A 55,235-nucleotide genomic window follows, 5' to 3' on the forward strand; every position below is an offset into this window, starting at 1 on the left:
CCTACGCCAATCATCATCATCGTTGAACCCTGCCGTTGTCGGCCACTCAACTCCTGGGAAGCCAGTATTTATCCGCCCGTGACGAGGTACCTCCATGAATGCCATCGATCTGCTGATTCAAGATCATAAAGTGGTCAAGAAACTGCTGGAAGAACTCTCATCGACCACTGAACGTGCTGTAAAAAAACGTGCTGACTTGCTGCACCGCATTGAGCGGGAACTGCAAGTCCACACCGCGTTGGAAGAGGACATTCTCTATCCAGCGATCAAGCAAGCCGGTGGTAAAGAGGAGGCCAAGATGTATTACGAGGCCAAGGAAGAACACCGGACAGTTGACTCACTGGTACTCCCCGACCTGCTTCACACGCAGACCGGCACGCTCGAATTCGCAGGTCGAGTGAAGGTGATGAAAGAGCTGCTTGAGCATCACATCGAGGAAGAGGAAGGCGAGCTCTTCCCCACCGCGAAGAAGCTGCTCGGTAAAGATCAATTAGAGGCGCTGGGGCGCGCCATGGAGACCCATAAAAAAGTGCTCAAGAGCGAGCGGCCCGCCGCTTGAATCCAACACGCCTAGCCGGATCAGCGATCTGGCTAGGCGAGCGCGGGCAACCCTTGATCACCAGGCGATCAGTTATCCAGTTCATCCTTGATGATCTTGCCGTCGTGCGGATCAACCTGGAATTCGTACTGCTTGCCGTCAGCCTTCATGCCCTCACCTTCCCAGTGGCCGTCGTCGGCTTCGATCTTGGTAATTTGCGTGTAGCCGGCGCCTTTCAATGTGGCTTCAGCCTGATCCTTGCTGACCTTCCAGTCAGCACCGGGCGTATCAGCCCACGCGCAAGAAGCCCCCATGGCACCTACCAATGCCAAGCCAGTGAACAGTCGAGTCATCGCTTTCATCGCCAACTTCCTTTTGCTGTGAATGTAAACATGCGACCCGGCTGTCACGATGCAGGTTCAGTCGGAGCGCTATCCCAAGGCGGTTCTATTCCAGCGCTAGTCGATAACTACGGGGCCACTGAACCTTACTATCAGAACAACACTCTGTTGTTGTCAGGTACCGCTTGAATCCAGGGAGCGACTTTCATGACTGATCCGATCATGCAACTGGACGCAGAGCTCGAATGGCTCGGCGATATCGCCGATGAGCTCGAACGCCAGGTGGCGCCCTGCCCCGTTACCCGGTTACTGCTGGTCGCCTGGTTGACGGAGTGGGTACCCACCCCTCAAGGGCGGACAGCGATGAAGCGGGGCCTGCCTCACCTCCCACAAGCATTGAAGTCGGCATATGCTGTGTGGATTCACGCCGGTGGCGCTCGCTGATATTACGGCCAGCGCCCACCCGGCACTGTCCATGTGCTCATGACGCCCGCTTCTTCCATGCTTCGTATCGGGCAAGCAGCGGCTGAACGCTCAACCCGTGCAGCAGGATGCTCAACGCCACCACTGACAACACCAGGTTGGTGCTCAGTACCGCATAGCCTGGGAGCAGCCCATGGTTAAGGGCATGGAAAAGGTAGTAGAAACTGCCGATACCGCGGATGCCAAACCATCCAAGCAGCCCACGTTGCCGGATATCCACCAGCCCCCGCAGGGGGAACAGGGCAATGCTGAAGGGACGAATCAGCAGGAACAACGCACCGGCGACCAGTAACGCCCGCCAGTCCCAATGCTCTATCAGCACCACCCCGAGCAAGGTCACGAGGAACACCTCCATTGCCCGCTCGATCAGGCTTCCGAAGGCCAGCATGTCCCCCAGCATGATCCCCGCTGCAACCTGAGAATCCTCCAGCCCCTTCACATCACCTGTCACGGCCAACTCCGGCGCTACATGCTGGTGGCCTACCACCGGCTGCACAAGGTGTTCGGCGGCCGGCTGCTGTGGGCTGCTGGACGTGTGAACCTCCGCCTGGCGCAAGCCCAGCCCGGCAGCAAACACCGCGAGGAACCCGTAGGCCTGAATTGATTCGGCGAGCACATAGGCCAGCGCGATCAATGCCAAGGCCAGGTAATCATTGGGCGATACGGTACTGTCGTCGTTGCGCAGCCGCAGGAACAGCGTAAGTCTGCCCAGCCCGCGCCCCATCCAGTAGCCAAGAAGCAGACCAGCAGTTACTGCCCATAGCATGTCCTTCATCAACCAGTCAGCGAGCCAGGCCTGCCCGCTGTTCTGTTGCAGGAACAACCCAAGGATGACAAAGGGAAAAGCCACTCCATCGTTCAGGCCCGCCTCCCCGGACAAGCTGAAACGCACAGGATCTTCGTCCTGGGCATCGGCCACCTGCACCAGTGTCGCAAGCACCGGGTCTGTGGGTGCGAGGATCGCCCCGATCAGCACCGAAACACCCCATTCCAGGTGCAGCCCGTAGTGCAACACCAGCGTGACACCACCGATGCACATCATCATCACAGGCCCTGCCAGGTAAAACGCGGCCAACCATCGGCGGTCATGCAAGGGCAGGCGCAGCTTCAAACCGCTGAAGAACAGCGAAAAAAGCACCGCGACCTCGGTCAGGTGCTCCATCCACTCACTGGACTTGCTGACATCCAGATGAAGAAAGCCCAGCCCAGACGATCCGAGCCCGATGCCCAGGGCAAGGCACACCACAGAAGATGTCACCGGCATCCAGCGTAGATAGGAGGATGAAAGCGCGAGCAGCAGCAAGACCATGCCCAGCATGGCGAACCAGACGATGAAGGTCATCTGCGCAGGTGGCCTGGTAGAGTTGTCGATCAGCTTTTGACTTGCGGTTACGACGCCTCGTTCCACTGCGATAACCCGACTCGGGCTGGCCGGTATTCGCGGCCTGAGCTCACACAGTCGGTGCAACGCCGAAACAGTCAGCCGCGCCCTTCATGTCGCCTGATCAAGTGCCCGCCGTACCTTGGCGAGCAGTTCGCTGATCTGGAACGGCTTGATCAGCATGTCCATTCCACTGCCCAGAAACGCCTGGCGGTCCAGGGCCGTCTCCGCATAGCCGGTCATGAACAGCACCGGTAACCCAGGGCGGTAGGCCCGCGCCATATCGGCAAGCTCGCGCCCACTGATCCCAGGCAGGCCGACATCGGTGAGCAGCAACTGGATGCCGGCCTCTTCACGCAGCTGATCAAGTGCCTGCTCGATGGTTTCGGCCAAGGTGCACCGGTACCCGGCATCGGTCAGCACTTCTGCCACTGACAAGCGTACTGAGGCCATGTCCTCCACCACCAGCACATGTTCACCGGCCCCTCGCTGATCGACTTGCGGCATGCGCTGCTCGCAGGATTCCTGCTGGTTGCTGGCGGGCAGCATCAGGATGACTTCAGTGCCGCGCCCCGGCACGCTGTGGATCGCCACGTGTCCGCCCGACTGGCGAGCAAAACCGTAGATGGTGGACAGCCCAAGCCCGGTACCCTGCCCTAACGGCTTGGTGGTGAAAAACGGGTCGAATACCTTTTCCAGCAGCTCTGGCGCGATGCCACAGCCATCATCGCGTACCGTCACCGCAACATAAGGGCCGTCCTGCAGGTTGGGGTCGCCGAGTGAGAAGCTCGCCGCCGTATTCACCCAGATATGCCCGCCCTTGGCCAAGGCATCGCGGGCATTGATCACCAGGTTGAGCACCGCGCTTTCCAGCTGGATCGGGTCTACCAGTGCGATCGTCGGCTCACGGGACAGCTCCAGTTTCAGCACGATTCTCTCACCGATGGTGCGGTTGATCAGTTCTTCCAGCGAGCGTACCCGCTCGTTGATGTCCACCGGCCGCGTGTCCAGAGGCTGCTGCCGTGCGAAGGCGAGCAGCCGGTGCGTCAGCGAGGCAGCGCTCATGGCGGAGCTCAGGGCCGCGTCGGCATATGCAGGGACCTTTTCGATACGGTTCTCTGCCACCCGTTTGCGAATCAGCTCCAGGCTGGTAATGATGCCGGTCAACAGGTTGTTGAAGTCATGGGCGATGCCGCCAGTAAGACTACCCAGGGCATCCATCTTCTGCAGTTGCAGCAGCTGCGCCTCGGTCTGTTCGCGCTGGGCCGTTTCCCGCGCCAATTGGGTGTTGGCATCCTCAAGGCGCGCCAGGTGCGAGCGCTCTCGGTGGCGATGCTCGGTGACGTCTTCGACGAACACCAGGCACAACCCAGGCGCCCGGTAGGGCGATAGCTGCCATTCGGTATCCCTGGGCATGCCGCCCACGTGCATGGCCAAGGTGCCACGCCAGCGTTGCCCCGCCAGCAGGTGCTGACGCAACTCGGCGATGACGGTTTGCTGGCCTTCGGCAAAGCATTCCTGCAGCGCCTCGGGGTTGTGATTGTCCTGGGTCAGCTGCTCGAAGGCATGGTTGCATTCATGCACCTTCAGTCTGTCGTCGATTACGGCGATCGGGGCTGACACATTGGTGAAGATTTCCCGAAAACTGGCCTCGCTGTCCCGCAAGGCCCGCTCAGTGTCGCGCACCCGCAGCAAAGTACGCAGCGTGGCCACCAGCACATCGGCGTCCACGGGGTGAACCAGGTAGGCATCGGCGCCTGCGTCGAGCCCGGTAATGATGTCACCGGTCTGGATCGACGCCGCCGACACGTGGATCACCGGCAGCAAGGCGGTCTCGGGCTTGGCACGCAGCAGACGGACGATGTCGAAGCCGCTCATGTCTGGCAGGTTGACGTCCAGGATCAGGGCATCGAAATGCTCGCTACCGATCAGCGCCAGCCCCTCGCCACCGGTGCCTGCCTCCGTCACGGTGTATCCATGCAATGCCAGGCGGCGGCGCAGCGCATAGCGTGTGGCGACATTATCGTCAACGATCAGCAGGCGGATGTCAGCGTTCATCAGCGCTCTCCTGGGCCAGCGCCATAGGCAGGATGACAAAGAACGATGATCCGCTGCCGGGCGAACTCTCAACCCCCACCTCGCCGCCCAGCAGCGCCGCAAAACGCTTGCACAGCGACAGCCCCAGCCCCGTGCCACGCAAGCGTTTCTGTAGCGGCGAGTCAATCTGGGCGAAATCTTCGAACAAACCACCGAGCAGCTCGGGGGCAATCCCGATACCCGTATCGCTCACGGCAAAACGCACCTGGTCGCTACCCAACAGCTGCGCCGAAACACGCACCTCGCCACGGGTGGTGAATTTCAGGGCGTTGGAAATGAAGTTGCGCAGGATCTGCGCCAGCTTCTTGTCATCGGTATACATCTTCGGCAGGCCTTGCGGCTCTTCGAAGATCAGGTCCACCGCGCCGGTGTCGACGATCGGGCGGAACATGCCGCGCAAAGCCGCGAACAGGTCGAGCATATCGAACCAGGCAGGCGAAATGGTAATGCGGCCCGCTTCGATCTTGGCAAGGTCGAGCAGGTCGTCGACCATGTCGCCCAGCTCTCGTGTTGCCGTGCTGATGAACGCCACCTGCAACTGCTGCTCCTTGCTCAACGGCCCGTCCACCTCGTCGGCGAGCAGGCTGGTGATGCTCAGGATCGAACCCAGCGGCGTGCGGAACTCGTGGCTCATGTAGGAAAGGAAGCGGCTTTTCAGGTCCGACGCCTGGCGCAGTTGCTCAGCCTGGGTGTCCAGCTCGCCATACAGCGCCAGCACTCCTTGGTTGGTGTCCTCCAGTTCGGCGCGCAGCGCCTGGTTTTCCGCCTGCAACCGGGCGATGAGATCGGCCTGCTCGACGCTGTTGCTGGATGATTCAGCCATGCACGGTCTCCAGGTCGATGACCAACACCGTCACGTCGTCCCGCCCACGGCAGAAATCGCGATGCAACACAGCAGCGATGACCGCCGGGTGGCGGTGCACAAGGCCGGGGTAGGTTTGCAGGCTCCAACGGGACTGCAGGCCGTCACTGAACATGATCAACAGATTTCCTTTCACGTGAGCGTAGTCGAACACCTGGCCCTTGCGGTATTGCCCGCCGACGATGCCCGGGTGCGAGGCCAGGCCGCGCGGCCGTTCGGTGCCCACCAGGGTTGCGCCGATATTGCCGATGCCGATAAACGACAGGCGGTCGCCAGTACCGTCGTACTGGGCGATGGCAGCCGCACCGCCACGGGTGCCGGCCATTGCGTGATGCATCTCGCCAAGCAAGTGCTCCGGCGCGCTGAAGGGCGCCAGGGTAAAGGCCTGGATACCCGCCTTGGCCGCACGCTCGGCCTCCTCGCCATGGCCAAGGCCATCGATCAGTACAGCGCTGATACGTTGTTCGGCCAGCGTCACATGCCAGCTATCACCGCAGGCCGGGTCATCGTGCAGCGAATGCTGGGTCACGCCGATGCGAATGTCCCTGCCCGTATGGTCCTGCCGGTAGAGGCGCGCCAGCACCACTGCGCCCTTCCCGTCCGCATGCACATCGAACACCTGCGCCAGACGGCTGACTGCCCCCAGCCCGATGCCTTGGGTGCCGCCGGTGGAGTAGCCATCGGCCAGGCAGTTGGTCAGGTCGAAGCCTTGTGCACGGTCCACCGCCACCAGTTCCATACCCGGGTGGGCGTCATGCGCAAGTACGCGAAGATGCAATTCACCACGCTCGGCGTGCTTGAGCACATTGCTGGCAAGCTCGGTGGCGACAATGGCCGCCCGGCCGGCGTCGGCGGCATTGAAACCAAGCTGCTCGGCCAACCTCTGGGCAACACGCCGGGCATGGCCGACCTGGCTGGCGTCATCAAGGCGCAGCACCTGGGTCAAACTCGCTGCCAGGTTCAGGCCCATCGTGTGATCGTTACCCGGGTGCCTTGCCCGGGGGTGGTGTCCAGTTCGAATTCGTCTACCAGTCGGCGCGCGCCGGTCAACCCCAGGCCCAGCCCACCGCCGGACGTCCAGCCATCGGTGAGGGCCAGTTTGACGTCGGCGATACCCGGCCCCTCGTCACGAAATACCAGGCGCAGGCCTACCCGCCCGGCTTCCTCGATGACTTCCCAGTCCATGTCACCGCCACCACCGTATACCACGGTGTTACGTGCCAGCTCACTGACAGCCGTGACCAGTTTGGTGAGGTCGACCAACCGCATGCCGCAGTCGGTGGCAATCTTGCGGGTCAGCTGACGGGCCAGTACCACGTCCTGCTCCAGGCGTACCGGCTGGCTGCCGCTTTGGCGGATGCTCATGAGTGGCCTACTCGCTGGCGCAACAGATGCATGCCGCGGTCGACATTCAGTGCAGTGCTTACCCCGGGCAAGGTCAGGCCAAGTTCCACCAGGGTGATGGCCACCGCGGGTTGCATGCCGACCAGCACCGTCTCGGCATCCATTATCCGTGAAAGGCCGGAAATACTGGCGATCATGCGGCCAATGAACGAGTCGACCATATCCAGCGCGGAAATATCGATCAGCACGCCGCGGGCAGACGTCTGGTCGATTCGGTCGGTAAGATCGTCCTGCAGGCGCAGCGCCAGTTGGTCGTGCATGTCGACCTGAATGGTTACCAGCAGGAATTCACCCATTTGCAGAATGGGAATACGCTCCATCGCCTCACACCTTCTCGCCAGTGCTGGTACCCAGGCGCGAAAGCGCCAGTTTCAAGGCATCCGCAAGGTTGGACTTGGTGGTCAGCGTGCCCAGGTCAAGGCCCAGGTGCACGATGGTCTGGGCAATCTGCGGGCGAACACCGCTGATGATGCAATCGGCGCCCATCAGGCGGATAGCCGTCACGGTCTTGAGCAGGTGCTGGGCGACCAGGGTATCGACAGTCGGCACACCGGTGATATCGATGATGGCAATTTCGGAGCCAGTATCGACGATGCGCTGCAGCAGCGATTCCATCACTGTCTGGCTGCGTTGCGAGTCGAGTGTGCCGATCAACGGCAGGGCCAGTACGCCCTCCCAGAGTTTGACCACCGGGGTGGACAGCTCAAGCAGTTCTTCCTGCTGGCGCTTGATGACGGCTTCGCGGTTTTTCTGATAAGTACGGATGGTGTGCAGGCCGAATGCGTCGAGCAGTTGGGAGATTTCCCACAGCTGTTCGGCCAGCAGCGCGGGCTGTTCGCGGTAATGGGCCTGCAGCAGTGTGAATAGAGGGCCTTTGAGGGCGAAGATGAAATAGGCTGTCTGGTGCGATTCCTGCCCAACCTGCGCACGGCTGGCAGAGAGTTTTTCGAGGAAATGGCGCGTTTCTTCCCATTCTTCTACGCCAATCTGCGTACCTGCCTCCTTGCGCAGCGCGTCGATCACCAGCTGCAGGAAGTCTCGGGTTTCCTGGCGCAAGTCATGCTCACGGATATTGCGGGTCGCCCCGTTGGCTTCCAGGGCGCTGAGCCATTGCGCCAACAACTGCGGCTGATTACCGACGATTGCTTCCAACGAGCTGTTCTGCAGTGCTGCCATGTACGGTTTGCTCCTGAAAAAAGGCCTGGCCGGCTCATTGATGTTTTTGCCAGCTTCGACAATGACACCTACCGATGAAAATAGTTGTGGCACTTAGCGATAATTGATTGCGCCATCTTTTGTGCCGTTAACTGTAGGCCAAGTTCATGGGGTACGTAGGCTGCACACCCTCATCTGCAGAGCTTTCAGCCCTCCACTGTGGTCACACGCTATAGATCACTGGAGAAAAGTCATGAAATTCGCGCAATTCTGCCAATGGCTCGCCAAGCACGCCGGTAAACCGAGCACCTTCCTCATCGCTGTAGTGCTTATCGCCATGTGGGCTGCATCCGGCCCCTGGTTTCACTACAACGACACCTGGCAGCTCATCGTCAACACGTCTACGACCATTATCACTTTCCTGATGGTTTTTCTTATCCAGAACACCCAGAACCGGGACAACGACATGATCCACGTGAAGCTCGACGAACTCATCCGCGCTACAAAATCTGCGGAGCAGTCGGTGTTGGATCTCGAAGCGCTCGACAGCCGCCAGATCCATCAGCTTCGCAAGGCGTATGAGGCGATGGGCAGCCGCTGTGAAACGGCCGCACAGCCGCTTGTTGAGGAGGATGGGGACTCTGCCGCCCGGGATAACCTGCAGCGCTAGTGTGGTGTGGCACGTCGAAGCGCTCTCATCACGCTTCCACTCGTCAACCCTGCTGAACCCTGTCGCCACTGCGCGGGTCGCTAATGATGAGTGCACGAATGAAAGGGAGCCCTCGTGAGCGAAATCTGCATTGGCATTTCCGGTTGGCGCCATGGCCCAACGCGCAACAAGCCCTACCGCAAGGGCCTGGGGGCGCAGCCATGAACGGTACCCTGCCCACCCCCAACTGCATTATCGACAAGGTCACCGCCGTGCACCGCCTGACGGTGCTCACACTCAACGTTCACAAAGGCTTCACGCCGCTCAACCGCCGCTTCATCCTGCCAGAGCTGCGCGAGGCTGTGCGTGCCACCGGCGCCGATCTGGTGTTCCTGCAAGAGGTGCATGGCAGCCACCAACACCATGCCGAGCGCCACTCGGCCTGGCCGCAAACCCCGCAATACGAATTTCTTGCCGACAGCATGTGGCCACAGTTCGCCTACGGGCTCAATGCGGCCTACCCCCATGGCGACCATGGCAATGCGCTGCTGTCCAAATTCCCGATCCGCACCTACGACAACCTGGACGTTTCGGTCCATGGCGACGAGGAACGCGGCCTGCTGCACTGCCAGCTCGAAGTGCCGGGCCATGAACAGTTACATGCCATTTGCGTACACCTGGGCCTGCGCGAAAACCATCGCCAGCGTCAGGTCAGCCTGCTCATGGCATTGCTCGACAGCCTGCCGCCAGAGGAGCCGGTCATCGTTGCCGGCGACTTCAACGACTGGCGCCTGAAAGCCGATGCGCGGCTTTCGGGGCACTTGTTCGAAGCCTTCGGCAAACCGGCGCGCAGCTTTCCCGCCCGCCTGCCCCTGCTGCGGCTGGACCGCATTTACCTGCGCAATGCGCAAACCTGCAAGGCGCGGGTGTTGTCCAGCTACCCCTGGTCGCACCTCTCCGACCATGCCCCGCTGGTAGCCGAGGTGACGCTATGAAGCAGCCCTGGAGCGACGGCAACCACGTCGAACTGCTGATCAATGGCGAGCAGTACTATCCACGCGTGTTCGAGGCCATGGCCGAGGCTCGCGAAGAAATTCTTCTCGAAACCTTCATCATCTTCGACGACAAGGTCGGCCAGGCCTTGCGCCAGTCACTGATCGAAGCCGCCCAGCGTGGCGTGCGGGTCGAGGTGGCGGTTGACGGCTACGGCACTGCAGACCTTCCCGACGATTTCATTTCATCCATGACCGCAGCCGGCGTGCGCTTTCACGCGTTCGACCCGCAGCCACGGCTGGCGGGCATGCGCACCAACCTGTTCCGCCGCCTGCACCGCAAGATCGTGGTGATCGACGGGCAGCGCGCGTTCATCGGCGGTATCAACTACAGCGCCGACCACCTTGGCGACTTCGGGCCCCAGGCCAAGCAGGACTATGCGGTGGAAGTCGTCGGCCCCGTGGTTGCCCAGGTGCACGCCTCCTGCTGCAGAATGCTTGCGCCGGTTCTGGAAAGCGTGGCCCGAGTGGAGCCGACCAACGCCGCTGCCGGCCCGTCCAGCGCCGTGCTGGTGGAGCGCGACAATGTTCGCCATCGCAACGATATCGAGGTTTGTTACCTGCAAGCATTCCGCGCGGCCAGGCGGCGCATCGTGGTCGCCAACGCCTACTTCTTCCCCGGTTACCGCCTGCTGCGTGAACTGCGCAACGCCGCCCGGCGCGGGGTCGAGGTGACCTTGATCCTCCAGGGGCAACCGGACATGCGCTGGGTCCGCGCGCTCTCGCGCCTGCTCTACAACTACCTGCTGCGCGACGATGTGCGCATCCACGAGTACTGCAAGCGCCCGCTTCACGGCAAGGTGGCGCTGGTGGACGACGACTGGTCCACCGTGGGCTCGAGCAACCTTGACCCGCTGAGCCTGTCGTTCAACCTCGAGGCCAACCTGGTCATCCGTGACCACGCTTTCAACCATGGCCTTTACACCCACTTGAGCGAGCTGAGCCAGGAGCATTGCAAGGCCGTGACCCTGGAACGTGCGGTGCGTGGCTACTGGTGGCGTGCACCCTTGATCTTCCTGGGCTTCCACCTCACCCGTTATTTTCCGCGCATCGCCGGCTGGTTCCCTGCACACAGGCAACACCTGCAGTCGCTGCAAGCAGACAGCGAAATCCCGGCCGACTACCACGAGGGCCAAACCTGATGGCCAATCCACGTTGGAAGACCTGGGGCAAACGCCTTCTGACCGTGCTGTTCCTGATACTGATCCCGGTGCTGCTGTTTACCCTGGCGCGCAATCTGGACTGGAACGAAGTGCGCCAGTCGCTGCTGGCCTATCGGCCTTCAACCCTGGCACTCGGCCTGCTGCTGGCGCTATGCAGCTACCTGGTGTTCGCCAGCTACGACCTGCTCGCCCGTGCCTACACCGGTCACCGCCTGCCGGCCCGTCAGGTGCTGCCAGTGGCATTCGTCTGCTACGCGTTCAACCTCAGCTTCACCACCTGGGTCGGTGGCGTGGCCCTGCGTTACCGCCTGTACGGCAGGCTGGGGCTGGATACCGCGACCATCACCCGCATCCTCACCTTGGGCCTGTTGACCAACTGGATGGGCTATTTGCTGCTGGCCGGCACGGTGTTCGCCTTGGGCCTGGTCAAGCTGCCGGAAAGCTGGGCGGTGGGTTCTGGCGGCCTGCGCCTGATTGGCATGTTGATGGTGGCGATCGCGGTGGCTTACCTGCTGGCATGCGCCTTTGCCAAGCGGCGCACGTGGAGCCTGCGCGGCCATGATGTAACCCTGCCGAGCCTGCGCCTGGCGCTGTGCCAGGTGGCGCTGGGCGCAAGCAACTGGGCGCTGATGGCGGCACTGATCCACCTGCTGCTGCCGCCGGAGCTGATGTATCCCTCCGTGTTGGGGGTATTGCTGATCAGTTGCGTGGCTGGCGTAGTGGCGCATATTCCCGCCGGCCTTGGCGTGCTGGAGACCGTGTTCCTTGCCCTGCTCCACGGCCAGATCGGCCAGGGCACCCTGGTCGCGGCACTGCTGGGCTATCGGACCTTGTACTACCTGATCCCGCTGCTGTTGGCGGTGGTCACCTACCTGGTCCTCGAAAAGCGTGCCAAGGCGTTGCGCCAGCAGGCCGGGCTGGCTACCGAGAAACGCTGATGCACCGTGGGTGCCCGTGCCGGACAACGGCACAAGCACCCACGGTGCAAGCAGAAACAGCGCTGCGCGTGTATCAGGGATCTCTGCGGTCGTCTTCAGAGGCCACATCATCGGTCCAGGGTTCGCCATCCAATGGCGCGGAGCGAGCCAGTTCAGCCTCGTCCAGGCCGATGCCGCCACCGATCTCGTCGGCCCCTACCTCGCGCAAGGTCTTGTCCGCCGGGCCATCATCCGTTCCCGGCTCGTAGGGATCACGGGCGCCGCTCTCATCGAACAACGTATCCGGGCTCATGTCGTCGAGGGTGACATTGTCTTCGTGCAGGCTGTCGCTGAGGGCCTCGCCCCCGGTCATGCCACTTTCAGCGACACGTCTGGGCGGGAATTCCTCGTCTGCTTCGCGCGCCGGACGCTCGTCGCCGATACGGCCCTGGCGCTCATCGCGGCGCTCGCTGAAATCCAGCTCGTGGACGGAACCCATGCGGTCTTCGGTGTCGTCGATCTCGCCTTGGGGTCTTGGGTCATCGGGTTTGGACATGAACGTTCTCCGTCTGTGGGCTTCATTCGGTCGACTCCCGCCAGGGGAAAATGATTCAGAGTTTCTTGAACAAAGCCCACCGCGCACTTCATGAACGCCACGCACCTGCCCCCTCCCGCCGGGATTCATCGAATTTTGTACGTGAAGGTATTTTTCACATTGGCCACCGCCACCGCCTGCCCGTTCACCACCCGGGGCTGGTAACGGAAGCGCTTCGCCGCTGCCAGCGACGGTTTGACGAACAACGGATGGCACTGGCCGACCACCTGCGGGTCACTGACCTGGCCTTGCGGCGTGACCGTGTAGGCGACCGTGCATTCCCCCTCGATATTGCGATCCAGCGCCCGTTGCGGGTAATCCGGGGCCTCCTTGGCGATGGGCAGGTACTGCCGGCTGGCCGCCTCGGCTGCCGCACGGGCCTGGGCAGCAGCCTCTCGCGCCTGCTGCTGCCGTGCCTGCTCTTGCTGCGCCAGTTGCTGCTCGCGCCGCTCAGCCTCTTCGAGCTGCTTGCGGGCCTGCTCCTGTTCCTGGCGCTGTTGTTGATCGCGCTTGTGTTGCAGGTCGCGCTGTTGTTGCTCACGCTTGTGTTGTAGGTCGCGCTGTTGCTGCTGCACACGCCTGAGGGCCAACGCTGCCTCATCCACGACCGGTGCCTGGGCTTTGGGTGACGGCGACGAAGGTTTCTCGACCACAGGCTGAATCACGGGCTCAGGCGCTGGCGGCTCCGGCACCACTGCGGGTGCCGGCAAGCTCACCAGCTGGGTGTGGATCACGGCCGCGGGTACAGCCGTAAAGTCTGGCGTATGCGACAGGTTGAACAGCAGGTAGGCCAACCCCGCGTGCAAGGCGCACGCCACGCCGAACGCCACACCGTGGTCGCGCCAGCTGGCAGGGTCAAAAGTCAGGTTGCTCATGGTCACGGCGCCTCGGTGATCAGGCCCAGGCGGCTGACCCCGCCGCGTTGCAACTCGGCGATACCAGCCACCACTGCGGCGTATTCGGTGTTGCGGTCGGCGCGCAGGTACACCTGGGTCTGCGGGTCCTGGGCGACGATAGCTGCAATCTTGTCGCGCATCTGTGCGGTGTCGACGGCGCTGTCGGTCTGGCTACGGGTGTCGACCTCGGTGCCCAGGTTCCAGTAGTAGCTGCCATCGGCCTTCACCGAGAGCGTGACGATGCGCTGCTGGCCGGGTGCCGGCAGCGCCTCGGCGGCCACCTTGGGCAGCTCGATCTGCACGCCCTGCACCAGCATCGGTGCAGTGACCATGAAGATCACCAGCAGCACCAGCATCACATCGATGTACGGCACCACGTTCATTTCGGCCTTCAGGCCATGCTTGCGGACGGGTCTGGCGAGCATCGCGTGTTCCTCCTCAGGCCGCTGCCACCAGGTTGCTGGCGTGGCCCTGCAAACGCCGTTGCAGGCGGCCTTGCAGTTCGTTGCCAAAGGCGTAGTAGCGGCTGATCAAGGTCTGGCTGCGCGCCGAGTAACGGTTGTAGGCCATCACTGCCGGAATCGCCGCAAACAGGCCTATGGCGGTGGCGATCAGCGCTTCGGCAATACCGGGGGCCACGGTCGACAGGGTCGCCTGCTGCACCTGGGACAAACCCAGGAACGAATTCATGATGCCCCACACGGTTCCGAACAGGCCGATGTAGGGGCTGACCGAGCCGACCGTGGCCAGGAACGGCAAGCCCTGTTCCAGGCGCTCTTCCTGCTCGGCGATGGTCACCAGCAGGCTGCGTTCGACGCCTTCCAGCACGCTGTCGGGCTGCTGGCCAGGTTGCAGCTGCTGGAACGCCTGATAACCAGAGACGAAAAGCTGCTGCAGCCCGGCATCGACGTGAGGCTGTTGAGCCTTGATGCCCTGGTACAGCTGGCCGACTTCGCTTTCGCGGAACTGCTTGAGAAATGCCCGGCTGTGCGCTTCGCTACGCCGCAGACGGCTGCCACGCTGGATGATCAGGTACCAGCTGAGCAGCGAGGCCAGGGCCAGGCACAGCATGACGGCCTGGACCACCAGGCTGGCTTCGCTGACCAGGCCCCAGACGGTGGTGTGTTCGAGCGGAGTTGGGGTTTGCATGGGGGTGTCCTTTCAATGTGAGTCTTAGTCAAAGGCAATCAGGTTGCGCTGGCATGACAGCCGGCCGTTACTTCAGGCCCAAGGCTTCGGCCACTGCCGCCCACGGCACGTACTTGTAGTTCTGGTTGCCTTCGGGCATGCGCTTGCGACCGTCCTGCACGACCAGCAGGCCCTTTGTCCAGGGCCCACCGAGGTTGGCCGAGGTCACGTCGAGGCCGTCGGTCTCCGAGGCGCCATCGATGCCTCGCTGTGCGTCCAGGCTTACCTGGAAGCTGCCACGCAGCCGGTACGGAGGTTTGGCGTCGACCACCACATAGCTGTCGTTGCCCTGGCTGGAGATCACCAGGTAATCGCCCCCTTTGCCGTGGTACAGCGCCAGGCCTTCGATGTCGTCCTTGACCAGGCCGCCCACGCCGATCACTTTGTCCAGGCGGGTCGGGCCGTCGTCACGGGCGTCCAGCGCCCAGACCGCTACGTCTTCTTCACCGATGAACAGGCGCTGGTTGCGGTCGTCGGCCACGCAACCTTCCGACTGGGTCGCGGTGCTGAAACTGCGCACCAGGGTGCCGCCTGCCTGGCCGCTACTGCCGTCGAGGCGGTATTGAACAAAGCGGCCATCCTTGTCATTGGCGATGGCGTAAATGGCCGCATCGGCATCCTTGAACAGGCACAGGCCGTAGATTTCCTTGAGCCCGGTCGGCACCTGGCCGATATCGCTCAACTGGCCGCTGGCCGGGTCGATGGCAAACAGGTGCAGGCTGTTGCGGTCACGGTTGCTGGCCACAGCCAGGTCGACCTCACGTTCGCCAAGCTGGAACCCCTTGCGCACGTCCACATTGTTCAGGCGGCCCACACGCAAGTCCTGCAGCTGCTTGCCGTGCATGTCGTAGGCCAGCAGCCCGCCTTTCTTGTCGGTACCCAGTACCCGACTCAGTTCGGGCTGGCGCGCGTTGACCCAGATCGCCGGGTCGTCCGCCGCATCGCCAAGGCTGGGCACGCCGTCGGTCTGTACCTGCGCCTTGATCTGTACCACTGCAGGCGCAATCGGCGCTGGCGTTGGCTTCCAGCCCAGCGTCGCCAGGTGCGTGCCCTGGTCGTCGGCCAGCAACAGTTCCAGCCCCTGGTCGTTGATACGGGCGCTGATCTGTTCCGGCTCTTTCAGCCCTTGCAAACTCAGGGCTGCATCACGCAGCCATTGACCGGCGCGGCGCTGGTACAGGTGCAAGGCACTGGAGGCCGGGTCCAGCAGCATCAGGCCCCCGGGCACCAGGGCCACGCCGGCGGCGGCCTTGGCCAGGCTTCCGAACGGTGCCACCAGGTCCACCGGCTCGCGCACCAGGGGGGCTTCGGCAGCAGCTTCGTAGCGCCACAGGCCGACGTTTTCTTCGTTTACGTACAGGCTATGGCTTGCATCATCCGCCTGGCAGAACGCGCTCTGCGGCGGCAGGCTCAGGGCGCGCACCTGGCGTGCCTCGGCCAGCGGCTGGCCATGTTCGGCGACCAGCCACTGCTCACCGACGCCCTCCTCGCCAACCAGGAACAGGAAGTCATTGGCGGCGCTGTCGCGGTACAGGCACAGGCCCTCGATGGCATAGCGGGTCTTGGGCAGGTAGCGCGGGGCGCCCCAACCGCTTTGTGCATCGAAGCGGGCCAGCAACGCCTGTTGACGCTTCTTGTCGACGGTGGCGACCATCAGGCCGGTGCCAGCGGTGCGGTGGTCAAGGGTTTCGAAGCGCCCCGGCAACTCGCCAAGTACGCGGCCCTGGCGGTCAACCAGCTGCAGCGCCCTGGCGGTCAGTTGCAGGCGTTCGGCCTGCTTGAGCGCCGGCGTTGGAGCAAGCCACTGGCTGGTTTCGCTGCCGATGACGTTGCGGTCGAGTGTGAAGCTCGGCGCCGCGTTGGCACCGGCGTGGGCCAAGGCGACGTATAGCCCCAGCATGGACAAAGTGAACATACGCATGAGCAGGCAATATCCCTGAAGGGTGCGGTCAGAAGTGGGTGAGCGTCAGGCCGACCTTGTAGGTCGGGCCGTATTCTTCGTACTGGGCGTTGTAGCGACGGTGGCCGCTGTACACGTAATAGGACTCGTCGGTGATGTTCTGCGCCTCGAAGGTCAACTGCAGCTCGGGGGTCAGGAAGTAGCCTGCCTTGAAGTCCACGTGCAGCTGGTCATCGGCATACTGGTCGTGGGCCTTGTCGTCGATGGCCCCCAGCTCCAGCAGGTAGCCCGACTTGTAGTTGGCGGCCAGGCGCATGTTGAAGCGGTCGTTTTCCCAGCCGACCATGAAGTTGCCCACTGTGTCGGACTGATTGGGCAGGTCGATGCTGCGCTTGCCGGTGGCCCCTTGCAGGGTTGCATCAGACTTGCTCAGGGTGAGGTTGGCGCCCAGCAGCAAACCGTTCCAGGGTGCCGGCAGCCAGTCGAACTTCTGCGAGTAGGCCAGCTCCAGGCCATACAGCTTGGCGCCCCCGCCGTTCTCGAAGGTGAGCGCTTCGTCGAAGTCCACCCAGGCGCCAGTGCCCGCCAGGTCGGTGCTGTAGATGAAGTGGTCGATGTCTTTGTAGAACAGGAACGCCGAGGCGGTGCCGGCGCGGCCCATGTAGTGCTCGATGCCCAGGTCGAAGTTCATCGACTCCAGCGGTTTGAGTTCGGGGTTGCCGAACGACGCATCGTTCTCATCGATGACAAAACCCGGCGCCAGCTGGCCAAAGGTTGGCCGTACCACGGTGTTGGTCCAGGCGGCCCGAATGGCCGTGGCCGGCGACAACTGGTAGCGCGCGTGCAGGCCTGGCAACCAGTGGTCATAGCGATTGTTGCTGCTGACGTTCTCGTACACACCGTCGCGCAGCCCAGTACCTTTGGCCTCGAACCTGGTACCTTCGTAACGCACACCGGCAATCAGGCGCCAGTCGCCGATGTCCAGCGTGTTCATCAGGTACGCCGCGTTGATGTCCTCGCTCATGTCGAAGTCATTGATGCGCGAGGCTTCCTCATCGTAGTAGGCCGCACGGTCGAGGTTACCGATCAGGCCCTTGATTGCGCTGGCGCTGATGCCGTTGCCGAAGTTGCCCAGGGCGTAGTCGACATTGCTGCCCTGAAAATCGGCAAGGCTGATGTCATCGAACCCGTCATAGGCCCAGGTTTCGGTGTCGCTGGTCTTGTCGCGGCGGCTGAGCTTGCCGCCAAACTTGACCTGCGAGGCGTCGGCGAATTCGTAGTCGCGGGCAAGGTCCAGGCGGATGTTCTTTTCCTGGTCCTTGCCGTCAACCTTCTCCCACTCCACTTCGTCGAGGGTGAACCGGGCCGGGTCGTAGAAGTCGTTGCCCACGCTTAGCCGTGGCTTGCGCGTGCCGTCGAAGCCAACCTCGTCGAAATCGCCGACGAACCTGGCGCCGGCAATGCCACCCGGATCGTGCTCGGTGGCCTGGCTGTAGCCGGCCTGGGCACTGATGGTCCACTGGTCGAGGATGCGCTCGCCGCCAAGTACGTAGGACTGGATTTCCTGGGTGTCCTCGCGCGATTTCAAGTCGCGCCAGCCTTCGGCCTCGCCACGCTGGCCGGAACCCTGCGGGTCGGCGAACTCCAGGCCTTGGGCGTTGCGCGTCTCGGTGTCCTTGAACTTGCTGTAGAGGGTGCGCAGGTAGTAGCTGGAGAAGTCATCCGGCTGGTAATCGAAGTTCAGGCCCAGGCCGGTGCGCTCACGGGTAATCTGGTAATCGCGGGCCTCGACCTCTTCCAGCCGGGCGCCGTCCTCGAAATCCCAGTTACGGCCGGTTTCGACGTTGTCCGAGCCAAACTTGCGCTTCTGCCAGCTAAACGCCGCAGCCACGCCAAAGTTGTTGATACCGTCTCCCAGGCTGAAGCGGTCGCTGACCGCGCCGGAAAACTTCGGGCTGTCGCGGCTGACGTTGGTGTCGTGGCTGGCTTCGCCGGTAAGGGTGTAGAACACCCCGTCATGGTCGAACGCCGACAGGCTCTCGACTTCGATGGTGCCGCCGAGGGAGTTGGCGTCCATGTCCGGGGTCAGGGTCTTGACCACCGACAGCGACTGCACCAGCTCGGCGGGCAGCACATCCAGCGCCACGGCGCGGCGGTCGCCCTCGGGGGCCGGTACCAGGGTGCCGTTGATGGTCACACTGTTAAGGTCCGGGGCGATACCGCGGACGCTGACGAAGCGGCCCTCGCCCTGGTCGCGCTCCACCGACAGCCCGGGGATGCGCTGCAAGGCTTCGGCGGCATTGTCGTCGGGCAGTTGGCCAACACCATCGGCATGTACCACGCTCTTGATGCTGTCGGCGCTTTTCTGCTCGCGCAGCGCCTTGTCGATGCTCGCCGCCTGGCCGATCACTTCGACCCGCTCGACCGCATCTTCCGCCCAGGCTGGGGCGGTGGTAATGGCAACGGCCAGCAGGCTGACCCGGAATCCGGCGTTGCGGATGTGACGAAACGGCATTGCCACCTTGAAACCCTCGCTTGCAGTGACCCGATGAACCCGGGAATGGCTGCGAAAGCTAGAAAGTGTGTGTGGCACTTGCGTGACAGCGCTGGGCTGGGCGGCTTGAAAACGCGGCTTTCACGCTGTTTTCGGCGCAATTTGAGCTGATATGACCTGAGGCCCGCTGCGGCCCTGGCGATGCCCTGCAAACCTGTGGCGCAGCTGTGGGGCCGGTCTGGGGGCGTTGGGCCGTTACCGACCACTTGAAATTGCGTTTTTTCCTGACGATCAGCTGAGCCAAAACGACCCCCCGCCCGGTAACAGAACCGTCATCCGCCTTTGTTTCCTTTGCGCCCATCACGCCTTCCGGGCTCATCGAGGAAACCCCATGCACCGCCCCCTGCTACTGGCCGCCCTGCTCTGCGCCGCACAGGCTCATGCCCAGGCCAATGAATCTGCTCCGATCCCTCGCTCCGCAGGCCTGCCCTACGCCGCCGGCAAGCTGGCCGACCGTATCGTGCTCACCCCCGGCCAGAACGCCGCCACGCAGATGGCCATCAGTTACCGCACCGACCTGGCCCAGGCCGACGCGGTGCTGGAGCTCGGCCCGGCCCTCGCTGGCCCTGCGCTGGCAGCCAGGGCCAGCCCATTGAGTGGCAGCACCCAGCGCCTGGACAGCGACAACGGCCCAGCCAACTACCACCAGGTGCGCCTGGAACACCTGCAACCAGACACCGCCTACGTTTACCGGCTCAAGGGCAGCGCGGGCTGGAGCGAATGGCACCAGTTCCGCACGGCCAAGGCCACGTTCGCGCCGTTCTCGTTCATCTACCTGGGCGACACCCAGAACGACATCCTCGCCATCGCCTCGCGCACCATTCGCCAGGCGCTGCGCAGCGTGGCGCACCCTGCCCTGGTGGTGCACGCTGGCGACCTGGTGGCATCGCGCGACGATCTCGCCCACGACGATGAATGGGGTGAATGGAACCAGGCCGGCGGCTGGTCGTACGCTGCCATCCCACAGCTCACCGCCTTCGGCAACCACGAGTACCTGGAAACCCTCAACCCCGATGGCAGCGAAAGCCGCAGCCTCAGCCCCCATGTAACGGCGCAGTTCGCCCTGCCGCGCAACGGCGCCCCCGGTGTGGCGGCAACCAGCTACTTCAGCGATTACCAGAATGTGCGCTTCGTGGTGCTGGACGGCACCTCGGCGCTCGATCTGGGCACCCTGCAAGCACAGACCGACTGGCTGGAGCAAACCCTGAAAAGCAGCAAGGCACAGTGGAACATCGTGGTCATGCATCAGCCGGTCTACACCTGTGCCCGCCCCGACGATACCGAGCCGCTCAAGGCCGCCTGGCAACCGCTGCTGGAACGCTACAAGGTCGACCTGGTACTGCAAGGCCACGACCACTGCTACAGCCGCCTGACCCACGCCGAAGGGCGCCAGGCCACGCGTGCCGCACAGCAGGCCAGACAGGCAATCGGCCCGGTGTACATGGTCTCGGTGACCGGCTCGAAGATGTATGGCCTGAACGACCGCGCCCGCCACCAGCCGGACCGCACGGCCGAAGACACCCAGCTGTACCAGACCATCGCGGTCGAGCAGAACCGCCTGCAGGTGCGCACCTATTCGGCTGACGACCAGCTATACGACGCGTTCGATATCACGCGTGATGCCAAAGGGCGCAAGTTCCTGCAGGAACCCAAGCTGGCGCTGGCCAACGAACGTTACTGCAAGGCCAGCGTAGGGCCGGACGGGCTGCCGTGCACGGCCCGCGGCAAATGAGCGTCATCGTATTGAGATAAACGCCTTGCATGCTGCTCTGCCTGTGCCGGCGACAGTGCCAGCACAGGCAATAACACACTCACAGGACACCCCATGCGCCTCAGCCCCCTGTTCAAACAGCACGCCCTTACGCTGGTCGGCCTGGTACTGGCCGCAAACGCCGGCCTGCTCGTCTACCTCGCCGCCGGCACGCTTAAAGCCTGGGCCGAGATCAACTGGATGGACGTCGCCGGCGAGGGCGGCACTTGCCTGATCCTCTGCGGCTGGCTGGTGATGCTGCTACGCGGGCGCCCTGCTGGCCGGGTCACCCGCCTGCTTTCGCTGGGCCTGTGCTTCATCGCCTTCTCGATGTGGATGGACACCCTCGACGAATTCATCCGCCTGCCCGACGACGCGGTCTGGGACAACTGGCTGGAGACTGCGCCCATGCCGCTGGGCATGCTGCTGCTGACCCTGGGCATGTACCACCTGCAGCAAGAACAGCACGCCATCACCGCACAGATGCGCAAGCGTGAGCAACTGTTCCGCGAGCACCGCCTGTTCGACAAGCTTACCCCGCTGTCCGGTGCCCGGTACCTGCGCCAGCACCTGCAGCAGGCCATTGCCCAAGCCGCCCGCGAACAGCAAGCCTTGTCGCTGATCGTCGTCGACCTGGACGATTTCAACCAGATCAACCAGCGCTATGGCCAGGAAGAAGGCGATCTGGTGCTGCAAGTGGTCGCCCAACTGCTGCTGCTCAACCTGCGCCAGCACGACATACTCTGTCGCCTGGCTGGCGACCGCTTCGTCGCGGCGCTGCCCAACACCGGCGAACGCCAGGCCCAGGCCATGGCCGAGGCGCTGCGCCAGAGCATCGCCCACCTCGCCCATCACACCGGCCGGCATGGCGAGCGCCTGCACCTGACCGCCACGGTGGCCAGCGTGATGGCGCTGGACGAAGACGAAGACCACCTGCTGAAACGCCTCAACTACGCCCTGGCCCAGGCCAAGAGCCGCCAGACGCACCAGGTACAGCGGGCATGAACGGCTATGACGGCGACAGCCGCTTCATCACCGCCCACCACCTGCCCGCTGCGCTGATCGACCTGGCGCGTTCGCGGCAGATCGACACCCATCACTTGCTACGCGGCTGCGGGCTGTTTTACGACGACGTGGTCAGCGGCAAAGCGCTGATCAGCCCACAGCAGTTCCTGCGCCTGATCGGCAATGCGCAGCGGCTGCTCGATGCCGACGACAGCAGCTTCCTCTACGGCCAGCGCCTGTGGCCCGGGCACCACGGTGCCGCCAGCCTGTTGCTGGAGCAGGCCGACCACCTGCTGCAGGCCCTGGAGCGCATCGAGCAGTACCGCGCCCTGCTGTCCCCGTTGCTCAGCCCGGTGCTGCGCCTGGATGAGCACTACCTGCACCTGTACTGGCGGGAAAGCTGCGCCATCGACGAGCAGCGCCGCTTTCTGCTGGAGGCCAGCATGACTGCGGTGGTGGCCCTCGCGCGCCGCCAGCAACAAGAGCACCTGCCCTGGCGTTTCCAGTTCCGCCATGCCGAACCGGCCTACGTCGAGCAGTACTGGGTGCACCTGGGCGATTCCCTGGCCTTCGACTGCCCATCCACGGTGATGAGCCTGCCCCGGGAATACCTGCTGCGTGCCTGGCCGGGTGCCGGGTCGACCGCCCAGCAGGTGGCACGCCAGGCCTGCGATGCACAGCTGGCGGCCTGGGGCTGGCGGGCGAGTTTTCTCGACCTGGTCTATGAGCACCTGCTCGGGCTGATTCGCCAGCCGCTGAACCTGGAACGGGTAGCCGCCGCCTTCGCCACCAGCCCCGCTTCGTTCAAGCGTCGCCTGGCCCGTCATGGTTCCAACTTCCAGGAGCAACTGGACCAGGTGCGCTGCGATCAGGCGCTGTACCTCTACCAGGTCAAGGGCTACAGCAACGACGCGGTTGCGCAGTACCTGGGGTTCAGCGACAGCACCAACTTCCGCCGTTCGTTCAAGCGCTGGACCGGGCGTGTGCCAAGTGAACTGGAAGCCTTGTGGGGCTGAGGCTCAGGATTGTAGTGCCGGGATTACCAGCGCATTAAACCGCGCCATGGGGCTGTTTTGAGCCTCTGGCAGTGGACCGGTTCGTCGGTCCGCGACCCCACGCTTTTTTTGAACTCCAGGCGCAGGCGCCCTCTCCCAATGAAGAGACCGCGAACTGTCCCGGAGCCCGCCATGGCCAAGCCCCTGCAGGAGTACCTGCGCAAGCGTGACTTCAACGCCACACCCGAGCCGGCCGGCAAGCGTGCCCACCCACGGCCGGCTCACGGCTTGCAGTACTGCATCCAGAAGCACGACGCCAGCCACCTGCATTATGACTTTCGCCTGGAGCTGGATGGCACCCTTAAAAGCTGGGCGATTCCAAAGGGCCCTTCCCTCGACCCGAAGGTCCGTCGCCTGGCTGTGCATGTAGAAGATCATCCGCTGGACTACGCCAGTTTCGAAGGGCACATCCCCGAAGGCCACTACGGCGCCGGCGACGTGATCGTCTGGGACCGGGGGCTCTGGGAGCCCGAAGGCGACCCGCGCGAGGCCTATGCCAAGGGCAAGCTGCGCTTTCGCCTGCAAGGTGAAAAGCTGTCGGGTGTCTGGAACCTGTTTCGTACCCACCTGGCTGGCAAGAAAGAGCAGTGGATGCTGGTCAAGTCCCGCGATGGCGAGGCCCGCAGCGAAGCGGACTACAGCATCGTAGAAGCCCTGCCGGACAGCGTATTGAGCGACCGTACACTGGTCCCGCGCCGCCCAGCCAAGGCGGCGCCCCCCGCGCGCAAGCGCAAGGCCAGCGCTGGCGCCCTGCCGGACATGCTCCAACCGCAGCTGGCAACCCTGGCTGATTCGCCCCCAGACGGTGACTGGCGATACGAGGTCAAGTTCGATGGTTACCGCATGCTGGCCCGCATCGACGGCAACGATGTGCGCCTGTTCACCCGCAATGGCCACGACTGGAGCGCAAAGCTGCCCCATCAGGTGGAGGCGCTGAAAGCGCTGGGGCTCGACTCGGCATGGCTGGACGGTGAAATGGTGGTCGCAGACGAGAACGGCGTGGCCGACTTCCAGGCCTTGCAGGCCGCCTTCGAAAGCGAGCACGACGATGAAATTACCTACTACCTGTTCGACCTGCCCTACCTCGGCGGCAAGGACCTGCGTGAATTGCCCGTACAAGACCGCCGGGCGACCCTGGCCAAACTGCTGAAGCACAACGCATCGGAAATCCTGAAGTTTTCCGAAGACTTCAACCAGCCGGTCGACGCGCTGCTCGACAGCGCCTGCCGGTTAGGGCTGGAAGGCCTGATCGGCAAGCGCGCCGACAGCCCCTACATTGGCCGGCGCAGCAGCGACTGGATCAAGCTCAAGTGCACGCAACGCCAGGAGTTCGTGATCGTCGGCTACACCGCGCCCAAGGGCAGCCGCCAAGGCTTCGGCGCCTTGCTGCTGGCGCTGCACGACACCGACAGCGGCCAGCTGCGCTACGCCGGCAAGGTGGGTACCGGCTTCAGTGCGGCCACGCTGACGAGCATCCTCAACCGCCTGAAACCCCTGCACACCGCCAAGCCACCTTTGCCTGAGCCGCCCAGCGGTGCCGATGCGCGGGGCGTGCACTGGCTCAAGCCAGAACTGCTGGCCGAGGTCGCCTACGCCCAGATGACCCGCACAGGGATCGTGCGCCACGCGGTTTTTCACGGGCTGCGCGACGACAAGCCCGCCACTGCCATTGCCCTGGAACTTGCCATGCCGGCAAAGAACGCAGCACACACTGAGCCCAAGGGCCTGGGCAACCTGCGCCTGACCCACCCCGACCGTGTGATCGACAAGACCAGTGGCACCAGCAAGCGCCAGGTCGCGGCGTACTACGCCCAGGTCGCCGACTGGCTGCTGCCACAACTCGAACATCGCCCCGTAGCGCTGGTCCGCGCCCCGGAAGGCCTGGACGGCGAGCTGTTCCTTCAGAAGCACGCGGGGCAGTTGCACCTGCCCAATCTGACCAGCTACATCAAGGCCCAGGCCGGCCAGGCGGCAATGGTGCTCAACAACGCCGACAGCCTGTTGGGCGCAGTACAGATGAACATGCTTGAACTGCACACCTGGAACGCCACCGACAAAAACTTCGACAGGCCCGACCGCTTCATCCTCGACCTCGACCCCGACCCGGCATTGCCATGGAAGGCCATGCTCGAGGCCACCCAGCTGACCCTCACCCTGCTCGATGAGCTGGGCCTGAAGGTGTTTCTCAAGACCAGCGGTGGCAAAGGCATGCACCTGGTCGTGCCGCTTACCCGTCGGGCCGGCTGGGAGGAAGTGAAGGACTTCAGCCATGCCATCGTCAAACACCTGGCGGGCCTGTTCCCGGACCGGCTTAGCGCGGTCTCCGGGCCCAAGAACCGGGTCGGGCGCATCTTCATCGACTACCTGCGCAACGGCAAGGGCGCTACCACCGTGGCTGCCTACTCGCTGCGTGCCCGCGAAGGCCTGCCAGTGTCGGTGCCGATCTGGCGCGAGGAGTTGCCCAAACTCAAGAGTGCCAACCAATGGAATATCGGCAACGTGCAGGCGCGGCTTGCGCAGGTGGACGACCCCTGGGCCGAGCTGGGCTCGACCCGGCAGTCGATCACCCTGCGCATGCGCAAGCAACTGGGGATCGCATGATGGACTTCGCTCACCTCGACCGCCTGCTGCACCGCTTTGGTACCCGTTCGCGGGCCATCGACCTCGACCCCTTGCTGCCTGAACTGTTGCAGGTACTTCATGGTGAACAGCTTGACCTGCTGCCATTGCCCGGCCACGGGCGCACACTCGAGCGCTGGCGGGCCTTGGCGCGGGTTGCCGGTTGCGATCTCGGCCTGGCCAAGCTGTATGAAGGCCACACCGATGCCCTGGCGATCCTCGCCGAGTGCGGCGCCGCCCAGCATGCTCACGACGGTATCTGGGGCATGTGGGCCGCGGAGCCGCCGGATGCCAGGGCCCACATCGTCGCGCGCGATGGCGAACGGGTTCAACTGCAAGGCCGTAAGGCTTGGTGCTCGGGAGCGTTGCAGATCGATCGAGCGCTGCTGACCGCCTGGGAGAATGACCAGCCACAGCTGGTGGCCATTGAACTGTCACACCCCAGCCAGCGCATCCAGGCCGAGCAATGGCAGGCCGTAGGCATGGCCAGCTCCGCCAGTGTCACCGTCGAGTTCGACAACTCGCCTGGGCTGGCCATCGGCACACCCGGCCAGTACCTGTCCCGCCCAGGCTTCTGGCAGGGCGGCGCAGGTATCGCTGCCTGCTGGTACGGCGCGGCCGAGGCATTGGCAGGCTACCTGCGCGAGCACTGCAACAAACCTCGGCCCGACCCCCATGCCGATGCCCACCTGGGGGCGGTCGATGCGGCCTTGTACGGTGCCCGCGCCGCCCTTCGCGAGTGCGCCGCGTGGATCGACCAGCACCCCCAGGACGACGCCAGTTTCGAGGTACGCCGCACCCGCGCCCAGATCGAGCAGGCGGTCGAACAGGTCATTCAGCATGTTGGCCGAGCCCTGGGGGCTACCCCCTTCTGCCGCAGCAGCCATTTCGCCCGGCTTAGCGCCGACCTGCCGGTGTATCTGCGCCAGAGCCACGCTGAACGCGACTTGGCCGAACTGGGTCAGCAAGTGACCAGCACACCGACAGGAGCATGGCAGCTATGAGCGAGAACCTTATTGATGCGGCCACGGGCACGCCGTGGAGTGACTGGCAGCATTCTGCGCACCTGGCACGCGCCACCTGGCTTGCGCCCGAGCAGCTGTGCCCACCTGGCCGACGCCTGGTGCTGCTGGCGCCGCACCCGGACGACGAGGTGCTCATGGCCGGCGGGCTGCTTGCCAGTTTTCGCGGGCGCGAACAGGACCTGGTGCTGATTTCCGCCACCAACGGCGAAGGCAGCCATCCGCACTCACCACACTGGACCGAGCAGCGCTTGCGTCACCAGCGCCCCTTGGAGAGTCGGCATGCCTTGCAGCAGCTAGACCTGGACCTCAACCGCCTGGACTGGCGGCGGCTCAACCTCAAGGACGGCGCGTTGCCCCGCGACGAAGCCTTTCTGGTCCGTCACCTGGAGCAGTTGCTGGAGCCCGACGACCTGGTGCTGACCACCTGGCGTGGCGACGGCCACTGCGACCACGAGGCCGCAGGCCGCGCCGCGGCCCAGGCAGCCCAAGCGCGCGGGGCACAGCTGGCCGAAGCACCGGTGTGGGCCTGGCACTGGGCCTCACCCGACGACCCACGCCTGCCCTGGTCGCGGGCGCATCGCCTGCAGGTCGACGAAACGCGCCAGGCGCGCAAGCGCGAGGCCTTGGCTGCCCATACCAGCCAATTGCAGCCTGACGGTGATCGCCCGCCCGTGCTGCCGGCGCATTTGCAGGCGTGCCTGCTGCAACCCTTTGAACTGGTTTTCCTGTGATGGAGTCGCCATGAGCCTCGACGCGCAATACTTCGCCGACCTGTATGCCGACAGCGATGACCCCTGGGCGTTTCGCACCCGCTGGTACGAACGGCGCAAGCGCGACCTGCTGCTGGCCAGCCTGCCCCGTCAGCGCTATGAGCGCGTGTTCGAGCCGGCCTGTGCCAACGGCGAGCTGAGCGTGCTGCTGGCCGAGCGTTGCGCCAGCTTGCTGTGCCAGGACATCGACCCGACCGCCGTGGGGCTGGCACGCCAGCGCATGGGGGCCGCGAACCATGCCCAGGTCGAGCAAGGGCATCTGCCGGGCGACTGGCCAGGCGGGCAGTTCGACCTGATCGTGCTCAGCGAAATCGGCTACTACCTCGACCCCACCGATTGGCTGCAGGTGATCGAGCAATCAGTGGCCAGCCTCACGGGCGATGGCGCCCTGCTCGCCTGCCACTGGCGCCACCCCATTGCCGGTTGCCCGCAGGACGGACGCGAGGTTCATGCCCTGCTGGCAAGGCACTTGCCGCTGTACCCGCTGTTGCGTCACGAGGAGGCGGACTTTCTACTCGAGTACTGGACGTGCCAGCCCAGCGTCGTCGACCTGAATGAGCCCTGCTCATGATCGCCGTCATCATACCCGCCCACAACGAGGCCCGGCGCCTGGGGCGCTGCCTCAAGGCGGTCAAGGCTGCAAGTGCGCGAGCCGAGGCGGCAGGCTTAGCGGTAGAGGTGCTGGTGGTGCTGGACCGTTGCAGCGACACCAGTGCGCTCGTGGCCCGACGCCACGGTGTGCATACCCTTGAAGTGGACGCTGGCAATGTCGGCGTCGCCCGGCGTGCAGGCGCGGCATGGATGATCGCCCGCGGCGCCCAATGGCTGGCATGCACCGACGCCGACAGCCGCGTCCCGCTGCACTGGCTGACATCGCAGTTGCAATGGCGCGCGGAGGTGGTGTGCGGCACGGTGCACATCGAGCGCTGGCAACCCTGGCAAAGCATCGCCCTGCGCCGGTTGTACCGCAGCCTTTACCAGGCGCGCGAGGGGCACCGGCATATCCATGGTGCCAACCTCGGTGTGTGCGCCAAGGCCTACGAACGCGTTGGCGGGTTCCAGCCACTGCCGGCCCACGAGGATGTTCAACTGGTGCTGGCCCTGCAAGCCAGCGGGGCGCAGATCGTCTGGACCGCCGAGCACAGCGTGGCCACCAGCAGCCGGCGTGATAGCCGCGCAAAGCAGGGGTTCGGCGACTATCTCAGTGGCCTGGAAGGCCAGGTGTGACCACCTGGCGAGTCTCCACCATCAGGAGGCCTTGCGCGGTCGTTTGGTAGCCGGTTTTGCGCCCTTGGCCTTGCCACCGAGGCTGCGTTTGAGCAGTTCGGTGAGGTCGAGGATATCCGCGCCTTTCTCCACGCTGGCGCCCTCCCCTTTGGCCACTGTCTCGATCTTGCCCTTGCTGGCTTTCTCTTCCACCAGGTCGAGAATGGTCTGGCGAAATGCGTCGTGGTACTCGTCCGGGGCCCAGGACCCACTCATGTCTTCGACCAGGCGTTTGGCCATGCCCAGCTCACGCTTGTCGACCTTGGCATCGGTCACGCTCTTGTCCAGCTCCAGGGTTTCAATGCTGCGCACCTCCTCGGGCCAGCGCAGGGTAATCAGCACCAGGGCGTCTTCCAGTGGCCGCAGCAGCGCGAGGTGCTGACGGGTATGCAGCACCACGGTGGCCAAGGCTACCTTGCCAGTGCTCTCCAGCGTATCGCGCAACAGCGCATAGACTTTGCCGCCGCGCCGGTCAGGGCTCAGGTAGTAAGGGGTGTCAAAGTGCTGAAGCGGAATCTCGCCAGCCTGCACGAACGAGAAAATATCGATGGTCTGGGTCGCTTCAGGGCGAGCATCGCGAATTTCCTGCTCACTGATCACCACGTAGCGGCCCTTCTCGTACTCCACGCCCTTGACGATGTTGTCCTTGTCAATCTCCTTGCCGGTTACCTTGTTCACCCGCTTGTACCCCACCGGCTCCATGCTGCGTTTGTCGAGCCAGTCAAAATCCACCCGCTCGGAGCTCACCGCAACGTTGAGCGAAACCGGGATGTGCACCAGCCCGAAACTGATCGCGCCTTTCCAGATAGCCCGCGCCATGTCTACCTCCTATGGGTTAGCAGCGAATGGAGCCCTTACTGGAACTGACTGACGACGGGTGCGAAGGTTTAGTTTGGTTGCACGACGGCAACGGGGGCCTGCAATGCCGGATAAATTGACCCGATTGCAAGCTGCCGAACCGTCAGATGGAGACCAGCCGCCGAGCATCCCTTCGCACGGCTTGAGGGGGCACCCCAAAACCACGCATGAACACCTCCCGCATATGCCGGCGGTCCCTGAAGCCGGTCTCCCTGGCCACCACATCCAGGCTGTGCAGGCTCTGCTCGATCATCAGCCGGGCAGCCTCCAGCCGCAGGCTCTCGACAGCCTTGGCCGGTGACTGGCCGGTCTCGGCGGTGAACACGCGGGTGAATTGCCGTGGGCTCAGGTGCACCACTTCAGCAAGCTCTTCCACGCTCAATGGGCGGCTGAGGTGCCTGCGGGCGTAATCCAGCGCGCTCTGGATACGGTCCGACTTGGGCGAGAGCGTCAACAGTTCGGAGTGTTGCGACTGCCCGCCAGATCGGCGTTGGTGCATGACCATCTTGTGCGCCACCGACCTGGCCATTTCGCTGCCCAAGTCCTTTTCCACCATACCCAAGGCCATGTCCAGGGCGGCAGTCATGCCGGCAGACGTCCATATCGGCCCATCGACGATGAAAATCCGGTCTTCCTCAACGTCGATCTTCGGGTGCAGCTCTCGCAACTTGTTCGCATAAGCCCAGTGGGTGGTCGCGCGCCGACCATCCAGTACGCCGGCTTGCGCCAGCACAAAACAGCCGGTGCAAAGGCCAGCCGTACGGCGCGCACCGTCGACAAAGCCCCGCACGCTGGCCAGCACCTCCTCGCTGGGTGGCGTCAGAGGCGTCAGCGTGCCGGTGACCATCCAGGTGTCGGCCAGGCCCGGCGCACCCAAGGGCAGCGTGTCGATATGCATCCCCAGTGACGAGCACACCGTGCCGCCACCGATGGAAAAGTTCTGGACCCTGTAAACCGCTTCGCCCGCCATGATGTTCGTAAGCTCGAACACGGTTTGCGTCGCCAGGGACATGATCTGGAAGCCTTCGGTGATGAGGTAGCCGACCCGGTGCATCGCTGATGCCCTCTGTGCAATGTCCTAAAACAGCACTATATGCGTCGTTTGAGACAAAGGCCACCTGCTGCATGATGCCCCCACACCCAACCAGCGGAGCATCAGCATGACGCAGCAATTCAAAGGCACCGCGCTCATTACGGGCGCCTCATCCGGTATCGGTTCGATCTACGCAGAGCAGCTGGCCCGTCGCGGCTATGACCTGGTGCTGGTGGCACGCGACCGGGAGCGCCTCAACGCATTGGCTGGTCGGCTTACCACCGAAACCCGGCAGAACGTGGAAGTGTTCCCGGCAGACCTGGCCAACGCCGATGACCTGGCCAAGGTAGAACGCAAACTGCGCGAAGACGCCAGCATCAGCCTGCTGGTGAACAACGCCGGTATCGGTACCCATACCGGGCTGCTGGAAAGCGACGTTGAGCGCATGGCGCACATGATCACCCTCAACGTCACCGCCCTCACCCGCCTTACCTATGCAGCTGTCCCCGGCTTTGTCGCTCGCAAGCAAGGCGCGGTCATCAATATCTCGTCCGTCGTCAGCCTGGCACCCGAACTGCTCAACGGCGTGTACGGTGGTAGCAAGGCCTACGTCACCGCGTTCACCCAGTCGCTGAACAAGGAACTGGCGGGTACAGGCATCCAGGTTCAGGCAGTACTGCCCGGGGCCACCGCGACCGATTTCTGGCAGACCGGTGGTTTGCCCGTCGAGAACCTGGACCCAGGCATCGTGATGTCTGCCCAGGACCTGGTAAACGGTGCCCTGCAGGACTTCGACAACGGCGTGCTGATCTCCCTGCCGTCGCTGCACGACCTGCAAGCCTTCGACCACTTTGAGGCCAGCCGGCAAGCCTTGTTCGGCCAGCTGTCCAGCAACCGGCTCGCGCAGCGCTACAGCGCCAGCTGATCAGCAGCGAAAGGAACGTAGTCGAGCATGTGTGGGGCGGCCAGGCCAGGTCACGGGCGCTTCACACCATTTTCACTGCAAGCGAGAAAGTCTTACTCCACTCAGGCTGTTTTTTGAGTGAATCGAAACGAATAGTCTGAAGCCACTTTTCGCATCCCCAAGAGGCAACGCCAATGAAGGCAGTCGTTTACACCCAGCCCGGTCTCCCGATCCACGACCCACAATCGCTGTATGACGCGCAGTTGCCCACGCCAAAACCGGGGGCCCGTGACCTGCTTGTGGAAGTCCGGGCAATTGCCGTCAACCCGGTTGATACCAAGATCCGTGCAAGCCGTGGTGGTGAGCAACCACAAGTGCTCGGCTGGGACGCTGTCGGCGTCGTCCGCGAGGTGGGGCCACAGGTCACGTTGTTCCAACCGGGCGACGAGGTTTTCTACGCCGGTGCCATTGACCGCCCAGGCAGCTACAGCGAGCTTCACGTGGTGGATGAACGCATTGTCGGGCATAAGCCCCGCAGCCTGGACAACGCCAGCGCCGCGGCCTTGCCGCTCACCTCCATTACCGCCTGGGAGCTGCTGTTCGACCGCCTGGGCGTTGAAGAAAACGGCGGCAAGCAGCAAAGCCTTCTGGTGGTCGGTGCTGCCGGCGGGGTTGGCTCGATCCTGGTTCAACTTGCCCGCAAGCTCACGCAGCTCACAGTCATTGGCACCGCCTCACGGCCCGAGACCCAGGCCTGGGTGCAGCAAGCGGGAGCCCACCATGTGATCGACCACTGCGCATCGATTCCACTTCAGTTGGAAGCGCTCAAGCTGGGGCTGGTCGACTACGTCATCAGCCTGACCCATACCGACACCTATCTTGCGCAACTGGTGGAAGTGCTGCGGCCACAAGGCAAGCTCGCGCTGATCGACGACCCCGCACAACTGGATGTGATGCCGCTCAAGCGCAAGTCGCTTTCGCTGCACTGGGAGCTGATGTTCACGCGCTCGCTGTACCAGACCGAAGACATGATCAAGCAGCACCAACTGCTCGAGCGCGTTTCGCGGCTGGTCGATGATGGCACGCTCAAGACGACCCTGGGTGAGCACTACGGCACGATCAACGCCGAGCACCTCAAGCGTGCCCACGCCATGATCGAGAGTGGCAAAGCACGCGGCAAGATCGTGCTGGAAGGCTTCTGAAGCCCGATCAGGCGCCCGACGGCCACGCAGCGGGCTTAGACACCGCATTGACGCCCTCCAGCGTCGCAAACGATATGTCTTTCGCCGTGAGCAGGAAATCACTCATGTAAGGCACTTCGAGCATGTCGCTGCGTACCGCCGCGAACAGGGTGGCCTGCAACCCTGCTTCGCCCAGGCGCTTGGCCAGCACATAGCCACGGGAGGTGTACTCGTGCACCGCCCAGTTCGGCAGGCAGCAAACGCCACGGCCGCTTGCCACCAACTGCATCATCATCACAGTCATTTCTGCAGTACGTACCTGGGCAGGTTCGATGTCGGCCGGGTCGAAGAACCGGGTGAAGATGTCCAGGCGGTTTCGCTCGATCGGGTACGTGATCAGGGTCTGACTGGCAATGTCGTCAGGTTGCAGATACGGCTTTTCGCGCAGGGGGTGATGTTTGTCGATAGCCAGCATGGCCTCGTACCCGAACAACGGCACGTACGTGATACCGGGCAGGGTCACCGGGTCGGAGGTCACCACAAGGTCGAGGTCACCCCGCTCCAATGCCGGCAGCGGCGCGAACGACAACCCCGATGCCAGGTCCAGTTCGACTTCCGGCCAGGCGCAGCGAAACTCGTCCAGCGAGGGCATCAGCCATTGATAGCAACTGTGGCACTCGATGGCGATGTGCAGCCGGTCGGCCGTACCGCCTGCCAGCTTGCTCAGGTTGCGCTCCGTTGTGCGGATCAGCGGCAGCACCTCGTCGGCCAGCTGCAGCAGCTTGAGCCCCGCAGTGGTGAAGCGTACCGGTTTGGACTTGCGCACAAACACGGGCATGCCAACGCGGGTTTCCAGCTCCCGGAACTGGTGCGATAGCGCCGACTGGGTCAGGTGCAGGCGCTCGGCAGCCTCGGGCACGCTGTCCGTTTCGCGCAAGGCATGCAGAGTGCGTAGGTGTCTCAAGTCAATCATGAGCAGAAGGCAACGCTCACACCGCGCCAGGCGCGGCAAGGTTGCAATATTGTCCTTTGAAATATAGCAAGGGTTGCGTCGCCACAGCGTCCTGCACGTTCAACGCTTTCACCTCACCCACCACGATCACGTGATCACCGGCAACGTGTTCGGCGTGAATCTCGCAGTCGAGCCAGTGCAGGCTACCGGCAATGACCGGGTTACCCAGCGGCGACACCTGCCAATCGACACCCTGCCACTTGTCTGTGCCTTTACGGGCAAACCGGTTGGATACGCCGACCTGTTCACCCGAGAGGATATTGACTGCGAATCGGCCCGCGCTACGAATACCGGGATAACTGGCCGAACTGGACATCACGCTGAATGACACCAGCGGTGGGTTCATCGACACGCTATAGAACGACTGGCACGTGAAGCCAATCGGATTGCCGTCGATGAGCGATGTGATCACCGTGATGCCCGAGGCGTAGTGCCCGAGCGCTTCGCGAAAGCTCAAGGGCTCGATGGCAGTACTGGAAAGTGACATGGTAGGTCCTGACGTTCGGGTGCCTTTAACGGGCCGAGAGTTCTCTGCGGACGATTTCTGCACCCGCACTCAACGCCCTGAGCTTGCCGCTGGCGACCCGACGCGGCAAGGGCGCCATGCCGCAGTTGGTGCAAGGATAGAGCTTGTCTGCCTCTACAAATTGCAGTGCCTTGCGCAGGGTATTGGCAACTTCCTCGGGTGTTTCAATGGTGTGGTTGGCCACGTCGATCGCGCCGACCATCACCTTCTTGCCTCGGATCAGCTCAAGCAGGTCCATGGGTACATGGGAGTTGTGGCATTCCAGCGAAATGATGTCGATGCTGGACTTCTGCAGCTTGGGGAAGGCTTCTTCATATTGCCGCCACTCTGAGCCCAGGGTCTTTTTCCAGTCGGTGTTGGCTTTGATGCCGTAGCCGTAGCAGATGTGTACGGCCGTTTCACACTTCAGGCCTTCGATGGCCCTTTCCAGGGTGGCAACACCCCAGTCATTCACCTCGTCAAAGAAGACATTGAAGGCGGGCTCATCGAACTGGATGATGTCAACACCGGCAGCCTCCAGCTCCCGGGCTTCCTGGTTGAGGATTTTGGCAAATTCCCAAGCCAGTTTTTCGCGGCTTTTGTAGTGGCTGTCATACAGCGTATCGATCATCGTCATGGGGCCTGGCAGCGCCCATTTGATGGGCTGGCTGGTCTGCTGACGCAAGAACCTGGCATCTTCGACAAACACCGGGTTTTTCCGGGCAACAGCGCCCACCACCGTCGGCACGCTGGCATCATAACGATCACGGATCCTGACGGTTTCGCGGTTCTCGAAATCGACGCCGCTCAGGTGCTCGATGAAGGTCGTCACAAAATGTTGGCGTGTTTGCTCACCATCACTGACGATATCAATGCCTGCGTTTTGCTGCTCCTGCAATGACAAGCGCAGGGCATCCTGTTTGCCTTCGATCAACGCCTCATCCTGCAATTTCCAGGGTGACCAGAGCGTTTCGGGTTCTGCGAGCCAGGAGGGTTTAGGCAAACTGCCGGCAGTCGAAGTGGGTAACAGCTTTTTCACGAGGGAAGACCTTATATATTCAGTTAATCAGCAGGCGTATCAGCAGGTGTAGTTGGCGGACCACTGCTCAAGCATCGCGTGGTGCGGTTTGATAAAGTGCTCCTCGACAAACTGCCCCTGCTCGATGGCCAACCGGCTACGCTCCTCCCGGTCATAAACAATACGGGTCAGCGAGTAATCCTGATGCTGCAAGCTGGGCTGATAGCACTTCCCTGCGGCAGAATTGGCATTGTAGATTTCGGGACGATAGATTTTCTGGAACGTGTCCATGGTGCTGATAGTGCTGATCAACTCAAGGTTGGTATAGTCACTGAGCAAATCGCCCGAAAAATAGAAGGCCAACGGCGCAACACTGTTGGGCGGCATGAAATAACGCACCTTCAAACCCATCTTCTCGAAATAAGTATCCGTCAGGGAGTACTCATCCTGCTGATATTCAAAGCCCAACACAGGGTGCTGATTATCCGTTCGATGGTAGGTCTTGCTGCTGGAAACACTCAGGCAGATAACCGGAGGCTTGTCGAAGTGCTGCTTATACGTGCTTGAGTTCACGAAGCGCTTGAACAGCTTGCCGTGCAGCTCTCCGAAATGCTCTGGTGTGCTGAACACAGGCTTGTTGGCATTGTGCCCCAGTAGCAGTACGCTGAAATCGTAATCGCGCACGTAGGAAGAAAAATTATTCCCTACCATGCCCGCGATGCGCTCGCCGGTTTTTCGGTCGATAATAGTCGTTTTCAATATTTCAATCAGCGGCAGCGCCTGATCGCCGCCCTCGGCATCGATACTCATCTCGACAGAAATGATGTCAAGCTCGACGGTGTAGCGGTCGCCTTTGGGGTTATCCCAATGCGCCAGGGCGTTGAAGCGGTTATCTATCATCCCCAAGGTGCTGCGCAAGTTCTGCTGCCGGCTCGCGCCCCTCGCCAGGTTGGCGAAGTTGGTAGTAATGCGGGTTTTTTCGGACGGGTGATAGTGCTCGTCGAAGCGAATGCTCTTGATGGAAAACTTGAAGTCTTTATTCGTCATGACCGGGAGCCTGCTCAAATATCCATATTCTCTATAATTGGCCGGTATTTTAGGTTGGGGGCATGACCGAGGGAACTGAATTGATTTCACAGAACCTTTAGCCATGCTCATGACGCGCGTGGAGAATAATGCGAAAGATTCCCCGGGCTAATATGTGCCAGTACCACGACTCGATGACCGCCGCGCTTCAAGCGGCGCTCAGGCATCTGTGCCATCGCCGCCAGGCTCCCGCGCCGGCGCGACAAGGGGCCAGACGGTCATGGCGAATCACCTTGAGAGGGCTATCGTTGCTTGTCTGGGCAACGACTACCGAGCGAGGGGCGCAGCCATGAACACCAGTGATCTACTCGAACAGTTGCTGCGCGCCGGGCAAGGCTCGCAGGCGCGTCAAGGCAGCGGCGGCATGTCTTGGCGAGACGGCCTGGGCGGGTTGGGCGGCTTGCTGGGTGGCCTGTTGGGTGGCCGTGCTGGCAGCGGCACGGGCGGCTTGCCCCAGGGGCGCTCTGCGGGCGGCACCAATTTCGCGGCCCTGGCGTCGCTAGGCATGATGGCGTTCCAGGCCTATCAAAGCTGGCAGCGTAGCCAGGCGACAGCCCCGCAACAGGCGGTGCGTACTGTCGATCAGTTGTCCGGCCCCGACGCCGAGGACCACAGCCATGCCATCTTGCGCGCGCTGATTGCGGCAGCCAAGGCAGACGGCCGCATCGACCAGCACGAAGAGCAACTGATTTACGCTGAAATCAAACGTCAAACCAGCGACCCACAGCTACAGCAATGGCTGGATGAAGAAGTCAGCAAGCCGCTCGATGTTGCCGAAGTGGCCCAGTCGGTCCGGGACCCGGCCATGGCAGCAGAAATGTACCTGGCCAGCGTGATGCTGGTGGATGACCAGCAGGACGCCGAGCGGGCCTACCTTGACGAACTGGCCAGCGCACTGCAAATCGACCCGGCATTGCAGGTGCATCTGGAACAGCAAGCCAAGGCAGGTGCCTGAACGGACTGTCAGTTACGCAGTGCAAACTCGATTTCTGCGGGACGGGTCTTTGTGGTTTGCAGATCATCAAGCCGGCAAGATGCGCGTCCAGTAACGGGTACGTTGCTGGATTCGGACGGGTAACGAACGAGCGATAGTGTCTAACGTAACCTCGATATTGCTAAGGGAATACGAGCCCGACACCCGCAAATGGCTGACCTCCGGCGCACAGCCAAGGTAGCCTGAGCGATAGCGCTGCAACTCACCCAATAGCCTATCCAGCCTCCAGCCCTCCACAACCAGCCGCCCCCGGGCCCAGGCCTCTTCGCCGCGTTCAAGCGGTCGCGTGACCAACAGCCTTTGACTGTCGAAAGTCACCGATTGCCCTTGCTCAATCACGGCCTCATCGGCTGCCTTCTCAGGGTGTGCCGCAACGGCGTGGTTGTAGACGCTAAGACGCGTCAGCCCGTCGAGCTGGCGCACTGCGAAACGGGTGCCCAGCGCGCGCAGCTCACCTTGAGCACTGCGTACCCGGAAAGGGCGAGAGTCCTTACCCGTAGTCACATGGATCTCCCCTGCTCGAAGGATCAGCAAGCGGGTACTGGCATTGAAGATCACATCGAGCGCGGTGTCGGTATCCAGAACCACCAGGGTACCGTCAGAAAGCGTCTCTTGGCGCTGTTCACCGATGCGAGTCTTGACCTCGGCCATCCATTTCGGAGCAATGTCATACCCCTGCCATGCCAATGAACAGGTTCCGGCACCCAGCAACAGCCCTTTGAGAAGAGTGCGACGATTCGGGCCGCTTTCGCGCAGCGTCGACTTTTCCATGACCTCCCATGCAAATTGCTGCGGCATATTGCCAATGCGCGCCTGCAATTCGGTTAGCTGCTGCCATGCCCACGCATGCTCCATACTTCGGGCGTGCCAGAGCCGCCACTGCGTGCGCAACTCCGGATCGTCCGGGTTCGCGCAAAGGTGCGCGAACCACTCGGCAGCACGGCGAAGAGCCTGGCGCTGAGCGTCGTTAGTCACCACGGATTGTCCACGATGTACAAAAGGCACCGTTCAGTGGCTCGGGCCATGTATTTGGTCACCGAGCTGGCCGACACCTGTAATTGTTCAGCGATTTGAGGGTAAGTCAGCCCCTGAATTTGCGACATCAGGAACGCGGTCTTCGCCTTCACTCCCAGCCCGTCAAGCATGCGATCCAACTCCAGAAGTGACTGGAGCAAGGAAAGCTGCTCCTCGGGAGAAATCGCGAAGGACTCAGGCTGCTCGGCGAGCACTTCAAGATAGGCACGCTCCACCGACTGGCGGCGAAAACTATCGATCATTACCCGCTTGGCGATGGTGACCAGAAAATGGCGCGGCTCATTGAGCGCAGCCGCCACGGGTTCGCGCCGCTCGGCGAGCAGCACTCGCAGGAAGGTGTCCTGGGCGAAGTCTGCGGCCACCTGGGAACACCCGGTGCGCTTGCGCAGCCAGTTGATCAGCCACGGTTGATGTTCGTTGTAGAGCGTCGCGATAGGGTTGCCAAGCGGCATGTCGGAGCCAAATAGAGAATACGAATTAATCTCAATATAGTGAAATGGCGGCCTGAGGGCAATCCGCTTACAGGGCAAAAAAATGGGCAAAAAAAAAGCAAAAACGCATTGTCACTTTGCGCTCAGCAACGCGACTCCTTTTGCAGACACCTCATAAAAGCGCCGATCACCGCATCAGGAGATAGCATGCAACATCCCATTCCAGGCTTCTGCGCCGCACCGTTGAACACCCCTAACGCGCTATGCCTTGCCATGTTTGGCGTATCGCTGCTGATGGCCACCCCAACATTTTCCAGCGCTGCTGAAAGCCAGGTAACAGCCCGTACACTGCACCAGCAAGATTTTGCTATCGAAGCAGGATCTCTGGCCTCCGTACTGAATATTTTTGCCAGTGAGGCAGGCGTTGTCTTGTCATCCGATAACGGGCTGACCGAAGGCAAACAAAGCCCGGGCATCCGCGGCCGCTACAGCATCGATCAGGGCTTTTCGGTACTGCTGCGGGGGTCTGGATTGCAGGCAGTTGCCGGCAGGGATAACAGCTATGTGCTGCTGCCGGCTGCGCCGTCGGACGCATTGCAATTGGGGGTGACCAACGTGACAGGCGCCGGGCTGGGGGCAACCACCGAGGGCTCGAAGTCCTATACGACTGGTAGCACCAACACCGCGACCCGGATGAATCTGTCGCTGCGAGAAACTCCCCAGTCGGTCAGCGTCGTTACGCGTCAGCAAATGGACGATCAAAACATGCAATCGCTGGAGGACGTTGCCAGGGCCGCGACGGGTATCAACACAACCAAGGATTTCGGTACTGAACGATCACGCTATTTTTCCCGCGGCTTCCAGGTCAACGACCTGCAATACGACGGCGTGCCAACCAGCATTTCCGAAAGCTACTCGATGGATGTGACTTCTGTTAACAACATGGCCATCTACGACCGCGTAGAGTTTGTTCGAGGCGCGAACGGCTTGATGCAGGGTGCAGGCAACCCCTCAGCGGCCATCAACCTGGTGCGTAAACGCCCAACGGACACCTACAAGCTCAAAGCCGAAATCGGCGCTGGCTCGTGGGACAACTACCACAGCCAGATCGACGTGGGCGGACCGCTGAACGAACAGGGCACACTGCGGGGCAGAACCGTACTTTTGTACAATGCCGGCAATAGTTTCGTAGACCGTGCCGACAAAGAGAACCAGCTCTTCTACGCCATCGGCGAAGCCGACCTGAGCGAGGACACGACGGTGAGCCTCGGGACCGTCTTGCAGAAGGATTATCACGGCGGTTATGACTGGGGCGGCTTGCCCACTCAACTCAATGGCAGCTTCTATCCACTGTCGCGCTCGACGTCCTTTGCCCCAAGCTGGGCGCACCTGAACAAAATCAATCGCACGGTGTTCGCTGACATCAAGCACGCGCTCAACGATGACTGGAAACTGACCGTCAATACCAACCTGATGTGGTCGAATGCCGATTTTCTTGGGCTCTACGGCAACAACATTGGTAACGATCAGTTCCGCCTGTCCACCAACGATACAAAATACGACGACGAACAAATCAGCCTTGATGCCGCGCTGAACGGCGCTTTCTACCTGCTCGGCCAGCGCCACGAACTGGTGTTCGGCGCTAACGCGCGCAAAGACCGGTTTATCAACGAGTCGCGCTACAACAACAATCCAAGCGTGGTCGATATCCTTGGTTTCGCCCCCTCACAAGTGGCTGCGCCGACCTATAGCTACGAAAGAATCCAGTACCGCAACGTACGCAAGGATAAAGGGCTTTATGCCGCCACCCGGCTGAACCCCAGCGATGACCTGCATGTGATCCTGGGTAGCCGCTTCAGCTGGGTTGATTACGCGTCTGCTGATTATGACGACCGTTTCAAGGAAAATGGAAAAGTCATTCCCTATGCTGGCGTTGTGTATGACCTGACTGACAATGCCTCGGTCTACGCCAGCTACACCGAGATTTATCAGGTTCAAAGCAACTACGACATCAACAACAAACTGCTCAACCCCATCACCGGCAGCAACTACGAAATCGGCCTCAAGAACGAGCTCTACGACGGCCTGCTGAATACGTCGGTGGCGGTATTCCAGGTTGACCAAAGTCATTTGCCTCAGGCGGTTGCCGGCGCAGCACGTATTTGCGGCCCAGGGCGTACCTCAACGTGCTACGAGGAAGGCGGCAAGGTGCGCAATCGAGGGTTTGAAGTCGAGGCTTCGGGCGAGCTTCTCCCCGGTTGGAACACTGTGCTCGGCTACACCTACAGTCACCCTGAATACGTAGGCGGAAGCCGCAAAGGCACCGACTACGCCACTGAAACCTCCCCGCAGCGGCTGTTCAAGTTTGCGACCAACTACCGCTTGCCCGGCGAGTTGAGCGACTGGCGCGTAGGTGGCAACCTCTACCATCAGAGCAAAGTCTATCTGGGCAGTGTGGAGCAAGGTGCATACAACCTGGTCGATCTGAACGCCAATTACCAGATCAACAGGAACCTGAGTGCGCAACTGAACCTCAACAACGTATTTGACAAGAATTACTACTCCGCCATCTATAACTCGAACCTCGGCAATTACTACGGCGAACCCCGCAACTTCGCCGTCACGCTGCGGTACGAAAACTGAAAGGGTCTGGTCTCGCCGCAGAAAGTGGTTTCTGCGGCTGCGTTTTCACGCAGCCTGGCCCCAAAGCTGTCGGTCAGTAGCGGCCGCAGCATCGAGCCTACGTACGTCAGAAGGTGTATTTGATACCCGTCATGATGTTTCTTGGAGCACCGTACATACCGTGGTCGCCGGCATAGCTCAAGTATTCCCGGTCAAATACGTTGTTCAGGTTTACTGACGCGCTCAGATGTTGGTTGAAGTCGTAGCGCGCCAGGAGGTTGGTGACGGCGTAGCTGCCCTGAGTGAACGTGTGCAGGTCGGCACCGGTTTTGCTCTGCCAGTTCACACCGCCGCCGAGGGTGACCTTGTTCAGAATGCCCGGCAGGCGGTAGCTGGTGAACGTCTTGAGACTGTGGCGAGGCAGGGTGGTAACGATGCGCTGGTCGTCAGCGTCGGTGCTGACCGCATAGGCATAACCTGCGGATGCCTGCCAGCCTTCGGCCAGTTCACCGTCCAGGGTGAACTCAGCGCCCTTGGTGGTGGTGCCCTGTTCTGACTTGTACGTGTTGCCGCCTGGGGTATCGATCCAGATGGCCAGGTTGTCCTGCTCGATCTTGAACAGCGCGACGCTGGAGTTCAGCTTGCCGTCAAAGTGGCTGCCTTTGATCCCGACTTCATAACCGGTGCCTTCCATAGGATCCAGGGGTTTGTTGTTGATGTCGCGAACCCAGGACGACTGAGGGTTGAAGATTTTCGTGTAGCTGGCATACAGCGACCACGTGTCGTTGACGTCATACACCACGCCGGCATACGGAATGTAGACGCCGGTTTCCGATTCCTTGGTCTTGGTTTTTTCTGCGTTGTAGGGCTTATCCTCGATGTCCCGGTGCCAGTCGATCACGCGGCTACCCAGCAAGACACTGAGATCGTCGGTGGCGTGCAGCCGCGTGGCGAGATAGGCGGCGTATTGGGTTTCGTCGGCAGTGGATTTGCCCGTGACGTCGAATTCCGGTTTGACCGAGCCGCCGTTCCAGTTCAGCAAGTTGTCGATCGCGCCAGCCGGCGAGCCGGAATAGTCGTATTTCCAGCCGCCGTAGCTTGGCACGTTCTCGTAGTAGTTGGACAAGGTCACGCCGGCGATCAACTCGTGTTCGCGGCCCAAAAGCCCGAACGGGCCGGTCAGGTAGGCATCGATGTTGTTCTGGCGCGGGATACCGGAGAAGCGCACCGGCAACTGCGTGGTGCCGCTTCCATCCGGGTTGAGGCTGCCGTTGACGTAGTTGAAGACCTCGTCAAACTTGTTTTCGGAGTGGGTCAGCTCGATCTTGCCGCTCCAGCCATTGGCGAATTGCTGTTCGATCGAGGTGAAAAAGCTGGTTTGTTCATGGTCGTTGTAAGACCAGGTTTGAGCCGAATTGAGCGAGCGTTTGAGGTTGGTGCGAGACCCGTCGGTAAAGCGGGTCGGCAGGCCGGAGCGCATGGGCGAGTCAACGTCTGTGCGTTGATAACTGAAGCCCATCGTCAGCAAGGTGTCTTCAGTCAGGTCGAACTCGGTAATGCCGTAGATCAGCTGCGAGTCCTGCTTGTAGCGGTCGACCCATGATTGCTCGGTCTTGAAGTCGGCGACCAGGCGACCGCGTACGTTGCCGGTTTCAGTCAGCGGGCCAGATACATCAAAGCCGGTTCCGTAGCGGTCCCAGTTACCGGCTTCTGCGGTGACGCTGGCCTGAGCCTCGAAGGTCGGGCGCTTGCGGATCAGGTTGATCGTCGCTGAAGGGCTGCCCAGGCCGCTGATCAGGCCGGTAGCACCGCGCACCACCTCCACCCGGTCATACATGGCCATGCTCTGGGTGTAATTGTCCATGCGCTTGACGGTGGGCACACCATCGATTTCAAAGTTCTGAACCTCGAAGCCGCGCGAGAAGTAACCATCGGATTCCGCACCCAGCCCGTCGCGTAACACAATGATGCCCGGTGTGGCATCGAGGGTATCACTGAGATTGGTCAGGCGCTGGTCATCCAGGCGCTGGCGGGTCATGACGGTCAGCGACTGCGGAGTCTCTTTGGGGGTCAGGTTCAGACGGGTCGAACTGCTGGATGAGTAGGTGGTGTAGAGCCCGGTACCTTCTGTAGTCGACCCGGGCGCTTTGCCCGAAATCGAAATGCTTTGAAGCTCCAGCGCGGTAGAGGCCGGCGCTCGCTGGAGGGTGTATCGCCCATCTGGCTGGCGCACCGCAATCAGTTGGCTGCCCGCAAGCAACGCCTGTAACGCACCGTCGACCGTGTAATCACCACTCAAGCCAGGGCTGTTTTGCCCGGCAATCAAGTCATTGGGAAACGACAACAACAAATGGGCTTGCTGGCCCAGTTGAGTAAGCGCAATGCCCAGGGGGGCTGCGGGGATTTCGTAGTGTTGCACGCTGCTGTCAGCGGCTGCCCACACGGGCGATGAAGTGGCAATCAGAACGGCGCAACCCAGGGTGCTGGCGAGCGGGGTTGCGTAGCACGACGAAATACGGCGGTGATGCATGTGAAGTTCCCCGATGTTTTTTGATGTATGGCCTATGAGTCTCGCCAAAAATCAAAACGGCTCATCAAGGATGAAAAAACTTCAAACGTTAGCTGGCGAGGGGCGCAAGTTGACCCACAGGCGAGTGAAACGCTGTACATCCAGTTTAAGCGTCTGGGCGACGGCATCGATGATTCGATCACTGTCTGCCAACGGGTAGGTGCCCCATACTCGCAGATTGGCCAAGGCGGCGTCGCAGCCAAGATAGCCATGACGATACCGCCCAAGTTCGTCGAGAAACGCCTGAAGCGGTTGGCCGTTGGCGACGATCATACCTTCGGCCCAGGCGGGAGCGGATGCTTGCATGACACCCAGATCGAGCATCTCAAGCGGCCCGAAACGCGCCACCTGCCCGGCGTGCAGGGCAGTCCAGGTGCTGGCTTGAGTCGGGATCACCTGAAGCGCGCCGCGATAAACTGCCAACTGGGTTGAGCCATTGTCGAACTGACGTATCGTGAAACGCGCCGAGGACGCTTGCGTGCGAACCTGAGCGGTATCGATAAACACCGCCGGGTTCAAGGCAGTGTCGATCAAGGCCTCGCCGCTGATTAAGCGAAGGTGCCAACCACGGTCAGTGGCGCGAGCATTTATCGCACTATGGGTATTGAGTTCCAACGACAGATCCGAGGCCAGTGCAACACGTCGCTGCTCGCCCACCCCCGTGGTGTAATCGGCACCCATGCGCGACACCAATTCGCTGTCTCGGCTCAACCATGCGCCGGTGCCCACAGCCAGCAGCAAGGCCAGGCCTTTTATTGTCTGACGCCTGCTCAGCCCTTCCTGGGAAGGGCGCAACAGGGCCTGGCGGGCAAGGCCTGGATCGCCTCGGGTGCGTAATGCGTCGAGTTGCGCCCCCAGCGCCAAGGCTTTTTCCCAGGCCAGCTCATGCAAGGGGTTTTCACGGCGCCATGCCATGAAAGCGGCCTGTGCGGATGAATCGAAATCGGCCTCCTGCATATCGAGCCACCACTCCATCGCCTCCTCACACATTTTCGGCGATAGCGTTGGTTCTCGGATAAAGGCGTTCCCGGTGCTAGTCATCGCAGTGATTCCGTCACCAGCATGCATTGCGCACCCGCCTTGATGATATGGCGTTTGACGGTAGCGATTGAAATACACAGCCGCTCGGCAATTTCTGCGTGGCTGAGCCCATCCAGTTGTGACCAGAGAAACGCTTTTTTGACGGCGACGTCCTGTTTGCACAGTGCTTCGTCAAGCCGAACCAGCGTCTCGAAAATGATCAACTGGGTCGCCAAGTCCGGCAGTACGCTTTCGTCTTCCGTCTGGAGCGCATCCAGATAGGCTTTTTCCAAGCGTGCGCGGCGGTAGTGGTTGGACAGGACACTGCGGGCCACCTTGGCCAGGAAAGGCCGAGGCTGGCGGACTTCAATCACCTCGTTACTGGCCAACAGACGCATGAAGGTGTCCTGCATCAAATCAGCAGCGCGGTGTGAGCAGCTCAACTGCCGATACAGCCAGCTGCGCAGCCAGCGGTGTTGCTGTTCGTACAGAGCAGTGAACTGAGCGGTATCGACGGATGCCATTGGCGGCCACAAGAACGATGCAAATGAGACTTAGTATCATATTTGACTAATCGGGTGCCGACAAGAACGTAAAAGGGCGCCGCGTAAGGCTGGTCGGATGAATAAGGACTGAAACCGATGCGCCCAGTTTCTGCATTGCGGGGGTTGCCATATACATATGGAAATACGTATATTCGGTTATCCATATGTATTGGTGCCGCCATGATCACCCCGCCCGATGTCTTCAAATGCCTGGCTGACGAAACCCGCGCTCGCGCCACCCTGCTCATCGCCAGCCTGGGAGAGCTTTGTGTGTGCGAACTGATGTGCGCGTTGGGCGACAGCCAGCCGAAAATCAGCCGCCATCTGGCGCAGCTGCGCAGCAATGGCATGTTGCTGGACCGGCGCCAGGGCCAGTGGGTGTATTACCGCCTTAATCCGGCGCTGCCCGCCTGGGTTCACGAGATGCTGCAGGTCACCTTGCAGGCCAATTCGCAATGGTTGGCCGACAACACACTTCGGCTCAAGTGCATGGACGACCGCCCCGTTCGCGAAGCCGCCTGTTGTTGATCACCCTTTCGGCCCTGGCACTGCGCCGGCGCCCCTGACGTCCGCCACGAAGCAAAGGAGCCCTCCATGCGAGTCCTGTTCATGTGCACGGCCAACAGCTGCCGCAGCATCCTTTCTGAAGCGCTGTTCAACCACCTTGCCCCGGCAGGTTTCGAAGCGATCAGTTCGGGCAGCTTCCCCAAGGGGCAAGTATTGCCTCGTAGCCTGAGCACGCTGGAGCAGGCCGGTATTTCGACTGCTGGCCTGAGTAGCAAGGGCAACGACGCATTCGAGGGCAACCCGCCAGACATCGTCATTACCGTCTGCGACAGGGCCGCCGGCGAAGCCTGCCCGGTGTATTTCGGACCCGCGCTGAAGTCGCACTGGGGGCTGGAAGACCCGTCGGATGTGGTGGGTGACGAGGCGCGAGTCGACGCGGCCTTCCAGGCCACGCTGGCCCACATCGAGTCGCGCTGCCGAGCCTTCTTCGCCCTTCCATTCGCTAGCCTCGACCGTGATCAGCTCAAGCACGCGCTGGATCGCATCGGCACGCAATAAGCAGGAGTAAAAAATGCCAGATCATCTCCCCAACCTCGACCTCGCGTTGTTCGATCTGCCCCCAACGGCAACCGTTGCCAGCGAGCACAAACCACGCATCCTGCTGCTGTATGGGTCTACCCGCGAACGCTCTTTCAGCCGCTTGCTGGTAGAGGAAGCCGCGCGCCTGCTGGAGCACTTCGGCGCCGAGACCAGAACCTTCGACCCTTCTGGCCTGCCGCTGCCTGATGATGCGCCGGTGGAGCACCCCAAGGTGCAGGAATTGCGCGAGCTGGTGCAATGGTCGGAGGGCCAGGTCTGGTGCTCGCCGGAGCGCCATGGGGCGATGTCTGCGGTGTTCAAGGCGCAGATCGACTGGGTGCCCTTGGCGATGGGCGCCGTTCGCCCCACCCAGGGCAAGACCCTGGCGGTGATGCAGGTATGTGGTGGCTCGCAGTCGTTCAACGTGGTCAACCAACTGCGGGTGCTTGGCCGCTGGATGCGGATGTTCACTGTGCCGAACCAGTCTTCCGTACCCAAGGCCTACCTGGAATTCGATGAGGCTGGCCGCATGAAACCTTCGCCGTACTATGACCGCGTGGTGGATGTGATGGAGGAGTTGGTAAAGTTCACCGTGCTGCTACGCGACCGTCAGGATTACCTGGTGGACCGCTATTCGGAGCGCAAGGAAACCGCCGAGCAGCTATCTGCCCGCGTCAATCAGCGATCAATCTGAAGCGGCTGCACGGCCCGCTTGCACCAGGATGGCTAGCCCACCCTGGTGCGCTTTAGCGACGATCAGCGGTCTTGGTCACGCTGCGGGTTATCGCGTTGCGATTGCTGGCCACCCATGCGGTCTTTATCCGCCTGGTTCTGCTGGTCGGTTACATTGTCTTCAGGCCGGCCGCCTTTGCTACCGGTATCACTGGAACGGTCCCAGTCCTTGTTCATCTTGTCTTCGGGCTTCTGCCCTGGCTGGTTATGACCCGGTTGTTGCTGGTTCGGCATGCCACCGCCCGAGCCTTGACCGCCTTGCTGCCCGGTACCCGCAGTGTTGCTGCCCGCACCGGTGTCAGGATTGCCCTGATTGCCGCCCTTGTCTTGATTATTAGCCATGATCGCTTACCTCAAGTCAGACACAGAAAGGCCTGTGTATTCGTACGACTTCGGCTTTGCTGGCGGGGATTTATTTATTCGCGGCCTTTCGGATAAGCGATACCAAATGCAGCGACTTGATACTGAGCCGCGCTAAATACCGATGTGCTGCAGGACGAAAATCTGGGGAAACAGACACGCCGTGGCCAGGAAAATTGGGGCAATTCATCTGTTTAAGCTGATCTGTAGCGCTGCATGGCTTATCCTTGTGCCTCGCAATCAACTTCGAAGCAGTGAATTGAACAATGGGTTTTGAACAACTAGCTGAGCTACGTGACCGCCTGCGGGCGGAGAAAGTGCAGGAAAAGGCCGAAAGCCCGAAGCCCCCCAAGCGCAAGTCTCCGCCCCAGGCGAAGCCTCGTGAGCAGGACCCGGCGGTAGCAGCGATCTGGCCGTTGCAGAAGCATTTTCCACTGGCCTTCCCTGTCAATCCGGCCCCCAAGGTTCCGCTCAAAGAAGGCATCTTCAAGGATGCCGAGCAACACCTGGAGCTGCTTGGCATCACCAGTGAACAGCTCAAGCTGGGTATTTCCACCTGGTGCCGGGGCACCCGTTACTGGGCAAGCATGGTCGAGAATGCCCCGCGCCTGGATTTGAATGGCCAGGTCGCCGGCATTGTGACCGCCACTCAGGCGATCCATGCGAAGCAGCAAGCTGCTCGCCATCGCGGCCAGGACCGACGCAATCGTGCCAAGTCGAAAGCACGTGCTGCGGCCCCCGTTGCCGAGACCCCAGCCGAGCAGACTCCAGACTGAATTCAGACGAAACGGTCGAAGGGTTGGCGCTGCCTGTGCGCATCGCCAACCAGCACATCCTGGCGCTGAAGATCAGTCAGCCACAACTGGACTTGTCCAGGATGGAACTGGATGGGTCGTGTGGCTGAAGGTCGCTCTCGGATGCAAGCTGCGCTTGAATCCAGCCGATGAATGCCCGCACGTGCGCTCGGCCCAGGTTCTCCTGGCGGGTAACCAGGTAATAGGCAAAGCGCGAAGGCCATGGGCGGTCTATCGCTACCACCAATCTGCCGCCTCGCAGGTCTTCTTCCGCGTGCTGCGCCTGTACAAGCGCGATGCCCTGGCCACTGGCAGCCGCGCGTAACAACAGCAGGTCTTCGTCAAAACTCGGCCCGCGGCGGCTCCGCTGATCGGGCTCGACACCATGCGCCTGCAACCACAACCTCCAGTCGGCACGGTCGGCATCCTGCAGCAGCGGGTAACGCAGGCAGTCCTGCGGCTCATCCAGCGCCGGCCCGCCGGCAAGCAGGCCAGGGCTGGCTACCGGCAGCAGCACAGGCGCCAGTAGCGCTATCGACTCCAGCCCAGGGTAATCGCCCAGGCCATGGCGCAAGGCAATATCGACAGGATCACGATGCAGGTCGACCAGCTCGGCCGTGGACTGCACACGCACGTCGATTTCCGGGTGCTGTGCATTGAAATCCGCCAAGCGTGGCACAAGCCAACCGGACGCGAACGAGGGTTGGGTGCTGATCGTCAGTGTTTTAGCGCGCGTCAGCACTTCAAGGTCCAGCAAGGCGCTTTCGATCTGGCCAAAACCGCGTGAAAGCCCCGGATAAAGGCTCGCGCCAGCCTCGGTGAGCTGCACCCCATAACGGCTCCGGGTCAGCAGGATAACGCCGAGGCGATCTTCCAGCAGCCGAATCTGTTGACTGATTGCGCCTGGGGTAACGCCCATACGCTCGGCGGCTGCCTTCAGGCTGCCCAGCCGAGTGGCTTCGGTGAAAGCGCGCAACGCGAGCAACGGCAAGACCGCACCCATGCAAATACCAACCTTAGAAAAACTGATGTTAGGGCGTGAAAGGATCGTTAGTCAGCCCCATGTCTGATGCCTAGCATAGCGTTGACCCACACAAACTCGCATCAGTTTTTATAAGGTGAACAGCATGCAAGGATTGCCCCTTACCCCCATCAACAGCAAAGGCGCCAGCGCCGATGCCTTCGCCCAACATCCCGGTTACCGTCGCATGTTCGCCCATGGCCAGCTGACACTGGGCATCTTCCTGCCGCTTCGCTTCCATGACGGTGACATGGCTGTGCTTCGTGGGCAGGCGCAGCTGGTCAACGAAATCGACCGCCTGGGCTTCGCAGCCGTGTGGGTACGCGATGTGCCCTTGTACGACCCGGCTTTCGGTGACGCCGGCCAGGTATTCGACCCATTCACCTACCTGGCCTATCTGACGGCCCATACCCGCACTATCGCCTTGGCAACCGGTAGCGCGATCTTCTCCCTGCGCCACCCCATCGACCTGGCCAAGGCTGCGGCCAGCCTGGACTGCCTGTCAGGTGGGCGCCTGGTGCTGGGTATTGCCTCCGGCGACCGCCCCGTGGAGTTCCCCGCCTATGGCCTGCCCCATGAAAAGCGCGGGGAGCGCTTCGCGCAAAGCGTGGACTACTTCCGTCAGCTGCTGGCTGGCCCTTCTGCGCCGATCCATTCGCCATTGGGCCAGCTCGATGGCGCCCGCCTGCTCCCCTGCCCCGTTACCGGGCGCATCCCGTTACTGGTGACCGGCTCGTCACGCCAATCCATGCAGTGGCTTGGCGAACAGGCCGACGGCTGGATTACCTACCCCGAAGCCACCCATAACATCCTTGGCCCGCGCCGCCTGGCCGAGAAGATCCGCGCTTGGCGAGCGGCCATTCCTGGCGGCGGCTTCCGTCCGCATGTCACCAATGAATGGATCGATCTTGATGAAGACGCCAACTTCCCGCGCACGCCGCAACAAGGTGGCTATGTGTTGCGCACAGGCCGCAACGGGTTAATCGAGCTGTTGCATGAGTGGCGCGAGGCCGGGGTCAATCATGCTGCACTGGGCATGCAGATGGCCCAACGCCCGGCGCAGGAGATCATCCAGGAGCTGGCAGAAGAAGTGCTGCCACTGTTTCCATCGCTGACGGGGCCAGAGCCCCATGGGCAGAACTGGTAGGCATTGCGGTGGCTGCTGGTTGTGAACGGCGCGCGCATCGGCTTTACATTCAGTTCGTATGATAATAAGGTTTTAATCATACGCGGCGTATGTAATTTCTGGTCCAGCCGGAAGCGCACCTGTCGATAAGGAGAGTCGAGCATGTTCACAACCTACCGCACGTTGTTCCAGTCAAGGGGAACCAAGGGCTTCGCTCTGGCGGGCCTTTTGGCGAGGCTTGCGTTGCCGATGACAGGTATCGGGATCATCACCCTGTTGTCGCAGGTTCGCGGCAGTTACGGCCTGGCGGGTGCGGTAGCAGCCACCTTCGTGTTCATCTATGCCCTGCTGTCACCGCAGGTCTCACGCCTTGTGGACCGCTTCGGCCAGCGCCGGGTATTGCCGGCAGCCGCCGGGCTCAGCGTGCTGGGCATCCTGCTTCTGGTGGCGTGCAGCTATTGGCAGACGGCGGACTGGACATTGTTCGCTGGCGCAGCCCTGGCCGGCTTCATGCCAAGCATGTCGGCAATGGTGCGTGCACGCTGGACTGCGGTCTACCGCGGCCAGCCCCAGTTGCAGACAGCCTTTGCGCTGGAAACCGTACTCGATGAAGTCACCTTCATCGCCGGCCCGCCGATTTCAGTTGGCTTGAGCGTGGCGGTGCTACCCCAGGCAGGGCCACTGGCCGCCGCCGTGCTGCTGACCATTGGTGTGCTCGCACTGGCCGTGCAGGTCAGTACCGAACCGCTGGTAGAGGCCGATGCTGCCAACGGGCAAGGCACCGTGTCGGTCTTGCGTCTCGCCGATGTGCGGCTGCTGACCCTGCTGCTGGTGGCGATGGGCGTGATTGTCGGTACCGTCGACATCGTCAGCGTGGCGTTTGCCGAGCAGATGGGCATGCCGGCTGCAGCCAGTGCAGTGCTGTCGTGCTACGCCATCGGGTCCTGCCTGGCGGGGCTGGTATTCGGTGCCTTGAAACTCCATACGCCACTGCGCAAGCTGCTCCTGCTGGGTGGGTTGGCCACCGCAGCGACCACCTTGCCGCTGCTGCTGGCGGGTAACATCGTCGGGTTGGCTGGCGCAGTGCTGGTCGCGGGTCTGTTCTTCGCCCCCACCATGATCGTGGCGATGGCGCTGGTAGAGCGCATTGTTCCGCCAAGCAAGCTGACCGAAGGCATGACCTGGTTGCTCGCCGGGCTCAACGTCGGGGTTGCCGGCGGGGCTGCGGCATCGGGGCAGGTTGTCGATGTATTGGGTGCCAAGGCCGGATTCAACGTCGCCCTTGGCGCCGGCGTGGCGGTGTTCCTGGTTGCTTCATGGGGCTACTACCGCCTGCGGGACCGCACTGAAGAAATGTCGTATTCGGTTTGATCCCGTCCGCCCGCCATGTATCGAGCAAGGCGAAGCAAGGAGAAAGCAGGCGCTTGTCAGTGCGTGTCGAGATCAAGACAATGGATACAGGTTGTATGACGGCACTCGCATACGCTCACCTCATGCCATCTGAAGACAAGGAGTAGCTGGATGGTTCGACGCACACGCGCCGCAATGGAAGAAACCCGGGCCAGGTTGCTGGAGACCGCGCGCAAAGTATTCAGTGAACGCGGCTACGCGGACACTTCGATGGATGACTTGACTGCCCAGGCGGGCCTGACGCGGGGGGCGCTGTACCATCACTTTGGCGACAAGAAGGGGTTGCTGGCGGCAGTGGTCGAGCAGCTCGACGCAGAGATGGATGAGCGCTTGCGTGCCATTACTGACACCGCAGAAGATGGGTGGGAGGGTTTTCGCCAGCGCTGCCACGCCTTTCTGGAAATGGCGCTGGAGCCCCAGATCCAGCGGATCGTGCTGCGTGACGCCAGGGCGGTGCTGGGTGGCGGCTCGCCGGAGGCACAGCAACAGTGTGTCGAGTCGATGCGCAAGCTGATACATGAATTGATAGTGCAGGGCGTTATCGTCGAAGCGGACGCTCAAGCGCTGGCTTCGCTGTTATATGGCAGCTTGGCAGAAGCGGCTGCGTGGATCGCGGAGGCTGAAGAGGGCGCCGCGCGCTTGGCGCAGGCAAGCGTGGCGCTTGATCTGCTGTTGCGCGGAGTGCTTAAAAGCCAGGTTGCCTGATGAGCAGGTAACCGCCCTCCTCGCCTAGGATAAATCTTCCAAATCCGCAAACCTGCTCAAAAGTAACCGAGCACCCACTGCTGAACGGCTGACGTGTCATTGATGTCGCCATCGAAACTATAGCGGGGGTCATGACTTTGATTATTCCCCAGCACCCGCCCTCTCCACACTTTCAACGGTAACCAGAACTGCGCACCACTAGGCAAGGCCTGAGAACCGATGTCGATATACAACGTGTCGCCACTCATTGATAACCCGAAATGGGTCGCTCCAGGAACGGCCAGAACCGCATCTGCAAAATCCAGACAGGCACTTGCACAGAATGAGTCCGTCACCAGCACAAGCTGCCCTTTGAATCTTACTGGACTGGAATCCTTTACCAGGCCCTGGTCGAGCGATGACGTATCGGGCTGTCGACCAAGCTGTTACCACCGCGATTGCCACGGGTGTCGAATACCACCAGTTTGGCGTCCTCGATGTGCCTGAGCGTGTCGAGCATTTGTTCGAGGATAGATCGCCAGTTTAGCTATGAACTTAATGAAATAGCTGTATCGATTACCGACAAGGGTAGGTAGATCAATGTAAGTGGCGCGTACAGGCGGCGGGGGCGTGCGAAGAACACTGCCAACGGCAATGTGAACATGACCATATCCACCGCTGCCCATAGCTGGAAGGGTGAGGCGTTGAAGAACAAGATATTGGTCACACTACCCAAACCAAGGTAGGTACAGATCGCCAGCAAGGCAAATCGCCCATCCTGCTCAAAGTAGACCTGAAGGCCATACAGTTCGTCCTCGCTACGACTGGGCAGGATCAACGCCGCTGCGCTGAACAGGGAAAGGGTCAGACTGACCAGAAGCAGGAACTCGACGAAAGAAAAGTCTTTCTTGAATGTGGGAAGATCATTGAGGGCCCACCACAATTCTAGCTGGAAGAGAAAAAGTGTGAATGCCCACGCAAGGGCTACCCAATCTGGCGGTGCCGTCCGGCGGATCCTGAAAACGGTCATGACGCCCAAAAGAATCCTGGTGATGGACAAACCCAGCACCATCGAAAGCACGGTCACCAAGATAGGGAAATTGCCCACCGCCGCCTCCTCGGATGTACGCTGTTTCTCGCAAAGCGTGCCGTCGTTGACCTATACAATTCCTTGGTCAAACTTCCAGGATAAGGCCATCAGCCGAACCACCTGAAGAATGACCGAAGCGAGCCTCTGATGCGCTTGTGTGACCGCCATGGCCCAGCTTAGGCTCTTACAGGATCGGCGGGAGATAGACAACTCGGTCTCGCCCTCCCTGTTTGGCTGCGTAAAGTGCGCTGTCGGCACGCCGCAGTGCATGATCGATCTGCTCGCTATCGGCGACTAAAGTAGATCCTAGGCTGAGGCTCACCCTTAGCGCACCGCTGGAGAGTTGCATCGGTCTGCTGCCAACGAGCAGGCGCACGCGTTCCGCGATCCGCACCAGCTCGTCAGCGTCCTTTACCCGTAGCAACGCGACGAATTCCTCACCGCCTTGGCGTACCAGCAAATCGTCCGGGCGAAGGGCTGCTCGCAAGCGACGCGCACACTCGCAGAGCACCTGGTCACCGTCAGCATGACCATACTTGTCGTTTACCGACTTGAAGTGGTCAAGGTCCGCATACAGAGCACCCAGCTTCAGACCTTTCTCCTTTGCCAAACGGCGTTCACAATCCTGGAAGGCCGCCACCGCGCCGCGGTTCCATAGCTGTGTTAGCGGATCAAGCAAAGCCTTGCGTTGCTCACGGTCCATTTCAAGCCGTAAGTCGTGGTTGGCCTGTATCAAGCTGCGCAGTTGTAGATAACCCTCTGCGAGCGTGGCCAAGTCTCTGAAGTTGGCCTGTTGGGCCTCACTTAGCAGGCGTGGGCGAGGGTCGAACATGCATAACGTTCCGATTGCTTTGCCGTTCCCGGCACGCAAGGGGTGACCGGCGTAGAAGCGGATGTAGGGTGCGCCAATGACCAGCGGATTATCGGCAAAACGCGCATCGTACTCGGCGTCAGCCACCAGCAGGGTGTCGTCACCCAGAATGGCGTAGCCGCAGAACGACACATTGCGCGGCGTCTCGTTTACATCTAGCCCAATCCTGGCCTTGAACCATTGCCGATCGTGATCAATCAGGCTGATCAGTACAGTATCCACGTGCGCCACTTCTTGAGTGAGGCGCACCAGGGTATCGAGGTAATGCTCAGCCGGTGTATCCAGCACATTCATCTCATCAAGGGTACGCTGGCGCAGCGTTTCGTCAGTCGGTATGGGGCAAGCCGGCATGTCTTTCTCCAGTCGATGGGGTAGCGTCTGCAAAGGTCCTACGCTGATTGAAGTCTTCACCACACATACTGCAAGCGCAACGTCCCGGTCAGGAATGTCTCGGGCTGCCAGGTGGCAAACTCTTCCTGGGTCAGCGCCGCCCCCCCAACAGATTGTGCACGAAAACCAGCTGCACATCCCCCATCCCGCCATTGTGCCTGGTCCCGTCGAAAAACCGCGCATCGTCGAATGA

At 61.7% G+C, this 55,235-nt stretch carries 55 protein-coding genes and 1 pseudogene (1 of these 56 running past the window's edge); 25 read left to right on the forward strand and 31 right to left on the reverse strand.

From position 1 onward, the window contains the following. The first annotated feature begins 94 nt into the window (after positions 1-94). Entirely contained in the window at positions 95-559 is a 465-nt protein-coding gene (locus ACN6NG_RS17185; protein ID WP_353456372.1) for a hemerythrin domain-containing protein, read from the forward strand. A gap of 68 nt (positions 560-627) precedes the next feature. Here ACN6NG_RS17185 and ACN6NG_RS17190 read toward each other — a convergent pair whose 3' ends face one another. Then, positions 628-900: a PepSY domain-containing protein gene (locus ACN6NG_RS17190; protein ID WP_016500096.1), complete on the reverse strand. Its 273-nt coding sequence runs from the start codon at positions 898-900 to the stop codon at positions 628-630. Positions 901-1,086: 186 nt separating this feature from the next. On the opposite strand from ACN6NG_RS17190, the gene ACN6NG_RS17195 reads away from it, so the two are divergent. Beyond that, on the forward strand, positions 1,087-1,323 hold the full coding sequence (locus tag ACN6NG_RS17195) for a hypothetical protein (RefSeq protein WP_353456371.1): 237 nt from the start codon (positions 1,087-1,089) through the stop codon (positions 1,321-1,323). Between the two features lie 37 nt (positions 1,324-1,360). On the opposite strand, the gene ACN6NG_RS17200 is transcribed toward ACN6NG_RS17195, so the two are convergent. The 7 genes from ACN6NG_RS17200 to ACN6NG_RS17230 all read right to left on the reverse strand — a co-directional run bounded on the left by ACN6NG_RS17200 (position 1,361) and on the right by ACN6NG_RS17230 (position 8,282). Continuing rightward, on the reverse strand, positions 1,361-2,704 hold the full coding sequence (locus ACN6NG_RS17200) for a cation:proton antiporter (RefSeq protein WP_353456370.1): 1,344 nt from the start codon (positions 2,702-2,704) through the stop codon (positions 1,361-1,363). 150 nt (positions 2,705-2,854) lie between these two features. After that, positions 2,855-4,801, reverse strand: coding sequence for a response regulator (locus ACN6NG_RS17205; protein WP_353456369.1), 1,947 nt, complete (start codon positions 4,799-4,801; stop codon positions 2,855-2,857). Continuing rightward, positions 4,791-5,663, reverse strand: a complete 873-nt coding sequence (locus ACN6NG_RS17210) for a sensor histidine kinase (RefSeq protein WP_474315103.1) — start codon at positions 5,661-5,663, stop codon at positions 4,791-4,793. The genes ACN6NG_RS17205 and ACN6NG_RS17210 overlap by 11 nt, the downstream gene beginning before the upstream one ends. Continuing rightward, entirely contained in the window at positions 5,656-6,672 is a 1,017-nt protein-coding gene (locus tag ACN6NG_RS17215) for an ATP-binding protein (RefSeq protein WP_353456367.1), read from the reverse strand. Before ACN6NG_RS17215 ends, ACN6NG_RS17210 begins: the two co-directional genes overlap by 8 nt. Continuing rightward, a complete protein-coding gene (locus tag ACN6NG_RS17220; RefSeq protein ID WP_197897583.1) occupies positions 6,663-7,067 on the reverse strand; it encodes an anti-sigma regulatory factor in 405 nt (134 codons plus the stop codon). Before ACN6NG_RS17220 ends, ACN6NG_RS17215 begins: the two co-directional genes overlap by 10 nt. Continuing rightward, positions 7,064-7,426: an STAS domain-containing protein gene (locus ACN6NG_RS17225; protein ID WP_016500103.1), complete on the reverse strand. Its 363-nt coding sequence runs from the start codon at positions 7,424-7,426 to the stop codon at positions 7,064-7,066. The genes ACN6NG_RS17220 and ACN6NG_RS17225 overlap by 4 nt, the downstream gene beginning before the upstream one ends. A gap of 4 nt (positions 7,427-7,430) precedes the next feature. Continuing rightward, positions 7,431-8,282, reverse strand: coding sequence for an STAS domain-containing protein (locus tag ACN6NG_RS17230; RefSeq protein ID WP_063425950.1), 852 nt, complete (start codon positions 8,280-8,282; stop codon positions 7,431-7,433). A gap of 232 nt (positions 8,283-8,514) precedes the next feature. Here ACN6NG_RS17230 and ACN6NG_RS17235 point away from each other — a divergent pair, with 232 nt between their 5' ends. The 4 genes from ACN6NG_RS17235 (at position 8,515) to ACN6NG_RS17250 (ending at position 12,063) form a co-directional block, all read left to right on the forward strand. Next, on the forward strand, positions 8,515-8,931 hold the full coding sequence (locus ACN6NG_RS17235; protein WP_086977273.1) for a low affinity iron permease family protein: 417 nt from the start codon (positions 8,515-8,517) through the stop codon (positions 8,929-8,931). A gap of 200 nt (positions 8,932-9,131) precedes the next feature. Beyond that, positions 9,132-9,905 carry an endonuclease/exonuclease/phosphatase family protein gene (locus ACN6NG_RS17240; protein WP_474315107.1) on the forward strand — a complete coding sequence of 258 codons (774 nt, stop codon included), beginning with the start codon at positions 9,132-9,134 and terminating at the stop codon, positions 9,903-9,905. Next, positions 9,902-11,104, forward strand: coding sequence for a cardiolipin synthase ClsB (gene clsB / locus ACN6NG_RS17245; protein ID WP_474315110.1), 1,203 nt, complete (start codon positions 9,902-9,904; stop codon positions 11,102-11,104). The genes ACN6NG_RS17240 and clsB overlap by 4 nt, the downstream gene beginning before the upstream one ends. Then, entirely contained in the window at positions 11,104-12,063 is a 960-nt protein-coding gene (locus ACN6NG_RS17250) for a lysylphosphatidylglycerol synthase domain-containing protein (RefSeq protein WP_063425944.1), read from the forward strand. Before clsB ends, ACN6NG_RS17250 begins: the two co-directional genes overlap by 1 nt. Positions 12,064-12,136: 73 nt before the next feature. Here ACN6NG_RS17250 and ACN6NG_RS17255 read toward each other — a convergent pair whose 3' ends face one another. The 6 genes from ACN6NG_RS17255 to ACN6NG_RS17280 all read right to left on the reverse strand — a co-directional run bounded on the left by ACN6NG_RS17255 (position 12,137) and on the right by ACN6NG_RS17280 (position 19,136). Beyond that, positions 12,137-12,598 carry a phosphotransferase system, HPr-related protein gene (locus ACN6NG_RS17255; protein WP_474315113.1) on the reverse strand — a complete coding sequence of 154 codons (462 nt, stop codon included), beginning with the start codon at positions 12,596-12,598 and terminating at the stop codon, positions 12,137-12,139. Between the two features lie 125 nt (positions 12,599-12,723). After that, positions 12,724-13,512, reverse strand: a complete 789-nt coding sequence (locus ACN6NG_RS17260; RefSeq protein ID WP_474315116.1) for an energy transducer TonB — start codon at positions 13,510-13,512, stop codon at positions 12,724-12,726. A gap of 2 nt (positions 13,513-13,514) precedes the next feature. Continuing rightward, positions 13,515-13,958 (reverse strand): protein TolR, encoded by a 444-nt coding sequence (gene tolR, locus ACN6NG_RS17265; RefSeq protein WP_474315118.1) that lies wholly within the window; start codon positions 13,956-13,958, stop codon positions 13,515-13,517. Positions 13,959-13,971: 13 nt separating this feature from the next. Continuing rightward, positions 13,972-14,682: a protein TolQ gene (gene tolQ / locus ACN6NG_RS17270; RefSeq protein ID WP_197897577.1), complete on the reverse strand. Its 711-nt coding sequence runs from the start codon at positions 14,680-14,682 to the stop codon at positions 13,972-13,974. Between the two features lie 67 nt (positions 14,683-14,749). Beyond that, the gene (locus ACN6NG_RS17275; protein WP_474315255.1) at positions 14,750-16,636 is read right to left on the reverse strand and encodes a phytase; all 1,887 of its coding nucleotides are present in this window, start codon (positions 16,634-16,636) and stop codon (positions 14,750-14,752) included. A gap of 34 nt (positions 16,637-16,670) precedes the next feature. Next, complete coding sequence (locus ACN6NG_RS17280; RefSeq protein WP_474315121.1) at positions 16,671-19,136, reverse strand: TonB-dependent receptor; 2,466 nt, start codon at positions 19,134-19,136, stop codon at positions 16,671-16,673. Between the two features lie 370 nt (positions 19,137-19,506). Between ACN6NG_RS17280 and ACN6NG_RS17285 the strand changes: the two genes are divergently transcribed. The 8 genes from ACN6NG_RS17285 (at position 19,507) to ACN6NG_RS17320 (ending at position 28,626) form a co-directional block, all read left to right on the forward strand. Next, positions 19,507-20,907: a purple acid phosphatase family protein gene (locus tag ACN6NG_RS17285; RefSeq protein ID WP_474315124.1), complete on the forward strand. Its 1,401-nt coding sequence runs from the start codon at positions 19,507-19,509 to the stop codon at positions 20,905-20,907. Positions 20,908-21,000: 93 nt separating this feature from the next. Beyond that, positions 21,001-21,930 (forward strand): GGDEF domain-containing protein, encoded by a 930-nt coding sequence (locus ACN6NG_RS17290; RefSeq protein ID WP_049273726.1) that lies wholly within the window; start codon positions 21,001-21,003, stop codon positions 21,928-21,930. Beyond that, complete coding sequence (locus ACN6NG_RS17295) at positions 21,927-22,946, forward strand: AraC family transcriptional regulator (RefSeq protein WP_474315127.1); 1,020 nt, start codon at positions 21,927-21,929, stop codon at positions 22,944-22,946. The genes ACN6NG_RS17290 and ACN6NG_RS17295 overlap by 4 nt, the downstream gene beginning before the upstream one ends. A gap of 171 nt (positions 22,947-23,117) precedes the next feature. Further along, on the forward strand, positions 23,118-25,586 hold the full coding sequence (gene ligD / locus ACN6NG_RS17300) for a DNA ligase D (protein ID WP_474315129.1): 2,469 nt from the start codon (positions 23,118-23,120) through the stop codon (positions 25,584-25,586). Continuing rightward, positions 25,586-26,608, forward strand: a complete 1,023-nt coding sequence (locus ACN6NG_RS17305; RefSeq protein ID WP_474315132.1) for an acyl-CoA dehydrogenase — start codon at positions 25,586-25,588, stop codon at positions 26,606-26,608. Before ligD ends, ACN6NG_RS17305 begins: the two co-directional genes overlap by 1 nt. Continuing rightward, positions 26,605-27,360, forward strand: coding sequence for a PIG-L deacetylase family protein (locus ACN6NG_RS17310; RefSeq protein ID WP_474315135.1), 756 nt, complete (start codon positions 26,605-26,607; stop codon positions 27,358-27,360). Before ACN6NG_RS17305 ends, ACN6NG_RS17310 begins: the two co-directional genes overlap by 4 nt. Positions 27,361-27,370: 10 nt before the next feature. Next, on the forward strand, positions 27,371-27,970 hold the full coding sequence (locus ACN6NG_RS17315; protein WP_474315138.1) for a class I SAM-dependent methyltransferase: 600 nt from the start codon (positions 27,371-27,373) through the stop codon (positions 27,968-27,970). Next, positions 27,967-28,626, forward strand: a complete 660-nt coding sequence (locus ACN6NG_RS17320; RefSeq protein WP_474315141.1) for a glycosyltransferase family 2 protein — start codon at positions 27,967-27,969, stop codon at positions 28,624-28,626. Before ACN6NG_RS17315 ends, ACN6NG_RS17320 begins: the two co-directional genes overlap by 4 nt. Positions 28,627-28,647: 21 nt before the next feature. On the opposite strand, the gene ku is transcribed toward ACN6NG_RS17320, so the two are convergent. Together ku and ACN6NG_RS17330 are read right to left on the reverse strand one after the other, a co-directional pair. Further along, the gene (gene ku, locus ACN6NG_RS17325; protein WP_474315144.1) at positions 28,648-29,484 is read right to left on the reverse strand and encodes a non-homologous end joining protein Ku; all 837 of its coding nucleotides are present in this window, start codon (positions 29,482-29,484) and stop codon (positions 28,648-28,650) included. 142 nt (positions 29,485-29,626) lie between these two features. After that, the gene (locus ACN6NG_RS17330) at positions 29,627-30,577 is read right to left on the reverse strand and encodes a GlxA family transcriptional regulator (RefSeq protein ID WP_474315147.1); all 951 of its coding nucleotides are present in this window, start codon (positions 30,575-30,577) and stop codon (positions 29,627-29,629) included. A 106-nt stretch (positions 30,578-30,683) separates the two neighbouring features. On the opposite strand from ACN6NG_RS17330, the gene ACN6NG_RS17335 reads away from it, so the two are divergent. Together ACN6NG_RS17335 and ACN6NG_RS17340 are read left to right on the forward strand one after the other, a co-directional pair. Then, entirely contained in the window at positions 30,684-31,481 is a 798-nt protein-coding gene (locus ACN6NG_RS17335) for an SDR family NAD(P)-dependent oxidoreductase (protein ID WP_197897565.1), read from the forward strand. Between the two features lie 173 nt (positions 31,482-31,654). After that, entirely contained in the window at positions 31,655-32,662 is a 1,008-nt protein-coding gene (locus ACN6NG_RS17340; protein WP_474315150.1) for a zinc-binding alcohol dehydrogenase family protein, read from the forward strand. A 7-nt stretch (positions 32,663-32,669) separates the two neighbouring features. Here ACN6NG_RS17340 and ACN6NG_RS17345 read toward each other — a convergent pair whose 3' ends face one another. The 4 genes from ACN6NG_RS17345 to ACN6NG_RS17360 are packed head-to-tail and all read right to left on the reverse strand — an operon-like array spanning position 32,670 to position 36,223. Then, positions 32,670-33,614, reverse strand: coding sequence for a LysR family transcriptional regulator (locus ACN6NG_RS17345; protein WP_353456352.1), 945 nt, complete (start codon positions 33,612-33,614; stop codon positions 32,670-32,672). Between the two features lie 16 nt (positions 33,615-33,630). Then, on the reverse strand, positions 33,631-34,140 hold the full coding sequence (locus tag ACN6NG_RS17350; RefSeq protein ID WP_474315154.1) for a flavin reductase family protein: 510 nt from the start codon (positions 34,138-34,140) through the stop codon (positions 33,631-33,633). Positions 34,141-34,165: 25 nt separating this feature from the next. Further along, the gene (locus ACN6NG_RS17355; protein ID WP_063425903.1) at positions 34,166-35,197 is read right to left on the reverse strand and encodes a methionine synthase; all 1,032 of its coding nucleotides are present in this window, start codon (positions 35,195-35,197) and stop codon (positions 34,166-34,168) included. 39 nt (positions 35,198-35,236) lie between these two features. Beyond that, positions 35,237-36,223, reverse strand: a complete 987-nt coding sequence (locus tag ACN6NG_RS17360; RefSeq protein ID WP_474315158.1) for a DUF1852 domain-containing protein — start codon at positions 36,221-36,223, stop codon at positions 35,237-35,239. 328 nt (positions 36,224-36,551) lie between these two features. Between ACN6NG_RS17360 and ACN6NG_RS17365 the strand changes: the two genes are divergently transcribed. Further along, positions 36,552-37,217, forward strand: a complete 666-nt coding sequence (locus ACN6NG_RS17365) for a tellurite resistance TerB family protein (protein WP_474315161.1) — start codon at positions 36,552-36,554, stop codon at positions 37,215-37,217. 66 nt (positions 37,218-37,283) lie between these two features. Here the strand turns inward: ACN6NG_RS17365 and ACN6NG_RS17370 are convergent, their stop codons facing one another. Together ACN6NG_RS17370 and ACN6NG_RS17375 are read right to left on the reverse strand one after the other, a co-directional pair. Then, positions 37,284-38,231 (reverse strand): FecR domain-containing protein, encoded by a 948-nt coding sequence (locus tag ACN6NG_RS17370; RefSeq protein WP_353456348.1) that lies wholly within the window; start codon positions 38,229-38,231, stop codon positions 37,284-37,286. Further along, on the reverse strand, positions 38,228-38,743 hold the full coding sequence (locus ACN6NG_RS17375; protein ID WP_353456347.1) for a sigma-70 family RNA polymerase sigma factor: 516 nt from the start codon (positions 38,741-38,743) through the stop codon (positions 38,228-38,230). The genes ACN6NG_RS17370 and ACN6NG_RS17375 overlap by 4 nt, the downstream gene beginning before the upstream one ends. Positions 38,744-38,929: 186 nt before the next feature. On the opposite strand from ACN6NG_RS17375, the gene ACN6NG_RS17380 reads away from it, so the two are divergent. Further along, the gene (locus ACN6NG_RS17380; RefSeq protein ID WP_353456346.1) at positions 38,930-41,365 is read left to right on the forward strand and encodes a TonB-dependent siderophore receptor; all 2,436 of its coding nucleotides are present in this window, start codon (positions 38,930-38,932) and stop codon (positions 41,363-41,365) included. Between the two features lie 106 nt (positions 41,366-41,471). On the opposite strand, the gene ACN6NG_RS17385 is transcribed toward ACN6NG_RS17380, so the two are convergent. The 3 genes from ACN6NG_RS17385 to ACN6NG_RS17395 all read right to left on the reverse strand — a co-directional run bounded on the left by ACN6NG_RS17385 (position 41,472) and on the right by ACN6NG_RS17395 (position 45,457). Continuing rightward, entirely contained in the window at positions 41,472-43,874 is a 2,403-nt protein-coding gene (locus tag ACN6NG_RS17385; protein WP_474315166.1) for a TonB-dependent siderophore receptor, read from the reverse strand. Positions 43,875-43,955: 81 nt separating this feature from the next. Next, a complete protein-coding gene (locus ACN6NG_RS17390) occupies positions 43,956-44,981 on the reverse strand; it encodes a FecR domain-containing protein (RefSeq protein WP_197897558.1) in 1,026 nt (341 codons plus the stop codon). Beyond that, positions 44,951-45,457: a sigma-70 family RNA polymerase sigma factor gene (locus ACN6NG_RS17395; RefSeq protein WP_197897557.1), complete on the reverse strand. Its 507-nt coding sequence runs from the start codon at positions 45,455-45,457 to the stop codon at positions 44,951-44,953. The genes ACN6NG_RS17390 and ACN6NG_RS17395 overlap by 31 nt, the downstream gene beginning before the upstream one ends. Positions 45,458-45,658: 201 nt before the next feature. On the opposite strand from ACN6NG_RS17395, the gene ACN6NG_RS17400 reads away from it, so the two are divergent. The 3 genes from ACN6NG_RS17400 to arsH all read left to right on the forward strand — a co-directional run bounded on the left by ACN6NG_RS17400 (position 45,659) and on the right by arsH (position 47,258). After that, positions 45,659-46,006, forward strand: coding sequence for a metalloregulator ArsR/SmtB family transcription factor (locus ACN6NG_RS17400; protein WP_474315170.1), 348 nt, complete (start codon positions 45,659-45,661; stop codon positions 46,004-46,006). A 66-nt stretch (positions 46,007-46,072) separates the two neighbouring features. After that, positions 46,073-46,543: an arsenate reductase ArsC gene (locus tag ACN6NG_RS17405; protein ID WP_049277062.1), complete on the forward strand. Its 471-nt coding sequence runs from the start codon at positions 46,073-46,075 to the stop codon at positions 46,541-46,543. 13 nt (positions 46,544-46,556) lie between these two features. Beyond that, a complete protein-coding gene (gene arsH / locus ACN6NG_RS17410) occupies positions 46,557-47,258 on the forward strand; it encodes an arsenical resistance protein ArsH (protein WP_063425893.1) in 702 nt (233 codons plus the stop codon). Between the two features lie 62 nt (positions 47,259-47,320). Here the strand turns inward: arsH and ACN6NG_RS17415 are convergent, their stop codons facing one another. Then, positions 47,321-47,638 (reverse strand): hypothetical protein, encoded by a 318-nt coding sequence (locus ACN6NG_RS17415; RefSeq protein ID WP_063425891.1) that lies wholly within the window; start codon positions 47,636-47,638, stop codon positions 47,321-47,323. A 284-nt stretch (positions 47,639-47,922) separates the two neighbouring features. On the opposite strand from ACN6NG_RS17415, the gene ACN6NG_RS17420 reads away from it, so the two are divergent. Beyond that, positions 47,923-48,432: a ProQ/FinO family protein gene (locus ACN6NG_RS17420; protein WP_063425889.1), complete on the forward strand. Its 510-nt coding sequence runs from the start codon at positions 47,923-47,925 to the stop codon at positions 48,430-48,432. A gap of 76 nt (positions 48,433-48,508) precedes the next feature. On the opposite strand, the gene ACN6NG_RS17425 is transcribed toward ACN6NG_RS17420, so the two are convergent. After that, a complete protein-coding gene (locus ACN6NG_RS17425) occupies positions 48,509-49,453 on the reverse strand; it encodes a LysR substrate-binding domain-containing protein (protein WP_063425887.1) in 945 nt (314 codons plus the stop codon). Between the two features lie 124 nt (positions 49,454-49,577). Between ACN6NG_RS17425 and ACN6NG_RS17430 the strand changes: the two genes are divergently transcribed. The 3 genes from ACN6NG_RS17430 (at position 49,578) to ACN6NG_RS17440 (ending at position 52,712) form a co-directional block, all read left to right on the forward strand. After that, the gene (locus tag ACN6NG_RS17430) at positions 49,578-50,618 is read left to right on the forward strand and encodes an LLM class oxidoreductase (RefSeq protein WP_474315174.1); all 1,041 of its coding nucleotides are present in this window, start codon (positions 49,578-49,580) and stop codon (positions 50,616-50,618) included. Between the two features lie 141 nt (positions 50,619-50,759). Then, a complete protein-coding gene (locus ACN6NG_RS17435) occupies positions 50,760-51,968 on the forward strand; it encodes an MFS transporter (RefSeq protein ID WP_059396073.1) in 1,209 nt (402 codons plus the stop codon). Positions 51,969-52,118: 150 nt separating this feature from the next. Continuing rightward, positions 52,119-52,712, forward strand: coding sequence for a TetR/AcrR family transcriptional regulator (locus tag ACN6NG_RS17440; protein WP_049277070.1), 594 nt, complete (start codon positions 52,119-52,121; stop codon positions 52,710-52,712). A gap of 56 nt (positions 52,713-52,768) precedes the next feature. On the opposite strand, the gene ACN6NG_RS17445 is transcribed toward ACN6NG_RS17440, so the two are convergent. From ACN6NG_RS17445 to ACN6NG_RS17460, 4 genes and pseudogenes are all read right to left on the reverse strand, one after another. After that, positions 52,769-53,053: a hypothetical protein gene (locus ACN6NG_RS17445; RefSeq protein ID WP_474315179.1), complete on the reverse strand. Its 285-nt coding sequence runs from the start codon at positions 53,051-53,053 to the stop codon at positions 52,769-52,771. A gap of 185 nt (positions 53,054-53,238) precedes the next feature. After that, complete coding sequence (locus ACN6NG_RS17450) at positions 53,239-53,799, reverse strand: hypothetical protein (protein WP_474315182.1); 561 nt, start codon at positions 53,797-53,799, stop codon at positions 53,239-53,241. Positions 53,800-53,965: 166 nt separating this feature from the next. Then, positions 53,966-55,003 carry a sensor domain-containing diguanylate cyclase gene (locus ACN6NG_RS17455; protein WP_474315185.1) on the reverse strand — a complete coding sequence of 346 codons (1,038 nt, stop codon included), beginning with the start codon at positions 55,001-55,003 and terminating at the stop codon, positions 53,966-53,968. A gap of 77 nt (positions 55,004-55,080) precedes the next feature. After that, a pseudogene (locus tag ACN6NG_RS17460) lies at positions 55,081-55,235 on the reverse strand (transporter) (its annotated part continues 36 nt past the right edge of the window); the annotation flags it as partial.

The sequence above is a fragment of the Pseudomonas sp. TSO6 genome (genome assembly GCF_056098905.1).

Excerpts from the sequence above, each read along its gene's own strand:
- ACN6NG_RS17185 (WP_353456372.1), top strand. The coding sequence starts at position 95 with ATGAATGCCATCGATCTGCTGATTCAAGATCATAAAGTGGTCAAGAAA.
- ACN6NG_RS17190 (WP_016500096.1), bottom strand. The coding sequence starts at position 900 with ATGAAAGCGATGACTCGACTGTTCACTGGCTTGGCATTGGTAGGTGCC.
- ACN6NG_RS17195 (WP_353456371.1), top strand. The coding sequence starts at position 1,087 with ATGACTGATCCGATCATGCAACTGGACGCAGAGCTCGAATGGCTCGGC.
- ACN6NG_RS17200 (WP_353456370.1), bottom strand. The coding sequence starts at position 2,704 with ATGACCTTCATCGTCTGGTTCGCCATGCTGGGCATGGTCTTGCTGCTG.
- ACN6NG_RS17205 (WP_353456369.1), bottom strand. The coding sequence starts at position 4,801 with ATGAACGCTGACATCCGCCTGCTGATCGTTGACGATAATGTCGCCACA.
- ACN6NG_RS17210 (WP_474315103.1), bottom strand. The coding sequence starts at position 5,663 with ATGGCTGAATCATCCAGCAACAGCGTCGAGCAGGCCGATCTCATCGCC.
- ACN6NG_RS17215 (WP_353456367.1), bottom strand. The coding sequence starts at position 6,672 with ATGGGCCTGAACCTGGCAGCGAGTTTGACCCAGGTGCTGCGCCTTGAT.
- ACN6NG_RS17220 (WP_197897583.1), bottom strand. The coding sequence starts at position 7,067 with ATGAGCATCCGCCAAAGCGGCAGCCAGCCGGTACGCCTGGAGCAGGAC.
- ACN6NG_RS17225 (WP_016500103.1), bottom strand. The coding sequence starts at position 7,426 with ATGGAGCGTATTCCCATTCTGCAAATGGGTGAATTCCTGCTGGTAACC.
- ACN6NG_RS17230 (WP_063425950.1), bottom strand. The coding sequence starts at position 8,282 with ATGGCAGCACTGCAGAACAGCTCGTTGGAAGCAATCGTCGGTAATCAG.
- ACN6NG_RS17235 (WP_086977273.1), top strand. The coding sequence starts at position 8,515 with ATGAAATTCGCGCAATTCTGCCAATGGCTCGCCAAGCACGCCGGTAAA.
- ACN6NG_RS17240 (WP_474315107.1), top strand. The coding sequence starts at position 9,132 with ATGAACGGTACCCTGCCCACCCCCAACTGCATTATCGACAAGGTCACC.
- clsB (WP_474315110.1), top strand. The coding sequence starts at position 9,902 with ATGAAGCAGCCCTGGAGCGACGGCAACCACGTCGAACTGCTGATCAAT.
- ACN6NG_RS17250 (WP_063425944.1), top strand. The coding sequence starts at position 11,104 with ATGGCCAATCCACGTTGGAAGACCTGGGGCAAACGCCTTCTGACCGTG.
- ACN6NG_RS17255 (WP_474315113.1), bottom strand. The coding sequence starts at position 12,598 with ATGTCCAAACCCGATGACCCAAGACCCCAAGGCGAGATCGACGACACC.
- ACN6NG_RS17260 (WP_474315116.1), bottom strand. The coding sequence starts at position 13,512 with ATGAGCAACCTGACTTTTGACCCTGCCAGCTGGCGCGACCACGGTGTG.
- tolR (WP_474315118.1), bottom strand. The coding sequence starts at position 13,958 with ATGCTCGCCAGACCCGTCCGCAAGCATGGCCTGAAGGCCGAAATGAAC.
- tolQ (WP_197897577.1), bottom strand. The coding sequence starts at position 14,682 with ATGCAAACCCCAACTCCGCTCGAACACACCACCGTCTGGGGCCTGGTC.
- ACN6NG_RS17275 (WP_474315255.1), bottom strand. The coding sequence starts at position 16,636 with ATGTTCACTTTGTCCATGCTGGGGCTATACGTCGCCTTGGCCCACGCC.
- ACN6NG_RS17280 (WP_474315121.1), bottom strand. The coding sequence starts at position 19,136 with ATGCCGTTTCGTCACATCCGCAACGCCGGATTCCGGGTCAGCCTGCTG.
- ACN6NG_RS17285 (WP_474315124.1), top strand. The coding sequence starts at position 19,507 with ATGCACCGCCCCCTGCTACTGGCCGCCCTGCTCTGCGCCGCACAGGCT.
- ACN6NG_RS17290 (WP_049273726.1), top strand. The coding sequence starts at position 21,001 with ATGCGCCTCAGCCCCCTGTTCAAACAGCACGCCCTTACGCTGGTCGGC.
- ACN6NG_RS17295 (WP_474315127.1), top strand. The coding sequence starts at position 21,927 with ATGAACGGCTATGACGGCGACAGCCGCTTCATCACCGCCCACCACCTG.
- ligD (WP_474315129.1), top strand. The coding sequence starts at position 23,118 with ATGGCCAAGCCCCTGCAGGAGTACCTGCGCAAGCGTGACTTCAACGCC.
- ACN6NG_RS17305 (WP_474315132.1), top strand. The coding sequence starts at position 25,586 with ATGGACTTCGCTCACCTCGACCGCCTGCTGCACCGCTTTGGTACCCGT.
- ACN6NG_RS17310 (WP_474315135.1), top strand. The coding sequence starts at position 26,605 with ATGAGCGAGAACCTTATTGATGCGGCCACGGGCACGCCGTGGAGTGAC.
- ACN6NG_RS17315 (WP_474315138.1), top strand. The coding sequence starts at position 27,371 with ATGAGCCTCGACGCGCAATACTTCGCCGACCTGTATGCCGACAGCGAT.
- ACN6NG_RS17320 (WP_474315141.1), top strand. The coding sequence starts at position 27,967 with ATGATCGCCGTCATCATACCCGCCCACAACGAGGCCCGGCGCCTGGGG.
- ku (WP_474315144.1), bottom strand. The coding sequence starts at position 29,484 with ATGGCGCGGGCTATCTGGAAAGGCGCGATCAGTTTCGGGCTGGTGCAC.
- ACN6NG_RS17330 (WP_474315147.1), bottom strand. The coding sequence starts at position 30,577 with ATGCACCGGGTCGGCTACCTCATCACCGAAGGCTTCCAGATCATGTCC.
- ACN6NG_RS17335 (WP_197897565.1), top strand. The coding sequence starts at position 30,684 with ATGACGCAGCAATTCAAAGGCACCGCGCTCATTACGGGCGCCTCATCC.
- ACN6NG_RS17340 (WP_474315150.1), top strand. The coding sequence starts at position 31,655 with ATGAAGGCAGTCGTTTACACCCAGCCCGGTCTCCCGATCCACGACCCA.
- ACN6NG_RS17345 (WP_353456352.1), bottom strand. The coding sequence starts at position 33,614 with ATGATTGACTTGAGACACCTACGCACTCTGCATGCCTTGCGCGAAACG.
- ACN6NG_RS17350 (WP_474315154.1), bottom strand. The coding sequence starts at position 34,140 with ATGTCACTTTCCAGTACTGCCATCGAGCCCTTGAGCTTTCGCGAAGCG.
- ACN6NG_RS17360 (WP_474315158.1), bottom strand. The coding sequence starts at position 36,223 with ATGACGAATAAAGACTTCAAGTTTTCCATCAAGAGCATTCGCTTCGAC.
- ACN6NG_RS17365 (WP_474315161.1), top strand. The coding sequence starts at position 36,552 with ATGAACACCAGTGATCTACTCGAACAGTTGCTGCGCGCCGGGCAAGGC.
- ACN6NG_RS17375 (WP_353456347.1), bottom strand. The coding sequence starts at position 38,743 with ATGCCGCTTGGCAACCCTATCGCGACGCTCTACAACGAACATCAACCG.
- ACN6NG_RS17380 (WP_353456346.1), top strand. The coding sequence starts at position 38,930 with ATGCAACATCCCATTCCAGGCTTCTGCGCCGCACCGTTGAACACCCCT.
- ACN6NG_RS17385 (WP_474315166.1), bottom strand. The coding sequence starts at position 43,874 with ATGCATCACCGCCGTATTTCGTCGTGCTACGCAACCCCGCTCGCCAGC.
- ACN6NG_RS17390 (WP_197897558.1), bottom strand. The coding sequence starts at position 44,981 with ATGCATGCTGGTGACGGAATCACTGCGATGACTAGCACCGGGAACGCC.
- ACN6NG_RS17395 (WP_197897557.1), bottom strand. The coding sequence starts at position 45,457 with ATGGCATCCGTCGATACCGCTCAGTTCACTGCTCTGTACGAACAGCAA.
- ACN6NG_RS17400 (WP_474315170.1), top strand. The coding sequence starts at position 45,659 with ATGATCACCCCGCCCGATGTCTTCAAATGCCTGGCTGACGAAACCCGC.
- ACN6NG_RS17405 (WP_049277062.1), top strand. The coding sequence starts at position 46,073 with ATGCGAGTCCTGTTCATGTGCACGGCCAACAGCTGCCGCAGCATCCTT.
- arsH (WP_063425893.1), top strand. The coding sequence starts at position 46,557 with ATGCCAGATCATCTCCCCAACCTCGACCTCGCGTTGTTCGATCTGCCC.
- ACN6NG_RS17415 (WP_063425891.1), bottom strand. The coding sequence starts at position 47,638 with ATGGCTAATAATCAAGACAAGGGCGGCAATCAGGGCAATCCTGACACC.
- ACN6NG_RS17420 (WP_063425889.1), top strand. The coding sequence starts at position 47,923 with ATGGGTTTTGAACAACTAGCTGAGCTACGTGACCGCCTGCGGGCGGAG.
- ACN6NG_RS17425 (WP_063425887.1), bottom strand. The coding sequence starts at position 49,453 with ATGGGTGCGGTCTTGCCGTTGCTCGCGTTGCGCGCTTTCACCGAAGCC.
- ACN6NG_RS17430 (WP_474315174.1), top strand. The coding sequence starts at position 49,578 with ATGCAAGGATTGCCCCTTACCCCCATCAACAGCAAAGGCGCCAGCGCC.
- ACN6NG_RS17435 (WP_059396073.1), top strand. The coding sequence starts at position 50,760 with ATGTTCACAACCTACCGCACGTTGTTCCAGTCAAGGGGAACCAAGGGC.
- ACN6NG_RS17440 (WP_049277070.1), top strand. The coding sequence starts at position 52,119 with ATGGTTCGACGCACACGCGCCGCAATGGAAGAAACCCGGGCCAGGTTG.
- ACN6NG_RS17455 (WP_474315185.1), bottom strand. The coding sequence starts at position 55,003 with ATGCCGGCTTGCCCCATACCGACTGACGAAACGCTGCGCCAGCGTACC.